Annotated in this window: 50 protein-coding genes (2 of these 50 running past the window's edge); 22 read left to right on the top strand and 28 right to left on the bottom strand. The window is 68.5% G+C overall.

The genetic code is table 11. The features are described from left to right. Positions 1–1,214, top strand: the 3' portion of a protein-coding gene (locus J8J14_RS14250; protein ID WP_209380189.1) for an aminotransferase class III-fold pyridoxal phosphate-dependent enzyme. It extends 115 nt beyond the left edge of the window; 1,214 of the gene's 1,329 nt are visible here — the last part of the coding sequence; the start codon falls outside the window, past its left edge; its stop codon occupies positions 1,212–1,214. A gap of 209 nt (positions 1,215–1,423) precedes the next feature. On the opposite strand, the gene J8J14_RS14245 is transcribed toward J8J14_RS14250, so the two are convergent. Continuing rightward, positions 1,424–3,451 carry a M3 family metallopeptidase gene (locus J8J14_RS14245; RefSeq protein WP_209380188.1) on the bottom strand — a complete coding sequence of 676 codons (2,028 nt, stop codon included), beginning with the start codon at positions 3,449–3,451 and terminating at the stop codon, positions 1,424–1,426. A gap of 153 nt (positions 3,452–3,604) precedes the next feature. Here J8J14_RS14245 and J8J14_RS14240 point away from each other — a divergent pair, with 153 nt between their 5' ends. From J8J14_RS14240 to J8J14_RS14205, 8 genes are all read left to right on the top strand, one after another. Beyond that, complete coding sequence (locus tag J8J14_RS14240; RefSeq protein WP_209380187.1) at positions 3,605–4,414, top strand: ABC transporter permease; 810 nt, start codon at positions 3,605–3,607, stop codon at positions 4,412–4,414. 28 nt (positions 4,415–4,442) lie between these two features. Further along, complete coding sequence (locus tag J8J14_RS14235) at positions 4,443–5,516, top strand: ABC transporter ATP-binding protein (RefSeq protein WP_209380186.1); 1,074 nt, start codon at positions 4,443–4,445, stop codon at positions 5,514–5,516. A gap of 2 nt (positions 5,517–5,518) precedes the next feature. After that, the gene (locus J8J14_RS14230) at positions 5,519–6,553 is read left to right on the top strand and encodes an extracellular solute-binding protein (protein WP_209380185.1); all 1,035 of its coding nucleotides are present in this window, start codon (positions 5,519–5,521) and stop codon (positions 6,551–6,553) included. Positions 6,554–6,556: 3 nt separating this feature from the next. Continuing rightward, entirely contained in the window at positions 6,557–7,405 is an 849-nt protein-coding gene (locus J8J14_RS14225; protein WP_209380184.1) for an ABC transporter permease, read from the top strand. Beyond that, entirely contained in the window at positions 7,402–9,018 is a 1,617-nt protein-coding gene (locus tag J8J14_RS14220) for an amidohydrolase family protein (RefSeq protein WP_209380183.1), read from the top strand. The genes J8J14_RS14225 and J8J14_RS14220 overlap by 4 nt, the downstream gene beginning before the upstream one ends. Further along, positions 9,015–10,001, top strand: a complete 987-nt coding sequence (locus tag J8J14_RS25625; protein WP_209380182.1) for a CobW family GTP-binding protein — start codon at positions 9,015–9,017, stop codon at positions 9,999–10,001. The genes J8J14_RS14220 and J8J14_RS25625 overlap by 4 nt, the downstream gene beginning before the upstream one ends. Positions 10,002–10,136: 135 nt before the next feature. Then, a complete protein-coding gene (locus J8J14_RS14210) occupies positions 10,137–10,334 on the top strand; it encodes a hypothetical protein (protein WP_209380181.1) in 198 nt (65 codons plus the stop codon). 193 nt (positions 10,335–10,527) lie between these two features. Continuing rightward, complete coding sequence (locus J8J14_RS14205; protein WP_209380180.1) at positions 10,528–11,283, top strand: sulfite exporter TauE/SafE family protein; 756 nt, start codon at positions 10,528–10,530, stop codon at positions 11,281–11,283. A gap of 38 nt (positions 11,284–11,321) precedes the next feature. Here J8J14_RS14205 and J8J14_RS14200 read toward each other — a convergent pair whose 3' ends face one another. From J8J14_RS14200 to J8J14_RS14180, 5 genes are all read right to left on the bottom strand, one after another. Beyond that, entirely contained in the window at positions 11,322–11,609 is a 288-nt protein-coding gene (locus J8J14_RS14200) for a hypothetical protein (protein ID WP_209380179.1), read from the bottom strand. A gap of 48 nt (positions 11,610–11,657) precedes the next feature. Continuing rightward, positions 11,658–13,496 (bottom strand): molecular chaperone HtpG, encoded by a 1,839-nt coding sequence (gene htpG, locus J8J14_RS14195; protein ID WP_209380178.1) that lies wholly within the window; start codon positions 13,494–13,496, stop codon positions 11,658–11,660. 88 nt (positions 13,497–13,584) lie between these two features. Continuing rightward, positions 13,585–13,773, bottom strand: coding sequence for a hypothetical protein (locus J8J14_RS14190; protein WP_209380177.1), 189 nt, complete (start codon positions 13,771–13,773; stop codon positions 13,585–13,587). Then, entirely contained in the window at positions 13,770–15,191 is a 1,422-nt protein-coding gene (locus J8J14_RS14185; RefSeq protein ID WP_209380176.1) for an amidase, read from the bottom strand. Before J8J14_RS14185 ends, J8J14_RS14190 begins: the two co-directional genes overlap by 4 nt. Continuing rightward, entirely contained in the window at positions 15,188–16,813 is a 1,626-nt protein-coding gene (locus J8J14_RS14180; RefSeq protein WP_209380175.1) for an ABC transporter substrate-binding protein, read from the bottom strand. Before J8J14_RS14180 ends, J8J14_RS14185 begins: the two co-directional genes overlap by 4 nt. Positions 16,814–17,000: 187 nt before the next feature. Here J8J14_RS14180 and J8J14_RS14175 point away from each other — a divergent pair, with 187 nt between their 5' ends. Next, on the top strand, positions 17,001–18,362 hold the full coding sequence (locus J8J14_RS14175) for a serine hydrolase domain-containing protein (RefSeq protein ID WP_245215771.1): 1,362 nt from the start codon (positions 17,001–17,003) through the stop codon (positions 18,360–18,362). A 24-nt stretch (positions 18,363–18,386) separates the two neighbouring features. On the opposite strand, the gene J8J14_RS14170 is transcribed toward J8J14_RS14175, so the two are convergent. The 5 genes from J8J14_RS14170 to J8J14_RS14150 all read right to left on the bottom strand — a co-directional run bounded on the left by J8J14_RS14170 (position 18,387) and on the right by J8J14_RS14150 (position 23,226). After that, complete coding sequence (locus tag J8J14_RS14170) at positions 18,387–19,127, bottom strand: aspartate/glutamate racemase family protein (RefSeq protein WP_209380174.1); 741 nt, start codon at positions 19,125–19,127, stop codon at positions 18,387–18,389. A gap of 15 nt (positions 19,128–19,142) precedes the next feature. Beyond that, positions 19,143–20,204: a lytic murein transglycosylase gene (locus J8J14_RS14165; RefSeq protein ID WP_245215770.1), complete on the bottom strand. Its 1,062-nt coding sequence runs from the start codon at positions 20,202–20,204 to the stop codon at positions 19,143–19,145. A gap of 126 nt (positions 20,205–20,330) precedes the next feature. After that, entirely contained in the window at positions 20,331–21,650 is a 1,320-nt protein-coding gene (locus J8J14_RS14160; protein ID WP_209380173.1) for a hemolysin family protein, read from the bottom strand. Positions 21,651–21,698: 48 nt separating this feature from the next. Then, complete coding sequence (locus tag J8J14_RS14155) at positions 21,699–23,006, bottom strand: cation:proton antiporter (protein ID WP_209380172.1); 1,308 nt, start codon at positions 23,004–23,006, stop codon at positions 21,699–21,701. A gap of 46 nt (positions 23,007–23,052) precedes the next feature. Beyond that, positions 23,053–23,226: a hypothetical protein gene (locus J8J14_RS14150; RefSeq protein WP_209380171.1), complete on the bottom strand. Its 174-nt coding sequence runs from the start codon at positions 23,224–23,226 to the stop codon at positions 23,053–23,055. A 250-nt stretch (positions 23,227–23,476) separates the two neighbouring features. On the opposite strand from J8J14_RS14150, the gene J8J14_RS14145 reads away from it, so the two are divergent. After that, on the top strand, positions 23,477–23,854 hold the full coding sequence (locus J8J14_RS14145; RefSeq protein WP_209380170.1) for a DUF1488 family protein: 378 nt from the start codon (positions 23,477–23,479) through the stop codon (positions 23,852–23,854). A 6-nt stretch (positions 23,855–23,860) separates the two neighbouring features. Here J8J14_RS14145 and J8J14_RS14140 read toward each other — a convergent pair whose 3' ends face one another. Beyond that, positions 23,861–25,000 carry an extracellular catalytic domain type 1 short-chain-length polyhydroxyalkanoate depolymerase gene (locus J8J14_RS14140; RefSeq protein ID WP_209380169.1) on the bottom strand — a complete coding sequence of 380 codons (1,140 nt, stop codon included), beginning with the start codon at positions 24,998–25,000 and terminating at the stop codon, positions 23,861–23,863. 602 nt (positions 25,001–25,602) lie between these two features. Here J8J14_RS14140 and pstS point away from each other — a divergent pair. The 6 genes from pstS to phoB all read left to right on the top strand — a co-directional run bounded on the left by pstS (position 25,603) and on the right by phoB (position 30,901). After that, on the top strand, positions 25,603–26,601 hold the full coding sequence (gene pstS / locus J8J14_RS14135) for a phosphate ABC transporter substrate-binding protein PstS (RefSeq protein WP_209380206.1): 999 nt from the start codon (positions 25,603–25,605) through the stop codon (positions 26,599–26,601). Positions 26,602–26,661: 60 nt separating this feature from the next. Then, on the top strand, positions 26,662–27,642 hold the full coding sequence (pstC, locus tag J8J14_RS14130; RefSeq protein WP_209380168.1) for a phosphate ABC transporter permease subunit PstC: 981 nt from the start codon (positions 26,662–26,664) through the stop codon (positions 27,640–27,642). A 5-nt stretch (positions 27,643–27,647) separates the two neighbouring features. Further along, entirely contained in the window at positions 27,648–28,544 is an 897-nt protein-coding gene (gene pstA, locus J8J14_RS14125; protein WP_209380167.1) for a phosphate ABC transporter permease PstA, read from the top strand. A gap of 119 nt (positions 28,545–28,663) precedes the next feature. Next, positions 28,664–29,446 carry a phosphate ABC transporter ATP-binding protein PstB gene (gene pstB / locus J8J14_RS14120; protein ID WP_209380205.1) on the top strand — a complete coding sequence of 261 codons (783 nt, stop codon included), beginning with the start codon at positions 28,664–28,666 and terminating at the stop codon, positions 29,444–29,446. A 16-nt stretch (positions 29,447–29,462) separates the two neighbouring features. Then, a complete protein-coding gene (gene phoU, locus J8J14_RS14115; RefSeq protein ID WP_209380166.1) occupies positions 29,463–30,188 on the top strand; it encodes a phosphate signaling complex protein PhoU in 726 nt (241 codons plus the stop codon). Beyond that, positions 30,185–30,901 carry a phosphate regulon transcriptional regulator PhoB gene (gene phoB, locus J8J14_RS14110; protein ID WP_209380165.1) on the top strand — a complete coding sequence of 239 codons (717 nt, stop codon included), beginning with the start codon at positions 30,185–30,187 and terminating at the stop codon, positions 30,899–30,901. The genes phoU and phoB overlap by 4 nt, the downstream gene beginning before the upstream one ends. Positions 30,902–31,027: 126 nt before the next feature. Here the strand turns inward: phoB and J8J14_RS14105 are convergent, their stop codons facing one another. Continuing rightward, positions 31,028–31,369 (bottom strand): SWIB/MDM2 domain-containing protein, encoded by a 342-nt coding sequence (locus J8J14_RS14105; protein WP_209380164.1) that lies wholly within the window; start codon positions 31,367–31,369, stop codon positions 31,028–31,030. 289 nt (positions 31,370–31,658) lie between these two features. On the opposite strand from J8J14_RS14105, the gene J8J14_RS14100 reads away from it, so the two are divergent. Further along, a complete protein-coding gene (locus J8J14_RS14100; protein WP_209380163.1) occupies positions 31,659–32,174 on the top strand; it encodes an RlpA-like double-psi beta-barrel domain-containing protein in 516 nt (171 codons plus the stop codon). A gap of 107 nt (positions 32,175–32,281) precedes the next feature. Here J8J14_RS14100 and J8J14_RS14095 read toward each other — a convergent pair whose 3' ends face one another. Genes J8J14_RS14095 through J8J14_RS14070 form a run of 6 tightly spaced genes read right to left on the bottom strand, consistent with a single transcriptional unit; the run spans position 32,282 to position 38,785 of the window. Beyond that, positions 32,282–33,082 (bottom strand): enoyl-CoA hydratase/isomerase family protein, encoded by an 801-nt coding sequence (locus tag J8J14_RS14095; protein ID WP_209380162.1) that lies wholly within the window; start codon positions 33,080–33,082, stop codon positions 32,282–32,284. Positions 33,083–33,095: 13 nt separating this feature from the next. Continuing rightward, the gene (locus J8J14_RS14090) at positions 33,096–34,262 is read right to left on the bottom strand and encodes an acyl-CoA dehydrogenase family protein (RefSeq protein WP_209380161.1); all 1,167 of its coding nucleotides are present in this window, start codon (positions 34,260–34,262) and stop codon (positions 33,096–33,098) included. 12 nt (positions 34,263–34,274) lie between these two features. Further along, the gene (locus tag J8J14_RS14085) at positions 34,275–36,110 is read right to left on the bottom strand and encodes an acyclic terpene utilization AtuA family protein (RefSeq protein ID WP_245215769.1); all 1,836 of its coding nucleotides are present in this window, start codon (positions 36,108–36,110) and stop codon (positions 34,275–34,277) included. Continuing rightward, a complete protein-coding gene (locus J8J14_RS14080) occupies positions 36,085–36,600 on the bottom strand; it encodes a MaoC family dehydratase (protein WP_342452448.1) in 516 nt (171 codons plus the stop codon). The genes J8J14_RS14085 and J8J14_RS14080 overlap by 26 nt, the downstream gene beginning before the upstream one ends. Continuing rightward, positions 36,597–37,565, bottom strand: a complete 969-nt coding sequence (locus J8J14_RS14075) for a tripartite tricarboxylate transporter substrate binding protein (RefSeq protein ID WP_209380159.1) — start codon at positions 37,563–37,565, stop codon at positions 36,597–36,599. Before J8J14_RS14075 ends, J8J14_RS14080 begins: the two co-directional genes overlap by 4 nt. A gap of 23 nt (positions 37,566–37,588) precedes the next feature. Beyond that, entirely contained in the window at positions 37,589–38,785 is a 1,197-nt protein-coding gene (locus J8J14_RS14070; RefSeq protein WP_209380158.1) for a CaiB/BaiF CoA transferase family protein, read from the bottom strand. Positions 38,786–38,987: 202 nt separating this feature from the next. On the opposite strand from J8J14_RS14070, the gene J8J14_RS14065 reads away from it, so the two are divergent. Beyond that, the gene (locus J8J14_RS14065; protein WP_209380157.1) at positions 38,988–39,923 is read left to right on the top strand and encodes a LysR substrate-binding domain-containing protein; all 936 of its coding nucleotides are present in this window, start codon (positions 38,988–38,990) and stop codon (positions 39,921–39,923) included. A gap of 96 nt (positions 39,924–40,019) precedes the next feature. Here J8J14_RS14065 and J8J14_RS14060 read toward each other — a convergent pair whose 3' ends face one another. After that, positions 40,020–40,883 carry an isocitrate lyase/PEP mutase family protein gene (locus J8J14_RS14060; RefSeq protein WP_209380156.1) on the bottom strand — a complete coding sequence of 288 codons (864 nt, stop codon included), beginning with the start codon at positions 40,881–40,883 and terminating at the stop codon, positions 40,020–40,022. A gap of 421 nt (positions 40,884–41,304) precedes the next feature. On the opposite strand from J8J14_RS14060, the gene J8J14_RS14055 reads away from it, so the two are divergent. Next, positions 41,305–42,960, top strand: coding sequence for a PAS-domain containing protein (locus J8J14_RS14055; RefSeq protein WP_280842954.1), 1,656 nt, complete (start codon positions 41,305–41,307; stop codon positions 42,958–42,960). 46 nt (positions 42,961–43,006) lie between these two features. Here J8J14_RS14055 and J8J14_RS14050 read toward each other — a convergent pair whose 3' ends face one another. Beyond that, on the bottom strand, positions 43,007–43,411 hold the full coding sequence (locus J8J14_RS14050) for a response regulator (protein WP_209380154.1): 405 nt from the start codon (positions 43,409–43,411) through the stop codon (positions 43,007–43,009). Between the two features lie 458 nt (positions 43,412–43,869). On the opposite strand from J8J14_RS14050, the gene J8J14_RS14045 reads away from it, so the two are divergent. Together J8J14_RS14045 and J8J14_RS14040 are read left to right on the top strand one after the other, a co-directional pair. After that, positions 43,870–44,175, top strand: a complete 306-nt coding sequence (locus J8J14_RS14045) for a hypothetical protein (protein WP_209380153.1) — start codon at positions 43,870–43,872, stop codon at positions 44,173–44,175. Positions 44,176–44,419: 244 nt separating this feature from the next. Further along, positions 44,420–44,815, top strand: coding sequence for a hypothetical protein (locus J8J14_RS14040; RefSeq protein ID WP_209380152.1), 396 nt, complete (start codon positions 44,420–44,422; stop codon positions 44,813–44,815). Positions 44,816–44,976: 161 nt separating this feature from the next. On the opposite strand, the gene J8J14_RS14035 is transcribed toward J8J14_RS14040, so the two are convergent. The 7 genes from J8J14_RS14035 to J8J14_RS14005 form a co-directional block, all read right to left on the bottom strand. After that, positions 44,977–50,667: a peroxidase family protein gene (locus J8J14_RS14035; RefSeq protein ID WP_209380151.1), complete on the bottom strand. Its 5,691-nt coding sequence runs from the start codon at positions 50,665–50,667 to the stop codon at positions 44,977–44,979. Between the two features lie 606 nt (positions 50,668–51,273). After that, on the bottom strand, positions 51,274–52,527 hold the full coding sequence (locus J8J14_RS14030; protein WP_209380150.1) for an MFS transporter: 1,254 nt from the start codon (positions 52,525–52,527) through the stop codon (positions 51,274–51,276). Further along, positions 52,518–54,137 (bottom strand): glucans biosynthesis glucosyltransferase MdoH, encoded by a 1,620-nt coding sequence (gene mdoH / locus J8J14_RS14025; RefSeq protein WP_209380149.1) that lies wholly within the window; start codon positions 54,135–54,137, stop codon positions 52,518–52,520. Before mdoH ends, J8J14_RS14030 begins: the two co-directional genes overlap by 10 nt. Before the next feature lie 76 nt (positions 54,138–54,213). Then, on the bottom strand, positions 54,214–54,879 hold the full coding sequence (locus J8J14_RS25440; RefSeq protein ID WP_209380148.1) for a uracil-DNA glycosylase family protein: 666 nt from the start codon (positions 54,877–54,879) through the stop codon (positions 54,214–54,216). Then, on the bottom strand, positions 54,879–55,616 hold the full coding sequence (locus J8J14_RS14015) for a PIG-L deacetylase family protein (RefSeq protein ID WP_209380147.1): 738 nt from the start codon (positions 55,614–55,616) through the stop codon (positions 54,879–54,881). Before J8J14_RS14015 ends, J8J14_RS25440 begins: the two co-directional genes overlap by 1 nt. 13 nt (positions 55,617–55,629) lie before the next feature. Next, positions 55,630–56,868, bottom strand: a complete 1,239-nt coding sequence (locus tag J8J14_RS14010) for a glycosyltransferase family 4 protein (RefSeq protein ID WP_209380146.1) — start codon at positions 56,866–56,868, stop codon at positions 55,630–55,632. Further along, positions 56,865–57,329 carry the 3' portion of a sugar phosphate isomerase/epimerase family protein gene (locus J8J14_RS14005; RefSeq protein ID WP_209380145.1) on the bottom strand. Its footprint extends 372 nt past the window's final position, so the window shows 465 of its 837 coding nt (coding positions 373–837); the start codon falls outside the window, past its right edge — the gene reads right to left on this strand; its stop codon occupies positions 56,865–56,867. The genes J8J14_RS14010 and J8J14_RS14005 overlap by 4 nt, the downstream gene beginning before the upstream one ends.

Here is a 57,329-nt window from a genome sequence, read left to right as displayed (position 1 = left end):
TGCATTACGTCACGCCGGAAGGGCGCCAGGTGCTGGACGCCATCGCCGGGCTCTGGTGCGTGAATGCCGGCCATACCCATCCGAAGATTGTCGAGGCGATCCGTGCCCAGGCGGGCCAGCTCGACTTCGCCTCCTCCTTCGGCCTCGGCCATCCGGCAGCCTTCGAATACGCCAACAGGCTGACCGAAGTGGCGCCGGAGGGCTTCAACCGCGTCTTCTTCACCAGCTCAGGCTCCGAGGCGGTGGACACGGCGCTGAAGCTGGCCCTCGCCCATCATTCGGTGCGCGGCGAAGGGCAGCGCGTGAAGCTGATCGGGCGGCAGCGAAGCTATCATGGCGTGAATTTCGGCGGGCTCTCCGTGGCTGGCATCGGGATGCAGCGGAAGCATTACGGACCGCTCCTGCCCGGCGTTTCCCACCTGCCGCACACGCATGATCCTGCGCGCAACGCTTTCAGCCGCGGCAGGCCGGAGCATGGGGGAATCGCCTTCGCGGAGGCGCTGGAAGGAATCGTGCAGGCGCAGGACCCTTCCACCATCGCGGCCGTGATCGTGGAGCCGGTGGCGGGGTCGAGCGGCGTCTTAGTGCCGCCGGTCGGCTACCTGGAGCGGCTGCGCGAGATCTGCGATCGGCACGGCCTTCTGCTGATCTTCGACGAGGTCGTTACCGGCTTCGGCCGCCTCGGGGCGCCTTTCGGCAGCCAGGCCCTGGGCGTGATGCCGGACCTGATCTGCTGCGCCAAGGGCATGACGAACGGCGCCGTGCCCATGGGCGGCGTCCTGGCGAACGACCGGGTGGCCGCCGGCCTGATGTCCCAGCCCGAGGGCGTGGCCGAGTTCATGCACGGCTACACCTATTCGGGCCACCCGCTCGCCGCTGCCGCCGCCATGGCCACCCTCCAGGTTTATCAGGAGGAAGGCCTGTTCCAGCGCGCCGCCGACATTGCTGGCACCTGGGAGGCGGCGGTGCATGGCCTGCGCGACGCGCCGGGCGTGACCGATATCCGCAATATCGGCCTCCTCGCCGCGATCGAGTTCGCACCGCAGGGCGACAAGCCCTCCCCCGCGCGCGCCGTCGCTGCGCGCTGCTTCGACAAGGGCGTGCTGATCAGGGCCGCGGGGGATTCACTGGTGCTCTCGCCGCCGCTCATCATCTCGGCGGACCAGATCGACGAGATCGTGGATACGATCCGCTGGGCAACACAGGCTGGGTGAGGCGCCACCTTCCCCAGGCCCCCTCCACCGGGGTGGCAGCCTCCACCCCGGCCCCCGCGTTCGGCCTCCTGTCGGCACGGCGTTCAGACGCGCAGTCGCGGGAAACCGGTTCAGGGCGTCGGGGGCAGTCGCCTGAGGCCGGTGGCCTCAGGCGCAGCTCCTTGCGGCGGGGGCGTGCAGGAACCGCCCTTCCCCCTGCCCTGGCGTGATCAGGCCGGCAGAAGCTCCCGGCTCCGCAGCAGCGGCGCGATGCTGGGCTTGCGCCCGCGGAAGGAGACATACAGTTCCATCGGATCCCGCGTGTCGCCCGCGCTCAGCACCTTGCGCAGGCGCTCGGCGGTTGCGGGGTCGAAGGGGTTCTGCGCCTCGGTGAAGGCGTCGAAGCCATCGGCGTCCAGCACTTCCGCCCAGAGATAGGAGTAGTAGCCCGCCGCATAGCCGCCGCCGGCGAAGAGGTGCTGGAAATGGGCGGGGCGGTGGCGGATGCCGATCTCGGCGGGCATGCCGATGCGCTGAAGGAACGCCGCCTCGAAGCGCTCAATGTCGATGGTCTCCGGCGCGGCGTGGCGGTGGAGTTCCATGTCGATCAGCGCGGCCGCCGTGTACTCCACCGTGGCGAAGCCTTGGTTGAAGCCGCGCGCGGCGAGGAGGCGCGCGATCACCGCGTCCGGCACGGGCTCGCCGGTCTCATGGTGAAGGGCGTAGCGGCGCAGGGTCTCGGGCAGGGCCAGCCAGTGCTCATAGATCTGCGAGGGCAGTTCCACGAAGTCGCGCCGCACGGAGGTGCCGGACTGGCTGGGGTAGCGAACCTGGCTCAGCAGCCCGTGCAGCGCATGGCCGAACTCGTGGAACAGGGTCTCCGCATCGTCGAAGCTCAGCAGGGTGGGCTCGGACCTGGCGAAGTTGTTGTTGTTGACGATGATCGGCGAGATGGGCGCGTCCAGCCTCTCCTGGTCGCGGTAGCTGCTCATCCAGGCGCCGGAGCGCTTGTTGGCGCGGGCATAGGGATCGGCGAGGAAGACGCCAACATGTCCCGAGGCGTCCCGCACCTCATAGGCCCGGACATCCGGGTGATAGACGGGCGCGTCAGGAATTGCGGTGAAGGTGAGGCCGAAGAGGCGCGTGGCCGTGTCGAAGGCGGCCTGCTGCATGTTGGCCAGCAGGAAATAAGGCTTCAGCTCGGCCTCATCGAGGTCGTAATCCGCCTGGCGCACCTTTTCGGCGTAGAAGCGCCAGTCCCAGGGCTGCAGCGGGCCTTCGAAACCCTCCTTCCGGGCCACGGCCAGCAGGCGGTCGCGTTCGGAAGCGGCCTTGCGCCTGGCGGGTTCCCAGACCTGGGAGAGCAGTTCCTCGGCGGCTTCGGGCTTGCCGGCCATGGTATCGGCCAGGCGGAACTCGGCGAAGCTGGCATAGCCGAGCAGCCGCGCCCGCTCGGCGCGCAAGGCCAGGATCTCGGGAATCAGCGGGCGGTTGTCATGCTCACCGGCATGGGTTCCGCGGGCGACCCAGGCCCTGTACGCCGCCTCCCGCAGGTCCCGCCGGGCGGAGAAGGTGAGGAAGGGCTCGATCAGCGAGCGGGAGAGGGTGACAGCGAAGCCAGGGATGCCACGCTCGGTCGCCGCGCCCTCCATGCTCTCGCGCAGGAAGTCCGGGATGCCGTACAGGTCGGATGCGGAGAGCGAGAGGTGCCACTCCTTCTCGTCATGAACCACGTTCTGGCCGAACTGGGTGTGCAGCAGGGCCAGGCGCTCGGAGATGGCGGTCATTCGGGCCTTCGCGGCCCCGTCCAGCGCCGCGCCGCTGCGGATGAAGCCGAGATGGGTGCGCTCCAGCACCCGCATCTGGTCCTCCTCCAGGCCCAGGCTTTCCCTCTGGCGGTAGAGCGCGTCCACCCGCGCGAAGATGGCGGGGTCCAGCGAGACGCGCATGCCGTGCTGGGCGAGCCGGGGGGAGATCTCCAGGTCCAGCGCCTCCAGCGCCTCGCCGCCCAGGCTGACGGAGAGGTTGGAGAAAACGGAGCCGACCCGGTTGAGGGCGCGGCCGCTGCGCTCCAGCGCCTCGATGGTGTTCGCGAAGCTGGGGGCGGCCGGATCGGCGCCGATGGCGGCGATCTCCGCCAGATGCTCGGCCATGGCCGCCTCGAAGGCCGGGAGGAAATGGTCCGGGCGGATCCGGTCGAAAGGCGGGATGCCGAACGGGGTGTCCCAGGGAGACAGAAGGGGGTTGGTCTCGCTCATGGGCCCATAGGTCGCCGAAGCCCGGGCGGGGTCAAGCCTGGGCCTGGGATGGGGCCGTGGGGATTTCTTCTCCCGTTACGGGTTTCCTACCCACCCCTCTCCTCCCTATGGTGCGCGCCCGACCATCTCACCGCCGGCGAAAGGGAAACCGTTTTGCACCTGCCGTCCCCCGGCCGCCTCGCCTTCGGTGGCCTTGTCTCGGCCGCCTTCGCGCTGATGCTCGCCCCGGTGGCGATGGTGATGGTCATCAGCATCTTCGCGCAGGAGATCGTCTCCTTCCCGCCCTCCGGCTTCACGCTGGAGTGGTACATCAATGCCTGGCAGCGGCAGGAATTCGCCCGCGGCTTCCTCTCCAGCCTGCAGATCGCCACGCTCGCCACGCTGATCGGCGTGCCGCTGGGCACGGCGGCGGCCTTCGCGCTGGTCCGGGCGAAGCCGCGCGGCGGCTCGGCCATGCAGACGCTGCTTCTGGGCCCGCTGGCCGTGCCTGGGGTGGTGGCGGGCACCGCGCTCTACATGTTCTACCTGCGCGCCGAGTTCTGGCTGGACCAGGACATCACCTCCACCCTGCAGGGGCTGGTGGCGGCCCATGTGCTGCTGACCATTCCCTGGACCGTGCGGCTGGTGACGGCCAGCCTCCAGGGGCTGGACCGCGCGGCGGAGGAGGCGGCGGCCAATCTGGGGGCGCGGCCCTTCACCGTGTTCCGCCGCGTGACGCTGCCGGCCATGCGGCCCGGCATCATCGCCGCCTGCCTCTTCTCCTTCATCCAGAGCTTCGAGAACCTGGAGCTGAGCCTGCTGCTGGTTGGCCCCGGGCGCACCACCCTGCCCGTGGCGATGCTCAACTACCTCGAATTCCGCATGGACCCCACGCTCGCCGCGGTCGCCACCGTGCAGATCATCCTGGTGGCCGTGCTGATGCTCATCACCGACCGTTTCGTCTCGATCGCGAGGACCGTATGACCCGCCCCGCCCAGGAGGGCCTTTTCTGATGGGAAGCCTTGTCCTCGAAGCCCTGAGCAAGCGCTATGGCCAGTCCACCGCGGTGGAGCGGGTGGACCTGGACGTGCCCCAGGGCGAGATGGTGGCGCTGCTCGGCCCCTCTGGCTGCGGGAAGACCACCACGCTGCGGATGGTGGCGGGCTTCGTGCCGCCCAGCGCCGGGCGCGTGCTGATCGGCGGGACGGATGTGACCCGCACCCCGCCCCATGCGCGGAACACGGGCATGGTGTTCCAGTCCTATGCGCTGTTCCCGCACATGACGGTGGCGGACAACGTGGCCTTCGGGCTTGAGATGCGCCGCGTGAACCGGGCCGAGCGCGAGAAGCGCGTGCGGGAAGCCCTGCAGCTCGTGCGGCTGGACAAGCTGGAGGACCGGCTGCCCCGACAGCTCTCGGGCGGCCAGCAACAGCGCGTGGCCCTGGCCCGCGCCCTGGTGGTGAACCCCGCCGTCTTCCTGCTGGACGAGCCCCTGTCCAACCTGGATGCCAAGCTGCGCGGCGAGGTGCGGATGGAGATCCGCTCGCTGCAGCAGCGGCTGGGGCTGACCACCCTGATCGTGACCCATGACCAGGAGGAGGCCCTGACCATGGCCGACCGGCTGGTGGTGATGGAACGCGGCCGGGTGCGGCAGGTGGGCACGGCGGAGGATCTGTATGAGAGCCCGGCCGACCCCTTCGTGGCGGGCTTCGTGGGCCGCTGCAACCTGATCGAGGGGGAGCTGGAGACACCGGGCGGCTTCCGCACCGCCACCGGCGCCCTGCTGCCCTGCATCTTCGGCCCCCGCACCCCGGCGGGGCGGGTGGTGATGGCGCTGCGCCCGGAACATGTGCAGATCGCCCCGGCCGAGGACGGGCCCGCGCGGCTGCAGGCCGTGACCTATCTTGGTGCCCAGACCGAGTACCACCTGGATTTCAACGGCACGCCGCTCCTGGCCATCCGGCAGACCCCCGCGGCGGAGGACCCGCTGCGCCGCCTTTCCAACGGCGACGCCGTGGCGGTTTCATGGAATCCTGCCGCCGCCCGGCTGCTGCCGGCCGCGCAACCTGACGGAAAAGGAGCCTGAGCATGATCCTCTCGCGACGTGGAACCCTCGCGGCCGGCGCCGCCTTCGCCGCCGCGGCCGGCCTGCCGGGCCTTGCCCGGGCACAGGGCAAGCAGGTGGTGGTGGGCACCTGGGGCGGAGATTATGGCGAGCTGCTTCGCCAGAACATCGACGCGCCCCTCATCGCCCCCCAGGGCATCGAGGTGCTGCAGGACGTGGCGAATGCCGATCCGCGCAAGACCAAGATGCTGGCCGAGCGCCAGGCGCGGCGCGGCACGCTGGACGTCTCCTGCCTGTCGGACACCGACATGCACATGATGTCGCAGCAGAACACGCTGGACACGCTGGAGATGGGCCGCCTGTCCCGCTCCGGCAGCATCGTGGCCGGGCTGCGCAAGCCCTACGCCATCCCGCACATCTATTCGGCGCTGGTGCTGCTCTACAACCCGGAGAAGGTGACGACGCCGCCCAAGTCCTTCGCGGACATGTGGGATCCGAAGTATCGCGGCCGCGTCGGCTTCTCGGACATTCTGTATTCCACCAACACCTTCGCGGCCGCCGTCGCGGGTGGCGGCAGCTTCAGCGACTACGGCCCCGGCAAGAACAAGCTGATGGAGCTGCGCTCGCTGGACGCCAAGGTCTATCCCTCCAACGAGGCCCTGGCCGCCGCGCTGAAGGGCGAGGAGGTGTGGATGACGCCGATGTGGCTGGCGCGCGGCTACATGTGGCAGAAGGCCGGCATCCCGCTGCGGCATGTGGTGCCGAGCGAGGCCGCCTACGCCATCGTCTTCGAGGCCGCCATCCCCCGGAACAGCCGCAACAAGGATCAGGCCTATACCTATCTGGATGCGATGCTGAAGCCGGAGGCGCAGACCGCCTTCGCCGACCGCATGGGCTATCTGCCGACGGTGACCGATGCCCGGCTTCCGCAGGAGATCGCCAGCCGCATCAGCCTGAGCGAGGCCGACCAGAACAGGCTGCGGGCGCCGGATTACGACTACCTCCTGCGCGCCCATAGCGACATCCTCGACTTCTGGAACAAGCAGTTCAAAGCCTGAACCATGGCCGCGCTCGTCCTTCCTGCAGGGCTGCTGGTGTCGATGCTGCTCGTGGCACCGATGCTGCTGCTCTTCCGCATCTCGCTGAACCTCTACAGCCCGACCGAGATGATGGTGGAGGCGACGAGCGCGGCGAACTACCTGCGCGCGGTGGCCGACCCCTATTACCGGCAGGTCCTGGTCACCACGCTGCTCGTCGCGACCGGCAGCACGCTTCTGACGCTCATCCTCGCCTTTCCCGCCGCCTATTGGCTGGCGCGGATGCAGAGCCGCTGGAAGAGCTTCGCCACTGTCGTGGTGATGTTCCCGCTGCTGGTGGGCAATGTGGTGCGCGCCGCCGGATGGCTGGCGCTGCTGGGCAATGGCGGTGCGATCAACGCCGCCCTGCTGGGCCTGGGGCTGATCGCCGCGCCGCTGCCGCTGCTCTACAACACCGGCTCCGTGGTGGTGGGCATCGTGGCGGTCGTGCTGCCCTACATGATTCTCACCCTGGCCGCGGTGATCGAGAGCATCCCACGCCAGGCAGAGGAGGCCGCCTCCAATCTCGGGGCGCGGCCCCTCACGGTTTTCCGCCGCGTGGTGCTGCCGCTTGCCCTGCCGGGCGTGATCGCCGGCTGCGTGCTGGTTTTCGTGCTCTGCATGAACACCTATGCCAGCGCGGTGCTGCTGGGCGGGCCGCAGTTCAAGATGATGGCCCCCGCCGTGTATGACCAGTTCGTGCGCGGCAACAACTGGCCCTTTGGCGCCGCCCTGGCCTTCATTCTTCTCGGAATCACGCTCACCCTGACCGTGGTGGGCAGCGCGGTGCTCGGGCGCCGCTATCGTCGTGGAAAACTGGAGGAAGCGGCATGAGCGTCGCCCCGCAAACGGCCTTTCCCGCGCCGGATGCCGCGCCCGTCGGGCAGGAGATCACCGCCAAGAACGGGCGCCTGGGCATGCCACCCGTGCCCGCCGCCACCACGCGCGACCGCGGGGCTGGCCCCTACAAGCGGCTGGTGCTGCGCGGCGCGACGGTGATCGACGGCACGGGCGCCCCGCCCTGGGGCCCCGCCGATATCGTGATCGAGGGCGACCGGATCGCCGCGATCCAGCCCGTGGGCACGCCGCACAAGCCCATCAACCCCGCCCGCCGTCCCGCGGGCGGCGATCATGAGATCGACTGCCACGGCAAGTTCGTCACCCCCGGGCTGATCGATTGCCACACCCATATCGGCGTGCCCTACCACGCCCTGCACGGCTCCGTGGCGCCGGCCGACTACGTCTACAAGCTCTGGCTCGCACATGGCGTGACCACGGTGCGCGAGATGGGCTGCTTCAGCGGGCTGGACTGGGTGGCGGAGCAGCGCGAGGCCTCGGCCGCGAACCGCATCGCGGCGCCGCGCATCCGCGCCCATCCCTATTTCCCCGCAGTCAACGACATGCTGAAGACCATCCACACGCCGGACCAGGCGCGGGACTGGCTGCGGCGCGCCAGGGATGCCGGGGCGGATGGGGTGAAGTTCTTCGGCGCTCCGCCCGCCATCATGCGTGCCGCCCTGGATGAATGCGGCAAGCTCGGCCTGCGCACCGGCTGCCACCATGCCCAGCAGGCCGTGACGCGCATGAACGCGCTGACGACAGCCGAATGGGGCCTGACCAGCGCCGAGCACTACTATGGCCTGCCCGAGGCGCTGTATGATGACCGCGTCGTGCAGAGCTATCCCACGGGCTACAACTATAACGACGAGTATTTCCGCTTCTCGGCCGCCGGCCAGACCTTCCTGCAGGCGGCGGAGCCGGGGAGCGCGAAATGGGAGGAGGTGCTGGAGCGCTTCCTCGCACTGGATTTCACCTTCGTCCCGACCATGACGATCTACGACGCCAACCGCGACCTGATGCGCTTCCGCCGCGCGGATTGGCACGACGACTACACCTGGCCGAGCATGTGGCGCTATTTCCAGCCCGCGCGCGGCGGCCACGGCGCCTATTGGTACCGCTGGTCCGTGACCAACGAGATCGAGTGGAAGGCGCATTACCGCCTGTGGATGCAGTTCCTGAACGCCTACAAGAACCGGGGCGGGCGGGTCTGCACGGGCAGCGATTCCGGCTTCATCTTCCAGATCTTCGGCTATGGCTATGTGCGCGAGCTGGAGCTGCTGCAGGAGGCCGGTTTCAACGCGCTCGAGGTGCTGCGTTCCGCCACCATCCAGGGCGCCGAGCTGCTGGGCATCGACGGGGAGACCGGCAGCATCGAGGTGGGCAAGCTGGCCGACCTGCTGATCCTGGACGAAAACCCGCTGGATGACTGGAAGCTGCTCTACGGCACCGGCGCGCTGCGGCTGAACGACGAGACGGGCAAGGCCGAGTGGCGCCGCGCCCTGCGCCACACCATCCGCGCCGGGCTGGTCTTCGATGTGGAAGAGCTGCTGGCCGATGTAAGGGCCATGGTCGCGGCCGAGAAGGAGGCGGAGGCGAAAGGCGCGTGACGTCTCAGCCCGAGTTCATCCTCCTCACCGGCTTCCTGGGCAGCGGGAAGACCTCGCTGCTCCGGGACTGGCTCGCCCTGCCCGAGGCGGCGGACACGGCGCTGATCGTGAACGAGGCCGGCGAGATCAACGTCGACGGCGCCATCCTCGCCGAGGCGGGCGGGGTGCCGATGGCGATGCTGGCCAATGGCTGCGTCTGCTGCTCCCTTACCAGTGACCTCGTTTTCACCATCCGCGCCCTGCTGGAGGAGCGGGAGCGTTCTGGCCAGCCGCCCTTCCGGCGCATCGTGCTGGAAAGCTCCGGCCTGTCGCGGCCGGGGCCGATCCTGCGCTCCCTGGCGCCGCTCGCCCCGCTGGGGCTGCGCGTGCGGGTGGTGGCCACCTGCGATGCCGCCCAGGCGGCGGAGCGTGCCGCGCATTTCGACGAGGCGGTGGCCCAGCTTGCCGCTGCGGGGATGGTGGTGTTCACCAAGCTCGATCTCAGCGGCACCGCCGACGCCGAGGCGCTGGTTGCCGCCATCAACCCGCTGGCGACGCGCGTGCTGGAGGCGGACCGCGCCGAGCGGGCGCGCCGCGTCTTCCTGGGCGGGGCTGAGGACCCGGCGGCCATGCTGGATGTGGAGGATGCGGCAGGCAACGCAGCCCATCCTCGGGTCGCCGTGCTGCGCCTCTCCTTCGCGGAGAATGCGACCTGGGAGGACCGGCTGGACCTGATGGAGGACCTCGCCGCCTTCTGCGGGGAGAGGCTCCTGCGGGTGAAGGGCTTCATCCGCCGGCCGGGCACGGAGGTGCCGTTGCTGATCCAGGCCGTGGGTACCTTGTTCAGCCCGCCCGTGCCCATGCCCGGCGCGAAGGCCGTGCCGGAAGGGTTGGTGGTGATCGCGCGGGATCTGAGCGCCGCGGAGTTGCGGGCCGGGCTGGGCGGAGCCCCGGTTCATGTCGGCACGTTCCGCGACAATCCCCTGGCGTGCACGCCGGGCTGAGCCCGCCCTTTCCCCATTCCCGCCGGTCATCGAGACCATAGCGGGTCGGCATTGGAGAGTTCGGCGGGCGGGGAGCATCTCTTGGCCACGGAAGCGGCGCGATGCGCCGCCGGACAGAGAGAACGGAGACCCCCCATGCGCAAGACCTTCGCCACGCTGAGCCTCGCCACCGCCCTGGTGCTGGGCCTGGCCGCCCCCTCCTTCGCCGACCAGGACCGCGTGCCGCAGGGCGCCACCGCCTCCGGTGCCTGGAGCCAGGCCGATGGCCGCACCCCCCTGGCCGGCAGCCAGGCCGGGAGTGCCAACTTCGACATGACCCGCCAGGGCGCCTGACCAGCGTGCCTGACCAGCGTGCCTGACCGGGGCGGCTGAGGCCCCAGGCCTCCCGGGGCCTCACTCCCCCAGCCCCGCCCCGGCGAGCCCGGCCGCCCCTCTCCCCGGGGGTGGCCGGGCTCGCCGCCGTTCAGGCGGCAAATGATCGCGCCATGAGTGCAAGGCAGCGCCACTTGATGCAGCCTCCTTCCCCATGGATCTCGAATCGACCCTGCTCCTGCTCGCTGCCGGCCTGCTGGCGGGGGCCATGAATGCCGCCGCGGGGGGCGGCTCCTTTGTCAGCATCCCCGCCATGGTGTTCGTGGGGCTGCCCTCGGTGGCAGCCAATGTCTCCAGCACGGTGGCGCTCCTGCCGGGCACCTTGGCCAGCGCCTGGGCGTGGCGGCGCGATTACCGCTCCCTGCAGGGCATTTCACTCGTCACCTTGCTGGCGATCAGTCTTGTGGGTGGGCTGGGGGGCGCGCTTCTCCTGCTTGCCACCACTCAGCGGCTCTTCGACGGCCTGCTGCCCTGGCTGCTGCTGACGGGCACCCTGGCCTTCACCTTCGGCCGCCCGCTCGGCGCCGCCCTTCGCAAGAAGGTGCAGATCGGGCAGGGCACTGTGATCACGGCACAGGTACTGCTCTCGGTCTATGCGGGATATTTCGGCGGCGGCGTCGGGATCATGATGATGGCCGTCTGGGGGCTACTCGGCGATCTCGACATCAAGGCGATGAGCGCGCTCCGCACCCTGCTGGTCAGCGCCGCCAACCTGGTCGCCGTGGCCTGCTTTGCCATTGCGGGCCCGGTCTTCTGGCCAGAGACGCTGGTCATGCTCGTGGCGGCCATTGCCGGGGGCTATCTCGGCGCGCTGCTCGCCAGCCGCATGCCAGCGTCCGTGCTGCGGGGCTTCGTTATCCTGTTCGGCACGGCCATGACCGTGCTGTTCTTCTGGCGCGCCTATGGCTGAACCGGAAGGCGGGGCCGCCTTCGCGGCCCGCCCAAGGATCAGCCCGCTTTCATCTTGATCCCGGTATCGAGGAAGGCGTTGGCATAGGCCTTCTCGATGTCGAAGGGCTGCGCGCCCGCAGCGCAGACGGCTTCGACATTGTCCTTCCGCCGGAGCGGGGGGCGGACATCAGGACCACCGAGCCTCCGGCGGCCATGTGAAGCGGAGCTACCTTCTCGGCATGCACGAATGCTGGCGAGGCCTTGTTCTGACCTGTCGTCGCGCGTGGCCTCCAGGGGTGGGGAGAAGGAGTTCTTTCCCTCCCCGGAGAGCTCGGCAACGCCCAAGGCAGCTGGTTGGTGAGATCCGGAGAGGGCAGCGCCCTCTCCGGGACGTCAACCCATCCCGCCCGCGAGCATCTCCGCCACGCGCCGGGCGAAGGCGGCCGGGTCGCGCGGGCTGTCGCCATCCTGCACCCGGGCAAGGTCCAGCAGCAGGCCAGCGGCCTCCTCCAGGCTGCCGCCCGTCTCGGCCTGGGCGGCCAGCTTGCGCAGCAGCGGATGGCGCGGGTTGATCTCCAGCACCGGCATGGAGGCGCCGAAGTCGCGGCCGGCCCGCTGCAGCAGGCGCTGCATATGCAGGTCCGGCCCGTGCTCGGGCGCGGCAAGCACCACGGCGCTGTCCACCAGGCGGTCAGTGCCGCGAACCTCGGAGACATGCTCCTTCAGCGCATCCTTCAGCAGCGGAACCAGCTTCGCGATATCCGCCGCCTCACCCTGCTCGCCCTCACCGGCCACGACCTTGGAAAGATCGACCGAGCCCTGGGTGATGCTGCGGATCGGCTTCTCCTCGAAGCTGCCCAGGCGCTCCGGCCAGAAGGCATCGATCTGATCGGAGAGAAGCAGCACCTCCACGCCGCGCGCGCGGAAGCCCTCGATCTGCGGGGAGCGGGCCAGGGCCTCTGCGGAGTCACCGGCCAGGACATAGATGGCCTCCTGCCCCTCCTTCATGCGGGACAGGTAGTCGGCCAGCGACGTCCAGCCCTCCACGGCGGAGGAGCGGAAGCGGAGCAGGCCGGCGATGTCCTTCCGGTGCTCGGCATCCTCCCAGATGCCTTCCTTCAGGATCGGGCCGAAATTCTCCCAGAACCTCGCATAGGCCTCGGCGTCCTTCGCGCGGTTCTTCAGCTCCGTCATCACGCGCCCGGTCACGGCGCGGCGGATGCGGGCCAGAACCGGCGTCGCCTGCAGCATCTCGCGCGAGACGTTGAGGGGCAGGTCCTCGGTGTCCACCACGCCCTGCACGAAGCGCAGCCAGGGCGGCAGGAGGGAGGCCTCGTCGGTGATGAACATCCGGCGCACATGCAGCCGCACGCGGCTCTCGCGCTCGCCTTCCACCACCTGGAAGGGCTTCATGCCCGGGATGAAGAGCAGGGCGGTAAAGTCTAGCGCACCCTCGGCGTGCCAGTGCAGCGTGGCCCAGGGCTCGTCGAACATGTGGCCGAGATGGCGGTAGAACTCGGTGTAGCTCTCCTCGCTGATCTCGGATTTCGGCTTGCGCCAGAGGGCCGTGCCCTCATTCGCCGGCTCGTCCTTGCCATCCCGCACCACGATGATGGGGATGGTGATGTGGTCGGCCCATTTGCGGATGATGGCCTGCAGCCGGAACGGCTCCAGGAACTCATCCGCATCCGCCTTGATGTGCAGGACGATGTCGGTGCCGGGCTCCGCGCGGGTGGCGGGAGCCAGGGTGTAGTCGCCCCGGCCTTCCGAGGCCCAGAGCCACGCCTCCTCGCTGCCCGCGCGGCGGGAGGTGACCTCCACGCGCTCCGCCACCATGAAGGCAGAGTAGAAACCCACGCCGAACTGGCCGATCAGGCTCGGCCGGTCGCCCGGCTTCGCCTCGGCCAGGGACTGGGTGAAGGCCCGGGTGCCGGAACGGGCGATGGTGCCCAGGTTCTCCGCCAGATCCGCCTTCGCCATGCCGATGCCGGGATCGGAAATGGTCAGGGTGCGCGCATCCTTGTCCGGGATGATCCGGACCCCAGCCCCTTCCGGCAGGGCGGGGCTGGCCCCGGTCAGGGCCTCGAAGCGCCGCCGGTCCACGGCATCGGCGGCATTGGCCACCAGCTCGCGCAGGAAGATCTCGCGGTCCGAGTAGAGGGCGTGGACCACCAGGTCCAGCAACCGCCCGACCTCAGCGCCGAATTCGTGGCGCTCCACCGTGTCGCTCACAAGCGTCCTCCAGGGGTGGGAATTGACTGGGACGCGATATGAAAGACGACGCCCTGCCCTTCAAGGGCAGGGTTCCCGAAACGGTCACTCAGGCCCGGCGGGGCAGGACCAGCACAGGGGCGGGCTCGGCCGAGACGGGCAGCGGGGCCCGCACGATCTGCCCCGCCTCGTCCAGCATGGCCACCAGCTCCGCCAGGGGGCCGAGATCCCCGGCGGGAAGCCGGAGGCCGATGGCCTGCAGGCGCTTCTCCAGCAATGCGATGTCCTGCCCGCTCATGCCTCCGCCATCTCCAGCACGGGGCGGCGGGAACGTGTTCCCAGCGCCCGTTCCACCGCATCACCGATCCGCAGCACAACATGGTCGTCGAAGGGACGGCCGGCGATCTGCAGCCCCACCGGCAGCCCCTCATCCGAGAAGCCGTTGCAGACGGACAGGGCCGGGCCGCCCACTAGGTTGAACACCCGCGCGAAGAAAGCGGGCGGCGAGCGCGGGGAGAGGGTATCCACCCCGATCGGCTCCGCCGTCCCGCGCGCCGTGGGAAAGACCACGGCGTCCAGCCCCTCCATCGCCCCGAAGGTGCGGGCGATCAGCATGGCGCGGCGCCGCTGGGCATGGAGATAGTCGCTGGCGGAAACCAGGGCGCCGGAGGCCAGGCGCTGGCGGCCATAGGCGCCGTAGCGCATGGGGTCCTCGCGCAGCCATGCCTCGTGGATGGTCCAGGATTCGGCACGGGCGATGATGTTGCCGGGCGCGGCATATTCGGCAAAGGCCGGCAGGACCACCTCCGCCACCTCGGCGCCAAGCTCGCGCAGGGCGCGGATGGAATCCTCCATGGCCGCGAGCACCGGCGGGGTGCAGGGCACGTCCCGCTCGAAGAAATGCCGCACCACGCCGATCCGCAGCCCGGCCAGCCCATGCTTCCGCCCCGCCGCGATGGCCCCGGCGAAATCGGGGGCCGGTCCATCGGCGCTGGCCGGGTCCTCCGGGTCATGGGCAGCGAGGACGCTCATCATCAGCGCGCAATCCTCGGCGGTCCAGGCCATCGGTCCCGCATGATCCAGGGACCAGGCAAGCGGCAGCACGCCGCGGCGGCTGACAAGCCCATAGGTCGGCTTGTGCCCGGCAATGCCGCACCAGGCCGCTGGATTGCGGATCGAGCCGCCCGTATCGGACCCCATGGCGCCTGGCAGCAGCCCCGCCGCCACCGCCACCGCGGAGCCGGAGGAGGAGCCGGTCGGGTCGCGCATGCGGTCCCAGGGGTTGCGCGCGGGCGGCCAGGGCAGGTCGAAGGATGTGCCGCCGATGGCGAATTCCCAGGTGGCCAGCTTTGCCGGGATCACGGCCCCCGCCTGCCGCAGCAGGCGCACGCTGGTGGCATCCTGGGCCGGCACATGGTCCCGCAGCACGGCGGAATGGGCCGTGGTGGGGATACCGGCGGTCTCGTAGATGTCCTTCAGCCCGATCGGGATCCCGTGCAGCGGGCCGCGGTGGCGCCCGGCTGCGATCTCGGCTTCCGCCTGGCGGGCCTCAGCCATCGCGCCTTCCTCCATCAGGAGAAGAACGCTGTTCAGCCCGCCATCATGTTCACGGATCCGCCCCAGGCAGGACTCAAGAAGTTCCACCGGTGAAAGCGCCCGCGCGGCGATCTGGCGGGAGAGTTCCGCCAGGCTCAGCTCATGCAGCGGCGCGCTCACTGCAGGTCCACCGTCGTCAGGTCCTGGAACCAGGACTGGGCCGAGGTGAAGCCGCGCACCCGGCGCGACATGGCGCGGGGATTGAGATCATGCACCACGTAGAGCCAGGGCGCCCCGTCTACCAGCCGCTCATGCGCGCGGGTGACACCGGCATTCACCCTGGCCGGGTCGGTCGCTGTCTCCACCTCGGCGAAGGCCGCGTCGAATTGCGGGTCCACCCAGTGCCCGGCATTCGAGCCGCGCGGCGCGACATTCGCGCCCAGGAACCAGCGCGCCATCTGCGAGGGATCGGAGGAAACGAGCGAGATGTTCAGCGCATCCGCCCCCAGCCAGGCCGGCTGGTCGGGCGAGGCGCGCAGGCCGCCGAGCAGCGTGTTCCACTCCACGACGCGGAACTCCACCTGCACGCCGCAATGCTCGCGCAGCGATTCCTGCAGCGCCTCGTTCATCGGCTGCGGCAGCATCTGGCCGGAGCCGGAGGTGGAGATGCCGACGGTGATCTTCAGCGGCTTCTGAGGGCCATAGCCGGCCTCGGCCAGCAGCGCCTTGCCCCGCGCGGGATCGAGCCGATAGGCGTTCTGCGGGCGCCCGAAAAGCGGGTTTGCCTTGTTGTAGAAGCCCACCGCCGGCTCGGCCGTGCCGTTGAGCAGCCCCACCAGCCCCTCGCGGTCGATGCAGTAGTTCAGCGCCTGCCGCACGCGCACATCCGAAACCGGGCTGCCCGCGCGGCCGGAGGCGAAGACCCAGGGCCACACATGCGGGTAGGAATTGGTGACAATGTTGAACCCGGCCTGCTTCAGCGAGGGGATGCCATCCGGCGGCGGCACCTCGATCCAGTCCACCTGGCCCGAGCGCAGCGCGGCGAGGCGCGTGTTTGCCTCCGGAATGGGCAGGAGCACGATGCGGTCCAGCTTCGCGCGGCGCCCCGCATCCCAGTAGTCGCCGTTGCGGGTGAGCTCGACGCTCTGCCGCGGCGTGAAGCGGGTGATGCGGAAGGGCCCCGTGCCCGCCGCGCCATTCGCCGCCACCTTCGCCCAGTCCCGCCCCGCATCCTCGAAGGACTTGGGCGAGGCAAAGAGGATATAGACGGTGAGGTACGGGAAGTAGGAGATCGGCCGGACCGTCTCGATCTCCACGGTGCGGTCGTCGATCTTGCGATAACCGGCGACGCCCGAGACGCGGCCGCGCACGATGGCGGCCCCGGCGGGCTCGGCCTGCGGCGCGCCGTCGCGGAAGAAGCGGTCCAGGTTCCAGATCACCGCATCGGCGTCGAAGGGCGCGCCATCATGGAAGCGCACGCCCTGGCGCAGGGTGAAGCGCCACTTCCTTCCATCCGCCGGATCCTGCTCCCAGCGCTCCGCCAGGCCCGGGCGAAGGCCCGCCAGCGCATCGGCGCGGGAGAGATCCCACAGCGCCAGGCTCTCGAAGATCGGATAGCCGAGGAAGCGCGTGCCCTCGTAGCCGTTGTTCGGCATGCCCGTGGTGGTGGGCACGTCGGAGGCCGTCATGGCGATCCGCAGGACCTTGCCGTCCTGCGGCGCGGCCTGCGCGGCCGCCTGCCGCGCGGGGGAGAGAAGGCCCATGGCCAGCAGACCGGCGGCGAGGAGTCGCGTCGTGATCAAGTCGTCTCATCCTTGCACGGGGCGGCGCATGGGCCGCTGCGGAAACCGCAACATTCCGAGCAAGACCTGTGCCGGACCTGTTTCCCCCGCGCTGGCCCATGTCGCGCTTTGCACTTTGCCTTCGCTTCGTGCCGCAGCCTAACCTTCCGGCCGGCGCCCAACGAGGCGCCGCATCCGGGAGGAATGAATGACCAGCATCGCGTCCCGCCGGGCGGCATTGACCGCCGGCGTCACGGGCGTCTTCGCCGCCGCACTGCCCGCTTCCGCCCAGCAGGCTTCCACGCCGCAGCCCTCGGGTTCCGCCACGGGCGGCCTGCCCATGGCGCGCCCTGGCGCATCCGGCTCGCCGGACACGATCCGCGGCTTCTCCAGGGAAAGGCTCGCGCGGATCAAGGGCGCGATGGAGCGCGAGGCGGAGCGTGGCTCCTTCCCGGGCTGCGTCACCCTGATCGCGCGGGATGGGGAGATCGTCCATCTGGAGGCCTATGGCCACCAGGATGCGGCGCGCACCCGGGCCATGCCCCTGGACGCCATCTTCCTCCAGGCCTCGATGACGAAGCCCATGACTTCCGCCGCGGCGATGATGCTGGTGGAGGAAGGGCGCATGAAGCTCGGCGACCCCATCACCAACTGGATGCCGGAGCTGCGTGAGCTGAAGGTGGAGCAGCGGCGCGAGGGGCAAGCGGCCGAGGACGTGGCGCTCGCCCGCCCGGTCACGGTGCAGGACCTTCTGCGCCACACCGCCGGCTTCATCTACGCCAACAGCGCGCCCACGCCCCGGCTGAAGGAGCTCTACGACCAGCACAACATCGAGGCGCGCGAGGGGCCGATCACCGGGGAGGAGATGATCCGCCGCCTGGGCACCATTCCCCTCGCCCACCAGCCCGGCACCACCTTCCACTACTCGATTTCCACCGACGTGCTGGGCATCCTGCTGGAACGTGTCTCGGGCCAGTCCCTCGCCACGCTGTTCCAGGAGCGGCTGACCGGACCGCTGGGCATGAAGGACACCACCTGGTTCGTGGCGCCGGACAAGCGTTCCCGGCTGGCCGAGGCCCCGACGACGGATCCGCAGACCGCGCCCATGTGGCGCTCCTACCGGATCCTGGAGGACGAGGCGGGACGCTCCTACTTCAAGGGCGGCGCCGGGCTCGTCTCCACGGCGCAGGACTATTTCCGCTTCGCGCAGATGATCGCCAATGGCGGCGTGTTCGAGGGGCGGCGCTACCTGGCCGCGCCGGTGGTGAACTATATGCTGTCCAACCACACCCAGGGCATGGCGGGCTCGCCCACCGCCTCCACCGGACCGGGCTATGGCTTCGGCCTGGGCTTCGGCATCCGGCTGCAGGACGGGCTGGCTGTGGCCCCCGGCAGCACGGGGGATGCGATGTGGGCGGGCGCCTGGGGCACCTCCTTCACCATCGACCGGGCGGAAGGGCTGGTGGCCATCCTGATGGCCCAGGGCCCGACGGCGCGGGTGCAGACCCGCATGCTGTTCAAGAACGTGGTCTATGGCGCCATGGTGGAGAGCAAGCGCATGCCGGCCTGACGGCATGCCCTGCCGGGGGCGGCTTCAGCCGCCCCCGATGCGGCGGGCCAGGGCTGCGGGAAGTCCCGCGGATTCCTTCGGGGCCGGACGGCGATAGCTGCCGGCCTCGGCCTTGCGCGGCCGCAGCGAGACCAGCGCCTCCAGCTGCTTCACCGCGGCCTGCACGCCATCCACCAGCGGCACGGGCACCCGCGCCGCCACGCGCCCCGCGAGCCCGGCCAGGGGCGCGCCGGCCAGGATCACCGCATCCGCCCCATCCTCCGCCACGGCGCGGCAGGCCAGATCGACCAGCAGCCCTTCCTTCTCCTCCTGCACATCAGCGATGGAGCGGAAGGCGCCATCCAGGCAGCGGATGGAGGCGCAGCGATGCGCAAGCCCGTTCCATTCCACCCCTTCCCGGTACCAGGGTTCCAGCGCCTGGGCGAAGGTGACGATGGAGAAGCGGCGCCCGAGCATGCAGGCCGTGAGCATGGCGGCCTCGGCCATACCGACGACGGGAAAGTCGAACATCTCCCGCGCGCCGCCCAGGCCGGGATCACCGAAGGCGGCGATGATGGCGCCGTCGATTTCCGCGGCTTCCGCGAGCATTTCCAGCGCCACCGCGCCGCCCAGCACAGCCTCGGCCCGCGTGGCGATATAGGGCACGCCGCGCGGGGCGGTGGCGGGCAGCAGTTCCGTGCCCGGTGCCGCCACCTGGCGCGCGGCCGCCAGCAGCCGCTCCGTCACTGCCCCCGTGGTGTTCGGGTTGAGGAGAAGGAGCCGCATGGCGGCGGCCCGGCCTCAGGCCACCTGGTCTGCCAGGAGCCCGACGGCCAGCCCGTAATTCATGGGGGAATTGTAGCGCCGGATCACCCGCAGGTTGGGCAGGCCCAGGAAGACCTGCCCGGCGCTGCGCGTGGGAACGGCGAGGCTGGCCTGGGTGTCGGAGGCCGGCAGCGGCGAGCCATCCGCCCGGCGCCAGCCCAGTCGGCCCCATTCGGCGATGGAGCGGCGCGTCTCGGTGTCCGCGCGCTCGATGTCGAAGCCCGCCGGCGGGCGGACCTCCATGGCCCAGCCCTGGCCGGACTGCCAGCCGCTGCGCGCGAGGTAGTTGCCGATCGAGCCCAGCGCATCGGCGCGTGTGCCCCAGATGTCCTTCCGGCCGTCGCCGTCGAAATCCACCGCCAGCCGCTCGAAGCTCGTCGGCATGAACTGGGGATGCCCCATGGCGCCGGCCCAGGAACCGCGCATCGCCTCGGCCTGGATGTGCCCGGCATCGATGATGCGCAGCGCGGCCAGCAGCTCCGCCCGGAAGAAGGCGGCGCGGCGCCCTTCCCAGGCCAGGGTCGCCAGGGCCTCAATCACGTTGAAGCCGCCTGTGTTGGAGCCGTAATTCGTCTCCATCCCCCAGATCGCGACGATCACGCGGGGCGAGACGCCGGTGCGCTGCTCGATCGACTGCAGCAGGGCCCGGTTCTCGGCATAGGCGCGGCGGCCATTCTCGATGCGGGTCTGGGAGACGATGCGGTCCCGGTACTGCTCCCAGCTCAGCACGCCCTCGGGCTGGCGCCGGTCCAGTTCGAGCACGCGGGCCAGGGGCCGCACGCCGGAAAGGGCGCGCTGCAGCGTGGCGTTGGAAACGCCTGCGCGCCGCGCATCGGCCCGCACGCCTTCCAGGAAGGTGTCGAAGCCCTGCGCATTGGCGACCACCTCCTGCGCCGGGGCGGGCGCGGGGGGCGTGGCTCCCACCGGGGCTGGCGGCGGCAGGCTCGCCGCCGGGGCCGGCGCGGTGCTCGGCGTGGAGGAGGAGCAGCCGGCCAGCATGGCGCCGGCGCCGGCAAGGACGAGACGGCGAGCGATCATGGCCGGAGGTTTGGCAGGTCGCCTCCACGAACGCAATTCGGGTCCTCGCCCGTCATGGCGGGGGAAATGCCGTGGTCACAGGATCTTGCGGCGGCGGTCCAGGGCCCGCTCCACCAGGGGCCGGAGTCAGGCTGCGCGGTGCAGCCCGGCCCGGACCTGGTCCGCGGCCGCTATCCTCGTCGCCAGCACCTTGTCGATGCGGTTGTGGTCCAGATCGACCACCTCGAAACGCCAGGCGCCGATATTGACGCTCTCACCGGTCCTGGGCAGGCGCCCAAGCGTGGCGAGCACATGCCCGGCGACCGTGTGGTAGTTGCGCTCGGCGGGCAGGCTCACCGCCAGATGCTCGGCCATCTCATCGGCCGGCAGCCAACCCGCGAGCAGCCAGGACCCGTCCTGGCGCTGCACGGCGCCGGCATCGTCCGAATGGTCCAGGTCGGTCCGGAACACGCCCGCGATGGTCTCCAGCAGGTCGGCCGGGGTGACCAGCCCCTCGAAGTGGCCGTACTCGTCATGCACGAGCACCACGGGCACCTCCGCGGCCTGGAGCAGGGCCATGGCATCCAGCGCGTCCGCGGTTTCCGGAATGACCTGGACGGGGCGGATCAGGCTGCGCAGGTCGAGCGGCTGGCCGGCCAGGACGCGGGCGAGCAGCTCGCGCGTCTGGATCACACCGATCAGCGCCTCGGTCGAGCCCTCGCCCACCGGCAGGCGGGAGTGGTGGGTGGTGGACAGGATCTCCCGAATTCGCGCCTCGTCGGCATTGATGTCCACCCATTCCACCTCGGTGCGCGGCGTCATGATGCCGCGCACCGGCCGGTCCCCCAGCCGCATCACGCCGGAGATGAGATGCCGCTCGGCGCTCGCGATGGTGCCGGAGCTTTCCGCATCGGCGACGAGGGAGCGGATTTCCTCATCCGTGATCTTGCTCTCCTCCTGCGGACCGACGCCGAGGAGCCGGAAGACCGCGCCGGTCGAGGCATCGAGCAGCCAGGCCACGGGCAGGGCAACGCGGGACAGGAAGGTCATCAGCGGCGCGATGACACTGGCAAATCCCTCCGGGTTCCGGAGTGCGAAGCGCTTGGGAACGAGCTCACCGATGACGATGGAGAGATAGGTCACGACGGCGATGACCAGCCCGAATCCGAGCGGGCTGGCGATACCCGCCGGCATGCCGAGGGTCTGGAACCAGGCGGAGAGCCGCCCGCCGAGCGCTTCGCCGGAGAAGGCACCGGCGAGGATGCCGACCAGGGTGATGCCGATCTGCACGGTCGAGAGAAAGCGGCCCGGATCCTCACGGAGGACCAGGGCGGCCCGGGCCCCCTTGCTCCCGGCCTCCGCCATGGCCTGGAGGCGCCGGGGCCTGGAAGACACCACCGCCAGTTCCGAGCAGGAGAACACGCCGTTGAGCAGGATCAGGGCGACGACAACGGCGATCTCGATCATTGCAGACCTAGATCACGCCAGGCGGCCCCATCGCAAGCCACGACGGGTTCAGGTTTTCGCGGGTCCCTGCAGGCCGGGGGGCGGGATGGCCTCTTCCGCGTCCGGGTCACGGCCGTGCTGGCGGTCCAGCGAGCGCATGATCGGCGTGACGGTCAGGCCATGCAGAAGGACAGACATGAGCACGATCAGCCCCATGATGCCCCAGAGACGCTCGGCGCCCTCCACCTCCATGTGGTTCAGCCCATAGGCCAGGTAATAGAAGGAACCCACGCCGCGGATGCCGAAGAAGGCGATGATCACCTTCTCGGTCCGATGCGCCGGGAAGCCGGCCAGCCCGATCAGCCCGGTCACGGGGCGGATGACCAGCAGGATCACCGCGGCGATCCCGGCATCGGTCCAGGTGACCGGTTCCAGCAGGCCGCTCACCAGCGCACCGCCGAAGAGCAGCAGCAGGATCATCATGGCGATCCGCTCGATCTGCTCGGTCATGGCATGCATCTGGACGTGGAAGTCATGGGCGCGGTGCGCGTGGCGGAAGGTGAGCGCCGTGACGAAAACGGCCAGGAAGCCGTAGCAGTGGATGATCTCCGTCAGCCCGTAGGAGACGAGCGTGGCGGAAAGGGCGATCAGGCCGTCGCCGGTCTTGGCCAGCTTCGTCTCGGCCGGCACGTGGAAGGTGAGCCAGCCGAAGGCGCGCCCGATCAGCCATCCCGCCAGCGCCCCGGCGCCGACCTCCCACAGCACGCGATAGCTGAACCACTCGAAGAACCAAGCCTCGCCCGTCGCGGCCACGGCGGCAAGGGTGATGGCGAGATGCACGAAGGGAAAGGCCAGCCCGTCATTCAGCCCGGCCTCCGATGTCAGGCCGAAGCGCACCTCATCCTCGGCGCCCGTCCTGGGCGGGCCGACTTGGACATCGGCCGCCAGGACCGGATCCGTGGGGGCGAGGCTGGCGGCCAGGAGGATGGCCACCGCCCATGGAAGGCCCATGCCCCAGCCGGCCAGAAGGGCGATCGCGACAATGCCGAGCGGCATCGTCACGCCGAGCAGGCGCCAGGTGACGCCCCAGCCGCGCCAGTTGAAGACGCGGTCGAGCTTCAGCCCCGCCCCCATGAGCGCGATGATCACCACGAATTCGGTGAAGCGCTCCGTGATCTCCGGATAGAGGATCGGCAGGGGGCGCAGCCCCGTCCCGGGCAGGGAGAACAGGAGAGCCCCCAGCCCGATGCAAACGATCGGCAGCGACAGCGGCAGGCGCCTCAGGACGAGAGGCAGCCATGCCACGAGGGCGATCAGGATCCCGAATCCGGTGAGGACAAGAATATAGGGATCAGGATCCCAGGCGCCGTCGGTCATGGGCGCCTAACGAGGCAGCACCAGCATCGTTCCGGTTCTGCCGGAATCAGCGGTCCCCGGTCTTGCGGTTGCTCTGGGTGGCGCTGCTGACGCCGCCCTGCTTGCCGCCCCCATCCCGGCCGCCGCCCGCGCGGGCATCCTTGGGGTTCGGCTTGCCGGTGGCATTCTTGCCGCCCTGCGGAGCGCGGCCGGCGGGAGGAAGCGGCGGAAGATTGGCCATGTTGGTGCCTTGTCGATGCTGTGATGATGAACGGGTGTGGCGGGCCGGGCGGCATGGCTTTCGGCACGCCCGCGATCAGCACCGCTGCCGCTTCAGCCATAAGCGCATGATTGCGGCGGTTGTTCCATCTCGAAAGGCAGTGGCGCCGTTTGCCTCACGGGATCCGGGCCGGGCCCCGCTGCCGGCCGCCGGTCATTGGCATGCCGGAAACGTGCGCCCAGCCCGGCTTACAAAGGGCCTAGGGTGACGAATGACGCACGACCCCACCCAGTCCCAGCACGCCCAGCCCTCGGAAGAACACCATCCGGCCGCAGCGAATGCCCTGGCCCTGCAACCGCCGCGCTGGATGCATGACCGTATCCTGTTCGAGGTGGAGGAGTGCGGCGAGGCGCTCGCCTGCTCCGTTTCAAAGGCAGCCATCCAGGATGCCGGCGGCCGTTATTCCAACCTTCCGCGCGACATCATGTCGGAATTCGTCCGCCTCCGCGGGCGGATCGAACGGGCCGCGATCGCCAAGTTCCGCGGGCGCCAGGGCGGGATGGAGGGGCCGGTGCATGTCTGGTCGGCCGATCTGGATGACGATCCGGAACCGCCGACCACCATGGTCCAGTCCGCGCTTCGCGGCTGAGAGGCGTCAGCGCCCCATCAGCCCCGCCGCGCGCAGCGCCTTCGTGATCACCGCGCCCGGCCCGGAATCCGCCTGGGGCAGCGGCCCCTGCCAGCCTGCCCCCGGCGCTTTCGCCGGCCCCGGGCGCGGGGCAGCCCCGGGCGGGATCACCTCCATCTCGGGCAGCGCGGCCCCGCCTGTCGGCAGGCCCCAGAAGTCCAGGATCGCATGGGTGGAGGACAGCCCGGCATCCAGCAGATAGGCCCCGGCCTGCCCGCAGCGCCCCTCTTCCCGCCCGGGGGAAAGGGGCACGCCATGCCCCAGCCCGGCCACGCGATGCAGGGCCACCCGCACCGTGCCATCCGCCCCGGCCCAGCGGTGCAGCTCATGCCCGCCCTCACCGGTGCCCCGACGCGGGGCCGCATCGGCAAGCCCGTGCAGGTCGAGCCACTGCTTCGCGATTTCGTCGGCATTGCCGGGATGCACGGTCGTATCGGCATCGCCATGCCACACCGCGACACGTGGCCAGGGCCCGCGATGCCGGCTCGCCGCCCGCACCGCATCGCCGCGCAGCCCTGGGGCAAGGGCCGCGGGCCGCGCCATGGCCCCCAATGCCTCTCCCACTCCGCTCGCTGCCCCATGGGGCAGCCCCGCCACCACCGCCCCGGCCGCGAAGACCTCGGGGTAGGTGGCGAGCATCACCGATGTCATCGCGCCGCCGGCGGAAAGGCCTGTGATGAAGACGCGCGCCGGGTCCAGCCCGTGCTCGCGCAGCATCCAGCCGATCATCTGCCGGATGGAGGCGGCCTCCCCCATGTCGCGCCCCGTGTCGCCCGGCTCGAACCAGTTGAAGCAGAGATGCGCGTTGTTGGTCCTGCGCTGCTCCGGCATCAGCAGCGCGAAGCCCGAGCGTTCCGCCATGTCGGACCATCCGCATCCCAGGTCGAAGCCGCCTGCGGTCTGGGTGCAGCCATGCAGGGCCACGACCAGCGGGGCGCCTCGCGGCAGGTCCGCCGGCACATGGGCCAGCATCCGGAGCCCGCCGGGATTGGCACCGAAGGACACGACCTCCTGCAACCGCCCATCCCCGGCGGGCGCCTTGCCGGCCTGCGCCCCGGCCGCTTGCCGGAGACGGACGAGGGTCTTGAGATCAAGCCGCATATTCATGAAGAGCCCTTTAGGCCAAGCCGGCTGCCGCGATATCGCGGCCATGCTGCACCGCAACATGGGGTGCTGCAGGAGCCATTGGCAGGGGCCCCGCGGTCACGGCCTCGTTCCCGGCCCGGGAAAAGGGGCGGCGCGGGCGGTGACGGGCGGGCCGGATGGCGGCAGCCGCCGGCGAGAAGCCGACCCGCAGCCGGATGCCACGTTCCGGAAAAGCCGTTCGGCCCGGCTGCTTGATTCGGTTCGTCAGCAGCCCCGAGGAAGGTTCTGTGACACTGCTTCGACGCAGGGAAATCGCTGCTCGCTCAGGGAGCCGCGACGCCTTTCATGAACTGTCATATTGAGGACTCGTGGAACGCTTCATTCCGCGGTTCCAGAGGATTTCTGCCGCCGGAACGGCCTGGAAGATCGGCAAGGCTGCCCGCTGTCTGTCACATTTCTTTCATTTAAGTGCAATCCAGGCGTCTCTCAGCCCACCTAGGTTCCGCGCCGCCAAGGGAACGCGCTACGGCTCGGCGCGTGCCCGGCCTTAACATGCCGATGGAGACCACACGGTGAACCGACGCAGCCTCCTGCTCTCCACCGCCCCTCTTTTCGGGGCCACGATGCTGGGCGGCCGCCTGGCTTTTGCCCAGCAGACCCAGATCACCGGCGCTGGCGCCAGCTTCCCGAACCCGGTCTACCAGCGCTGGGGCGAGGGTGCGAAGGCGGCCGGCCTGCAGCTGAACTACCAGTCCGTCGGCTCGGGCGCCGGCGTGAACCAGATCCGCAACCGCACCGTTGATTTCGGCGCGTCGGACGCCCCGCTGTCCCAGCAGCAGCTGACCGAGGGAAACCTGATGCAGTTCCCGACGGTGATGGGCGCGGTGGTTGCCATCGTGAACATCCCTGGCGTCGCCGAGGATCAGCTTCGCCTGACCGGCGAGCTGCTGGCCGAGATCTACCTGGGCAAGATCACCCGCTGGAACGACCAGAAGATCGCCGAGCTGAACAACGGCGTGACCCTGCCGAACCTGGCGATCGCCCCGGTCTACCGGGCCGACAGCTCGGGCACGAGCTTCGTCTTCACCTCCTACCTCTCCGCCGTGTCCAGCGAGTTCAAGGACAAGGTGGGCGCCGGCACCTCCGTGCGCTGGCCGACCGGCGCCGGCGCGCGCGGCAATGAGGGCGTGGCGGGCACGGTCCGCAACACGCGCGGCGGCATCGGCTATGTCGAGAACGCCTATGCCACCCAGAACAAGCTCGCCACCGCGCAGCTGCGCAACAAGGCCGGCCGCTTCGTGAAGCCGACCATGGAGAGCTTCCAGGCCGCGGCGTCGAACGCGAACTGGAGCGTGGCGGGCATGGCGGCAAGCATCATCGACCAGCAGGGCGAGAACTCCTGGCCGATCGTGTCCCCGACCTTCATCCTGGTGCCGACGAACCCGCAGGACCCGGCCCGCACCACGGCGGTGATGCGCTTCTTCGACTGGGCCTTCAAGAATGGCAGCGATGCGGCCCGCCAGCTCGAGTACATCCCGCTGCCGGAGACGGTCCAGAACGCCGTCCGCTCCGCCTGGGGGCAGGTCCGCGTGAACGGCCAGCCGGTCTGGCCGGCGGGCTGATCCGAGAACGCCCGGCGGCATCGCGCCGCCGGGTGACCTTTTTCTCCTGAGGAAGACCGCGTGGCCCAGGTCGCCATCCCCGAAGTTCTGCCATCCCTTCCGGCACGGCCGGCGCCCAGGCGTGGCGCCAGCGCCGGCGACGCGGTCTTCGCCCTGCTCTGCCGCGGTTCCGCGGCCCTGGTGCTGGTGCTGCTCGGCGCCATCATCATCGAGCTCTTCATGGGTGGGCTTCCCGCCTTCCGCGCCTTCGGCGCGGCCTTCATCACATCCACGGAATGGGATCCGGTCCAGGATATCTACGGCGCGGGCGTGCCGATCTACGGCACCATTCTCACCGCCATCCTGGCCCTGCTGATGGCCGTGCCGGTGGCCTTCGGCATCGCCTTCTTCCTCACGGAACTGGCGCCCGCCTGGATGCGGGGCCCGGTCGGGACCGCCATCGAGCTGCTGGCCGCCGTTCCCTCCATCATCTTCGGCATGTGGGGCTTCTTCGTCATCGTGCCGCTGATGGCGGGAACCATCCAGCCCGCCATCATCGACACGGTGGGCGAGCTTCCGGTGATCGGCAGCCTGTTCCAGGGCCCGCCCTTCGGCACCGGCCTGTTCACCGCCGCCCTCATCCTCGCGATCATGGTGCTGCCCTTCATCGCGGCCACGATGCGGGACGTGTTCCTGCAAGTGCCCGGCGTTTACAAGGAAAGCGCCTACGGCCTGGGCGCCACGCGGTGGGAGGTGATGCGCGGGGTCGTGCTTCCCTATACCCGCGTCTCGGTGGTGGGCGGCATCATGCTCGGCCTCGGCCGCGCCCTGGGCGAGACCATGGCCGTCACCTTCGTCATCGGGAATGCCAACCGCATCACCGCTTCCGTCTTCGGCCCGGGCAACACCATCGCCTCGATCGTCGCGCTGGAGTTCGGCGAGAGCGCGGCCGGCAGCCTCAAGCTCTCCTCGCTGCTCGCACTCGGCTTCCTCCTCTTTGTCATCTCCTTCGGCGTGCTCGCGCTCTCGCGCTGGCTGCTCCGCTCCCGGCTGAAGGCCTGAACCCGATGTCCGCGACCACCGCGCCCCGTTCCTCCATCCCTGGCCGGGCGAAGGACCAGTCCGCCTCGGCCGCCCTTGGCCGCCGCCGCGCCCGCACGGATGGGATCATCCGCGCGCTCTGCACCATTGCCACGGTGCTCGGCCTGCTCTTCCTCGTCTCCATCCTTGCCACGCTGCTGGTTAAGGGGGCGAGCGGCATCTCCCTCAACGTCTTCACCGACGTGACGCGCCCGCCCGGATCCCATGGCGGCCTGCTGAACCCGATCATCGGCAGCCTCATCCAGGTGGCGCTCGCCACGCTGCTCGGCACGCCGATCGGCCTGCTGGTCGGGACCTATCTTGCGGAATATGCGGGCAATGGCCGCTTCGGCCAGGTGGTGCGCTTCGTATCGGACGTGCTGCTTTCCGCACCGTCCATCCTGATCGGCCTTTTCGTCTACCAGCTCCTGGTCCTGCCCTTTGGCGGCTTCTCCGGCTGGGCGGGGGTGGTGGCGCTGGCCATCATCGTGATCCCCGTGGTGGTCCGCACCACAGAGGACATGCTGCGGCTCATCCCGAACACGCTGCGCGAGGCGGTGATCGGGCTGGGCGCGCCGAAGTGGAAGATGGTCGTGCTGGTCTGCTGGCGCGCCGCCATCTCCGGAATCATCACGGGCGTTCTTCTCGCCGTGGCCCGCGTGGCCGGCGAGACGGCACCGCTGCTCTTCACCTCCCTTGGCAACCTCAACTGGTCCGTGAACCTCTCGCAGCCCATGTCGAGCCTGCCGATCACCATCTACTCCTATGCCGGCTCTCCCTATGAGGACTGGATCACGCTCGCCTGGACGGGTGCGCTGATCATCACCCTCGGCGTGCTCGGCCTCAACATCCTGGCGCGCGCCGTGCTGCGCGCCCGCCGCTGACGAAGGCCCAGGGCAAAGCCATGAACCAGAACACCGAAACCGCCGCCGCGATGAACGCCGCCGCGGGGACCGCGCAGACTGCCACGGCCTCGGGGCCTGCCCCCGGTAGCTTCGGGGGCATGGCGGCGCGCTCCTCCGCGGCCATGAACACGGCGCGCATCTCCATCCGGGACCTGAACTTCTTCTACGGCACGAACAAGGCCCTGAAGGGGATTCAGCTGGACTTCCCGGAGCGCCAGGTCACCGGGATGATCGGCCCCTCCGGCTGCGGCAAGTCCACGCTGCTGCGGGTGCTCAACCGCATGTACAGCCTCTATCCCGGCCAGCGCGCGGAAGGGCGGGTGATGCTGGATGGCGAGAACATCGTCGATCCCGACATGGACCTGAATGCCCTGCGCGCGAAGATCGGCATGGTCTTCCAGAAGCCCACCCCCTTCCCGATGACCATTCACGAGAACATCGCCTTCGGCATCCGCCTGCACGAGAAGCTCTCGCGCGCCGAGACCGAGGAGCGCGTGGAATGGGCCCTGACCCGCGCGGCGCTCTGGGGCGAGGTGAAGGACCGGCTGCACAGCTCCGCCATGGGGCTTTCGGGCGGGCAGCAGCAGCGCCTCTGCATCGCCCGCACGATCGCGGTGCGCCCGGAGGTGATCCTGTTCGACGAACCGACCTCGGCGCTCGACCCCATCAGCACCCTCAAGATCGAGGAGCTGATCGACGAGCTGAAGCAGGATTTCACCATCGCCATCGTGACGCACAACATGCAGCAGGCGGCACGCTGCGCGGACCAGGTGGCCTTCTTCTACCTGGGGGAGCTGGTGGAGGTGGCGCCGGCCGCGCAGCTCTTCACCGCCCCGCGCGAGAAGCGCACCCAGGAATACATCACCGGCCGCTTCGGCTGAGGCGGACGCAACAATCATGGATCGTCCGGTGGAGCATATCGTGAAGTCATACGAGGAAGAGCTGAAGCGGCTGCGCGAGCTGATCGCTCGCATGGGCGGCCTCGCCGAGCGCCAGGTGGCGGATGCTGCTTATGCGCTGGTGCGCAAGGACTCCGAGATGGCCGGGGAGGTGGTGGGCCGCGATGCGCCCATCGATGCTCTCGAGCGCGAGGTGGATGCCTTCTGCGTCCGCCTCCTCGCCCTGCGCCAGCCCATGGCGAGCGACCTGCGCTTCATCGTCGCCGCGCTGAAGATCAGCCAGGACATCGAGCGGATCGGCGATTACGCGCGCAACGTCGCGAAGCGTTCCATCATCGTGTCGGGGCAACCCTTCATCGGCGGCCTGAACGGCTTCCAGTGGATGGCCCAGCTGGTGCAGCGGAACCTGAAGGACAGCATCGACGCCTTCGTGCGTGACGATGCCGACTTGGCAGAGCGCGTCTGGGCCGCCGATGCTCCCGTGGACGACATCTACACCAGCATCTTCCGCGAGATGCTGACGCATATGATGGAGGATCCGCGCAACATCACGGCCTGCACGCATATGCTCTTCATCGCGAAGAACTTCGAGCGGATCGGGGACCACGCGACGAACATCGCGGAAACCGTGCATTACGCCGTGCGCGGCGCCGTGCTGCCGGAGGATCGCCCCAGGGCCGATGTCTCCTCCGAGCTCGCTCCGCCCCAGGCGCCCGCCGCATGAGGGCCAGCGCGCTCGCCGACGGGCAGCGCCCCACCATCCTGGTGGTGGAGGACGAGGCGCCGCTGCTCACCCTGCTCCGCTATAACCTGGAGAAGCAGGGCTTCCGCGTGGAGGAAGCGACGGATGGGCCGGAGGCCCTGATCCGCGTCGCCGAGGCCAAGCCCGACCTGATGCTGCTGGACTGGATGCTGCCCGCCATGTCCGGCCTGGAGGTCTGCCGCCAGCTCCGCCGCCGCGCGGAGACGCGGGACCTGCCGATCATCATGGTGACGGCCCGCACCGAGGAGGCGGATGCGGTTCGCGCCCTCGATACCGGGGCTGACGATCATATCGGCAAGCCCTTCACCATCGAGGCCCTGATGGCGCGGATCCGCGCCGTGATGCGCCGCTCCGTGGGCCCGGCCACCAAGGGTGCCCTGAGCTGGCAGGACATCACGATGGACCAGGATGCCCACCGCGTGACGCGCGGCGGCCGGACACTGCATCTCGGACCCACCGAATACCGGCTGCTGGAGTTCTTCCTGCAGCATCCCGGTCGCGTCTTCTCCCGCGAGCAGCTTCTGGACGCCGTCTGGGGGCGGGACATCCATGTCGAACTGCGCACGGTGGATGTGCATATCCGCCGGCTGCGCAAGGCCGTGAACGGCGAGAACGATGCCGACGTTATCCGCACCGTCCGCAGCGCTGGCTACGCGCTGGACGTCGAGGGCTGACGCGCTGGCAGGGGACACTGCGGCCGAGGGCCGGCATCGGTCCCCGGATCGCCTTCCCTCACGCAGCTGCTCTCGCCGGCCGGAGGAAGAACAGGCGCCCCGAGGCTCGGCTTCCTAACGGCACCTCTATGTCAGATGACGGGCGAGGTGCTTGTTCATCTCGAACATCGTGACCTTGTCCTTGCCGAACACCGCACGGAGCTTGTCGTCCGCCAGGATCTCGCGCCCGTCCTTCGGGTTCTGCAGCTTGTTCGTCTTGATGTATTCCCAGACCTTGCTCACCACCTCGCCGCGGGCAAGCTTCTCCGAGCCAACCACGGCCGCCAGTTCATCGGACGGCTGAAGGGGCTGTTGGAGCGCATTGGGCTTGTTCCCCTTGGCCGGCTTGGCGACCTTGGTGCCCTTCACCTTCTCATCGCTCTTCGCGCCTTCCTTTTTCGACGTCGCCGCGCTTGCCTTGCTGGGCATGGATACTCTCCCGCTTGTCGCCGGACACCGGGTTCCAGCATTCCCGGCTTTGCAACGGCGCGAGGCCCCGGCAGGTTTCTGCTCCCCCTCCCCCGGCAAGCTGCTGCCAGAACGGCCAGTTTCTTGCCGTGTTTTCGGTGCCACGCGAGCAGGCAGCCCGAGGAGGCCGCGACGGCCTTTCACATGCGGGGTTCCTGACCTGGCCTTCCGGGCGTCCCCCGGGTGTTGCCGCCCCTCCCAAAGCCCATATTAGATCCGCACGAGCACTTCTGCGTCCGGGGACAGGGGCATGACGCGTTGCAGGACAGCGGGGCTGGTTCTGTTGTTGGTTGGCTTCCTGCCGGCCGGCCAGGGCATGGCTGCGCCGCGGGAGCAGAGTGCCGGCGCCGTCATCGAGATCGCGCCTCGCCCGGCCCCGAGGCAGCCCCCCAGGCAGGCCCTCGATCGCTCAGGCAAGGCGCGCCAGGCCGAGGCCTTGGTCCTGGACGACCCGGCCCTTGCCTCCAGACCCGCGGTTGGCGTCAGCGGCGTCCTCCCGCAGGGCACGACGGCTCGGGTGCAGAACCTGCAGAACGGGCGTTCGACCCTGGTCCAGGTCCTGGGCGGCGGACCGGCCAGCGCGGGCCGGCTGCTCGACATCACGCCTCCGGTCGCGCGCGCCTTGGGGGTGACGGAGAGAAGCGCACAAATCCTCGTGGCGCCCCTGGCGGTGCCGCAACCGGATGGCACGATAAGGCTAGGCGAGGGAACGCGCCTCGCGGGGACCGTTGCTCCGCCGCCTGTCAGCGACCGCCCCGAGGATTGAGTGCCGGCGGAAGGTTGTGCGTGAGGCAGCCGCCGGCACGGAAGGGTAAGCTCGCCTGGATCACAGCGCCGCAGAATGGCCCGTCATGGCCTGGGGAGGCGCGTTCCTCAACCTTCGAACCGGGGCGGGCGCTTTTCCTTGAAGGCAGCGAGGCCTTCCTTTCGTCCCGCACTCGTCAGAAGGCGTTGGTAGGCGTCTCTCTCAAGCTGCAGGCCGGAACCGAGGTCCATCTGCAAACCGGCATGGATGGCGTGCCGCGCCTGGCTCACGGAAAGGCGGGGATTGCTCGCGATACGGCGGGCCGTCTCGATGGCCTCGGCCACGACCTGCCCGCCCGGGCAGACGCGGTTGACGATGCCCCAGGCCTGCGCCTCCGTGGCGGAGAAAGGGCGCCCCGTCAGGATGATCTCCTTCGCGCGAGGCTCGCCGGCGATGCGGGAAAGCAGCTGCGTCCCGCCCCCACCCGGCATGATGCCGATCGCGACCTCCGTGAGGGCAAGCCGAGCCGTGTCTGCCGCATAGGCGAAGTCGCAGGACAGGACGATCTCAAGCCCGCCGGCATAGGCCGCGCCATTCACCGCGGCGATGACGGGAACGGGACTTTCCAGCACGGCCCGGATCGCGCCGGCAATGGCGAGGTACTGCGCCTCTGCATCCGGTCCGGCCAGTGTCTCGCGTTCCTTCAAATCCGCGCCGGCACAGAAGGCCCGCTCCCCCGCACCGGTCAGCACGACGCAGCGCCAGGCTTCGGGCTCGGCCCGGAGCCTCGCGAAAACACTGGCCAGCTCGGTGGCCATCTGCCGGTCGAGTGCGTTCGCCGCTTGCGGACGGTTCAGCGTGAGAAGAAGCACCCCGTCGCCCACCTCCTTGAGCACCAAGTTCCGGTATGGTGACGAATCGCCGCTCATCGCTCCCTCCGGCTCAATAGGACTTCGGCAGGCCGAGGACCTTCTCGGCGATGAAGCAGAGGATGAGCTGCGGGCTGACGGGAGCGATCCGGTTGATCATCACCTCCCGCAGATAGCGCTCCACGTGGTACTCCTTGGCATAGCCGAAGCCGCCATGGGTCATCACGGCCTGCTGGCAGGCCTCGAAGCCTGCCTCCGCGGCCAGGTATTTCGCCGCATTGGCCGAGGGCCCGCAGGGCAGGCCATTGTCGTACTGCCAGGCCGCCTGCATCGTCATGAGATAGGCCGCTTCCAATTCCATCCAGTTCTTCGCCAGCGGGTGCTGAATCCCCTGGTTCTGGCCGATCGGGCGGCCGAAGACTTGGCGCTCCTTCGCATAGGCCGTGGCTTTCCGGAGTGCCGCCCTGCCGATGCCGACCGCCTCTGCCGCGACCAGCACACGCTCGGGATTCAGGCTGTGGAGGATGTAGTGGAAGCCCTTGCCCTCCTCGCCGATCCGGTCCTCCACCGGCACCTCGAAATCCACAATGAAGGTCTCGTTCGAATCGACTGCCTTGCGGCCCATCTTCTCGATGACGCGGATATCCACCCTGGTCCGGTCGATGGTCGTGTAGAAGAGGCTCAGCCCCTCTGTCGGACTGCGGACTTCCTCCAGCGGCGTGGTGCGCGCGAGCAGCATGATCTTGTCCGCGACCTGCCCCGTGGAGGTCCAGACCTTCTGGCCATTGACGACGTAGCGGTCCCCCTTGCGGACGGCGCGTGTCTTGAGCTGGGTGGTGTTGAGGCCGGTATTGGGTTCCGTCACCCCGAAGCAGGCCTTGGACTCGCCGCGGACGATCGGTGGCAGCATGCGGGCCTTCTGCTCCTCCGTGCCGAAGACCACGACAGGGTGCAGGCCAAAGATATTCGTGTGGATGGCCGAGGCGCCGGCCATGGCCGCCCCGGATTCCGTGACCGCGAGCATCATCGTCGCCGCGGCGCTCACGCCCAGCCCGGCACCGCCATATTCCTCGGGGATGCAGATGCCGAGCCAGCCATCCTGCGCCATGGCCGCGTGGAACTCGTGGGGGAAACCTCCCTCCATGTCGCGCGCCAGCCAGTAGTCGTCCCCGAAACGCTCGCAGATCCGGAGCACGGCGTCACGGATCGAGGAGAGCTCGTCGGGCAAGGAGAAGTCCACGTGCGGGGTTCCTTATCGAATGTGCCGATCCGGGCTCAGGCTGCCATCGTCAAGCCAGGCGGCGGGCACCTGCACCGGCATGTCCAGCAGCACCTGGGCGAGCCCCTTTCCCTGGGCGTCGTAACGCAGCGACGAGACGCCACCGCCGCCAAGGGCCTCGTGCAGGAGGAAGTTGAAGCCGTTGAGCCCGGGCCAGGCGTAGCGCTCCACGCGTCCGCGGACAGCGTGGCGCAGGAAGTCGGCGACCGCCTTCCCGGTGACCTGCGCCGCGATCACCGGCAGCCACTCCGGCCGGCGCGCGATGAGAACGATGTTGGAAAGGTCGCCCTTGTCGCCGCTCCGGGCATGGGCAAGGGCGGCGAGCGGTACGGCGGAGACCCGCTCGCCCGTGGCGGCGGACGCCGCCGGTTCCCCGGGTGGCTGCGTCACGGGAGTGCCCTGCCCGTCGCAGCGGACAGGAACGGGGTGGCGCACCCCATCCATCTCGAAGGCTGGCGAGAGGCCTGTTTTCGGAACCAGCAGGGAGACAAGCCGGGTCATCGGCACCGCCTTCGGGCGCCCTGCCGGGCCGCCCGCCGTGCCAGGCGCCATGGCCGTCGTCGCCGCGTGGATCTCCCGCGCGAAGATTTCAACGGCACAGGCGTTGTCGTGGTGGACCGCCACCTTCAGCACCACCTCCCTGGCAACGGGGCGCGCATGCGGCCCGTAGCCCTCCTCGGCGCCCAGCGCCTCGATGGAGGTCTCGCGCAGTTCGCTGAATCCCGCGGCAGTAATCAGGCGGCGCGTCCGCGCGAGGAGCGCCTCCCCTGTCGCGCGCGCCTTGCGCGCGGCATCGCGGCCCGTGATCAGCAGCGTGGCCGTGGCGCGGTGGCCGTCGAGATAGGTCGCGCTCACCTTGTAGCTGTCGGTGCGGGGGCGCCCGCGCAGGCCCGAAACCGCCACCCGGTCGGGGCCGAGCTGTTCCAGCCGCACCTCCCGCAGATCGCAGACCACATCCGGCAGCACATAATTCGCCGGGTCGCCCACTTCGTAGCCAAGCTGCTCCGCCACCCCGGCGACGGTCACGGCACCGCCGGTGCCGGCCGGCTTGGTGATGGTGAAGCCGCCATCGGCACGGCACTCGGCGACGGGGAAGCCCATCATGGCCCAGCCATCCGCCACTGTTTCCCAATCGGTCAGGATGCCGCCTGTCACCTGCGGGCCGCACTCGATCAGGTGCCCGGCCATGCTGCCGGCCGCGAGGAGGTCAAGCTCGTCCGGCCCCCACCGGAACGCGTGGATGAGCGCCCCGAGGGTCATCGCACTGTCGGCGCAGCGCCCGGTCACGACAATATCCGCCCCTGCGTCGAGGGCGGCCGCGATCGGGAAAGCGCCGAGATAGGCATTGGCCGTGGCGAAAGGGGGATGCGGGCCCGGCGCCGACCCGTCCATCGCGCGGGCAGGTAGATCTCCCAGCAAGGGCAGCACGTCGTCACCGAGCACGGCGGCGACCTTCAGCGGCAGGCCCTGCGCCGCAATCTCGCGCAGCAAGGCATCCCGGCAGCCCGCCGGGTTCACGCCGCCTGCATTGGCGATCACCTTGATGCCTCGCGACGCAATCTCCCGCCCGAGGGGGCCGATCACCTGCGTGATCAAGTCGGGCGCGTAGCCCAGCTCGGGCCGGCGCTCGCGCGCACGCGCCAGCAGCGCGATCGTGATCTCGGCGAGGTAGTCGAGCACGAGGTAATGCACATCGCCGTGCCGGACCAGTTGCGCCGCGCCCTCCGGCGTGTCGCCCCAGAAGCCTGAGCCGCCGCCCACCCGCACCACGCCACGCACCACGTCACCCACCGGGCGCAGCTCCGGCATGGGCGGGCCGCCTGCGCAGGAGATAGCGATGGCGCCCGTCCAGCACGAGCTCGCCCCTTTGGTTGTGGACCGTGCTGCGCAGCCCCACGACCCCGGTGGTCCGGTTCGGCGCCAACTCGTCCAGTGTCAGCGCGGGATAGACCGTGTCACCCACGAAGACCGGGCGAAGGAACCGGCTGGACTGCTCCAGGAAGGCCTTCAGTGATTCCTCGATCATATGCGGGAACAGCCCCGCGCCCGCGACCGTCTGGATCGCGACCTGATAGCCATGTGCCAGCATTCCCGGCATGCCATGCGCCCGGCAATACTCGGCGTCGTAGTGAACGGGGTGGTTGTCACCGCTTGCAGCCTGGAAGGCCAGGAAAACAGCTTCCGTCATCGTCCGGCTCGGCAGCACGAAGCGCTCGCCGAGACGGAAGTCGTCGAACCAGCGCTGCTCCGCGACGACGCGGTGGCCGCGAGGGTCGAAGGGCGCGGCCCCGCCGCTCACTGCGTCGTCATCCCCGATTTCTGCACCACTTCCCGCCATTTGGTGATCTCGTTCCGGATGAAGGCGCCGACAGCCTCCGGCGCCACCGGCTCCGGCACGTCGCCGCCGAGCTCCGCCACGCGCTGGCGGAGGGCCGGCATCGCCATGACCTGGGCGAAGGCACGGTTGAGCTGGAGCACCGTGTCGCGCGGCGTCGCCGCGGGCACGAGGATGACATTCCAGGTGTAGCATTCATATCCCGGCACGCCGCCCTCGGCGAAGGTGGGCAGGTCCGGCACCAGGGGACTGCGCGCCGCCATCGACCAGCCGATGGCGCGTGCCGTTCCCGCCTTCGCGTGCGCGAGCCCGCCAGTCGCGGCATCGATGTAGAAGTCGATCCGGCCGGAGGCGAGATCGGTCATGGCGGGCGCGGAGCCGCGATACGGGACATGGGCTGCCTCCAGCCCGGTCATCATCAGCAGCAGCGCCGCCGCGAGGTGCGGCGCGCCGCCGACGCCGGAAGAGCCATAGGTCGCACGGCCATTCTGGGCCCGCAGCCAGGCCAGGAAGCCCGCCATGTCCTGAACCGGCAAGCTGTTGCGGACGAGCAGAACGAGCGGCACTCTGGCGATGAGGGCGGCGGGCGCGAAATCCCGCTCCGTGTCAAAGGGCAGGTTGGGGAAAAGAGAAGGATTCACCGCATGCGCGACGCTGGTGAGCAGGAGCGTCTGCCCGTCAGGCGCTGATTTCGCCACCACGTCGGTGCCGACGACGACTCCGGCTCCCGTGCGGTTCTCGACCACCACGCGCTGCCCGATCACGGGGCCGAGTTGCTCGGCGAAGAGGCGGGCGAGCACGTCCGTTGGCCCTCCCGCGGCATAGGGCACGACAATGCGTGTGCTGCGCGCCGGATCCTGGGCCAGGGCGAGCCCCGGAGCAGCAAGGGCGCCCGCCCCGGCAAGGAGCAGTTGACGTCTCTTGGCCATGTTGTGTCCTCCCGTTGTTGTCTTCACACTGTCCCGGTACTTCGCAGGTTGGCGATCTCGGCTTCGGTGCAGCCGATCTCGGACAGGATCGCCGTCGTGTGCGCGCCGAGCGCCGGAACATCGCCCATGGCGAGTTCGACATCGGCGAACTCCGTGGGCGGCAGCAGCGCACGCACCGTCCCCCCTGGCGTCCCCACCTCGCGCCAGCGATCGCGCGCCGCCAGTTGGGGATGCGCCCAGACCTGCCCTGCGTCGTTCAGCCGTCCATTGGCGATGCCAGCCGCATCAAGCCGCCCAATCACCGCCGCGCTGTCCAGCCCGGCGAAGACCGCCTCGATCGCTGCCGTCAGCTCCATGCCGTTGGCGACGCGGGCGACATTCGTCGCGAAGCGCGGGTCGGTGGCCAGTTCGGGCCGGCCCAGCACGTCGCGGCAGAAGGTTGCCCACTCCCCGTCATTCTGGATACCGAGGATGACCGCCCCATCCCCGGTGCGGTAGGTACCATAGGGCTGGATGTTCGGATGCCCGCTGGCAAGCCGCGCGGGCGGCCCGCTGCCATAGGCCGCTTGGTAGAGCGCGTGGCCCATCCACTCGGCCACCGCGTTGAGCATCGTGACCTGCAGGTGCGCGCCCCGCCCGGTGTTCCCGCGGCGGACCAGCGCGGCCAGGATCCCGGAATAGGCGTACATCCCCGTGGCGATGTCCGCCGCCGAAATGCCTGCCCGCGCCGGGGCCTCCGGCGTTCCCGTCACGCTCATGAGCCCGGCCTCGGCCTGGATCAGCAGATCATAGGCCTTGCGGGAGGCGTAAGGCCCGTCCCGCCCGTAACCGGATATGTCGCAAAGCACGAGGCGGGGATGCGCGGGCGAGAGCGCCGCGTAGGATAGCCCCAGCCGGTCCGAAGCCCCAGGCGCCAGGTTCTGCACCACGACATCCGAGCGTGCCACGAGACGGGCCAGCAGCCCGGCGGCGCCGGGCTTCTTCACGTCGAGCGTCAGGCTCCGCTTGCCGCGGTTCAGCCAGACGAAGAAGGAGGAAAGGCCGTGCACGGACTGGTCGTATCGGCGCGCGAAGTCGCCTATCGCCGGCCGCTCCACCTTGATCACCTCTGCCCCCATGTCGGCGAGGTGGCGCGTCGCGATGGGGGCTGCCACGGCGTGCTCCAGCGCGAGCACGCGGACCCCTGCCAGGGGAAGCTCCTGCCCAGCGGATCCCGTCATCTCCGCGCCAGGCCCTGGTGCTGAACGCGCCTACCCATACCGGCGCCCCGGAGGTTCCGGGCCGAAAGCTGTACCATTCCGACATTTCCCCGGCCGCCGGCTCTCCGGCCGACGGTCCTGAGGGAGGATGTCGGGCCCGGGATATGTCGGGAAGTAATTTGATTGCATAATGATATGCTGTTTCAGCATAAGATGGCGCGCGATGAAGCTGCACCAGCTCAGGACGATGCGGGAAGTGGTGGCGCAGGGCTTCAGCCTCTCGCGCGCAGCGCGCCAGCTGAACGCCTCCCAGCCGGGGCTCACGCGGCACCTGCAGGAACTGGAACGGCAACTCGGCGTAGCGTTGTTCGTGCGGGGCGCGAAGCGATTATCCGACCTCACGCCGGAGGGGCGTGCCCTGCTTCCCACCGTGCTCCGGATCCTGGATGAGGTGGACGAGCTGCACCGCGCGGCGAGGGACATGGCGGCCGGTGACCGAGGCAGCATCACCATCGCCACGATCGACACCCATGCCCGCTATGTGCTGCCAGCCATGATCGAGCGCCTGCTGCGCGACTTCCCGACCCTCCAGCTCCGGCTACTTCAGGGCAGCCGTATCCAGGTGGCGAACTGGCTCCGCGACGGGGAGGCCGACATCTCCGTCGCCGGCCTGCCCAGCCAGCCCTATCCGGACCTGGTCTTCCTCCCGTGCTACGAGGTCCATCGCCTCGTCCTGACGCCGCCCGGCCACCCGCTGGCGCGTCTTCGGCGCCCGATCAGGCTGGAGGAGATCGCAAGCCATCCCATCATCACCTACGACCCCGCTTTCGAAGCCTGGGCCGGCATCCTGGGCGTCTTCCAGGCCAGCAGGCTGTCGGTGAACATCGTGCTCAGCGCGATCGACGTGGACATCATGAAGACCTATGTCCGGTCGGGGCTCGGCGTCGGCATCGTGGCCGACCTTGCCTATAGCCGGAGCAACGACCGTGATCTCCGCGCGATCAACGCCCGGCACCTGTTTCCCTCGACCGTGACCCATATCGGCGCCCACCGCCGGCGGCCGCTGAGTGTCCATGCCCGCCACCTGATCAGCTTCTTCGGGCCGGATGTGGGCCGAAGCCTGGATCGTGCGTTGCGGGCCGATCCCACCCCGGCGTGACAAAGTGCGAGTGCCATGGGCCCGGTCCCACCCTTTCCGGTGGTGCCTCCTCCAGCCTTTCCGCGCCATGCGTCACCACAGGCCACCGGATGGCGATCAGCCCCCGCCCAGGAAATCGGTCGTCCAACGCGCGTAGTCGCTTTCGCGCGTCACCTGCTTCGCCAGGGCTGCGGAGGCGAGGCCCTGAAGTTCTGAAGGCTTCGTGCCGTCGCGCAGCGCCTTCATCGTCGCGTGCAGCGCCGCGATGGCCGCCTGGAAGGGCTGATGCCCCTGCAGTGCCAATCGTACCCCATGCGCAGCCAGCCATTCAGTGTCGGCAAGCTCGCCGCCAGTTCCACCCAGTACGAAGGGCAGGTCGGTCACGGCCCGCATCGCCTCAATTTCGGCGCGCGTCTTTGCACCGATAAGGAAAATGCCATCGACCCCTAGCCCGGAAAAGGCGCGCACCCGCGAAACGGCATCGTTGAGACCGCTGATGGCCAGCGCGCTGGTCCGGGCGAAGATGACGAGCCCCGGGTCCTCGCGGGCGGCGATGGCGGCCTTCATCTTGCCCACCCCTTCCTCCAGCGAGATCAGCCGCGCCGGGCCGCCGCCATATGGGGCGGGCAGCAGCGTGTCCTCGATCGACAGCGCAGCGACACCGGCCGTTTCGAGCTCCTGCACCGTTCGCATCACGCTCAACGCGTTACCGTATCCGTGATCGGCATCCACAAGCAGCGGTGGCGCACCGGCACGATTGATGCGCAGCGCCTGCTCGGCAAATTCGGTCAGCGTCAGGACGATCAGATCTGGCGCCCCCAGCACGGCGAGCGACGCGACGGAACCGGCAAGGATAGCCGTCTCGAAGCCCAGGTCAGTGGCGAGGCGAGCAGAAACAGGATCATGTACCGAGGCCGGGTGGATGCAACGCTCCCCGCCCAACACCGCGCGGAAGCGTTGACGGCGGCTCGTCCATTCCATGAAGCATTTCCCCAGGCGTGTCATGGCCGCTTTGGCCAGGGCGCCGACCATTGGCTAACGCCAGGAGGCCGCCGAGCGCAAGCGCCGAGGCATGGGCCGCAGCTGGGGCGGCTTGGCGCAGGGCCATGGCGTTCCTGCTTGCCGCAGTGTCGCTCTCCTGCGGCCCGTCGCGGATTGCCCGCCGACATGCCCCGCCAATGTGTCCAAAGCGTTGCAACGGAACCTTTCCGCGTTCGTTTCTGCGGTTGACCGACCGGAGTGGCTGCATGCAGCCGTGCATGCAGGTGGAACGCAACATTCGTTAACCTATGGCATTGAGTTGCCTGGCCACACCCGTAACCTGCGCTGATGGACTGAATGCACGTTCGCAAATGCACAGAAGGGCTCTCCCGTGTCTGGGTGGAAGCACGTAAGCTCGGCCATGCTGTCGGCGGTGAAATCCCGTCTGCCATCGCGACGGCCGCCAGGCAGCGCGGCAGCCACTGATGTCGCTTACCCCGCCTCGGATCAGGAGCCTCCCGGTGCCAAGGCCAGCCGCCTTCAAGCGGTGCTGGCCGGCATGAGCGACGGCGTGATGATGATGGACGCCGATCTGCGACTGGTGGAGTGGAACTCGCGCTTTCCCGAGTTCACGGGCATCCCGGCTGACATGCTCCGGGTGGGCCTTCCCCTCGAAGATATCCTTCGCGCCCAGGCTCTCGCGGGGGAGTTCGGCGAGGTGGAGGTGGAAGCCGAGGTCGCGCGCCGCCTCTCGCTTCTGAGGGCCGGTGGAAGCACCGGCGCGATCGAGCGGAAGCGGCCGAATGGCAAGGTGATGGAGTTGCGCCGCAACCCGCTCCCAGGCGGGGGCTTCGTCACGCTCTACACCGATATCACCGCACGCCGGCAGGCGGAGGATCAGCTTCGGCAGGCACAGAAGATGGAGGCCTTCGGCCACCTGACCGGGGGCGTGGCGCATGATTTTAATAATCTGTTGATGATCGTGCTCGGCAATCTCGATCGTGCCGAGCGGTTGCTCAAGGATCTTGACCTGGACAGGGCTGGCCAGGCGATAGAGCGGGCCAGGACAGGCGCACGCCGAGCCACGACGCTCACACAGCGTCTTCTCGCCTTCTCCCGGCGCCAGAAGCCCGAGCTGCAGCCCGTCGATCCCAACGCACTGATCACCGAAATGTCGGACCTGTTCCGCCAGTCCTCGGCCAGCAAGGTCGTGGTGGAGTTCGCCCTTGTCGACCAGCCCTGGATGGTGATGGCCGACATCAACCAGTTCGAGATCGCGCTGCTCAACCTGGTAATCAACGCGCGCGACGCCATGCCACGCGGCGGGGCTGTCACGATCGAGACGGCGAAGGTCACCCGCGGAACCCAGAGCGTGCCGGCTTCCTTCCCCGTTCCTGGCAATGAGTTTGTCCAGATCACCGTCCGGGATACCGGGACCGGCATGTCCCGGGAGGTCATGGCGCGCGCGGGCGAAGCGTTTTTCACGACCAAGGAGGCAGGCAAGGGAACCGGGCTCGGCCTCTACCAGGTCAGGGATTTCGTGAAGCAGGCCGGGGGCCATGTCACGATCGAAAGCGAACTCGGGGTCGGCACCTCAGTCAGCATCCATCTCCCACGTCTTCCTGCCCAGGCAGAAGACCCCTCGGCAGATCCCTCGGCCGAAGGAGATCAGCTTGCCGGGCGCGGCGAGACGATCGTGGTCGTGGAGAACGAGCCGGACATTCTTGCCTACACGGCAGAGGAACTTGAGCTTCTGGGATACCGGGTGCTGCGCGCCCAGGATGCATCCTCGGCCCTCACGATTCTGGAGAACACGCCTGAGGTCAAGCTGCTCCTCACGGATCGTGGGCTGCCGGGCGTAACCGGCCAGCAGCTTGCCACGGAGACGGAACGGCGTTGGCCGGATCTTCCCGTTGTCGTCATGTCCGGCGTTCCCGCGGATACGCCGCCGCGTGGCAGCCTTACGCGGCCGGAGATTGCCTATGTCACCAAGCCCTACACCATCCCGAAGCTTGCAGGGGTGATCAGGGCTACTCTTGATGCGCGGCCCCGAGCGGCCGATGCGGGCAGGTCCTGAAAGAGCGCCAGCAGGCGGCGGTTGAACCTTCGCTGCTGCTGCGGCCTCAGCTTACCAGAGCCGTCCGCAACGCATCGCGCAGGCGCGTGAAAGTCACAGGCTTCTCCAAAATGGATTCGGCTGGAATCCCGAGTTGCCTCAGATCTCCAAAATCTTTGCCGGTCATGTAGCCGCTCAGAACAACGATCGGCAGATCCGCCTCTATCTGCCGCAAACGGCGGACAAGGCCGACGCCATCGAGGTTCGGCATGCGCACATCGGTCAAGAGCACATCGAACTCATTCCTGGAATACTCCTCCAGGGCAAGTGCACCATCCGCAGCCACGGTGACGCGGAACCCTTCGTCAGTCAGGACTTCCTGAATCATTTCTGCAATGGCGCTCTCGTCTTCTGCGACGAGCACGCTGATGTCTCCGCGGTCAACCTCGTCACTGGCGCGGCGGCGTCTCATGATCCCGGTCCCCAATGTTGTTCACTCCGAGAGCGTGTCGAAGCAAGAGATCCAACAACCGTAAGTTGATTTAGTCGCCCTGGGGCGCCTTCGACTATCACAACAGGTCCTCAAGATTTCGTGATTATGCATTTCTCCACTGAGTGCCGCCCTGAAACTGGCAGATCTAGATCGGCAGGCAGATGAATAGTGAAGCGATTCAGGCGTGTGAGGTGCAGGCGAGGCGCAGCCCCACGCAAACCGCCGGAGCGGCCGCGAAGCGGCCAGCCGGGCTTGGCATGCGCCACTCCCGAGAGTGTCGAGGTTCAGCCCGCTGGAGGGACGCAGGCCGGCTGACACAAGCCCGTGTGAGAAAGGCTTAAGCCTTCGCGGTCCGCACGGCCGTCGTAAACTTGCTGGAGGAGTGGAGGGCAGCCTGCCGTGTATTGAGGCAAAGGCGGCAGGCCGGAGGATGACCGTTGATCCCCATCGATTTCGAGACCTCGGAAGAATGGCAACGCCGGACCCCCGAACAGCGTGCGAAATGGGGCCGTGGCGTCGTAGCCTCGCGGATCGTGCTGAAAAGCCGGGAGCAAGGCTTGGCGGGCCAGCTGCGCGACAGCTTCGCCATGCGGGAGTGGATGTCCGCTTATTCGGAGGCCGCTGCGCGTAGCGGGCAGAGCAAGGACCTGCATGCTCTGTCGCAGGTGTTGTGGATCAACTTCATCGCGGTCGCGACGAGAGGCTTCAGCGTGGTCGAGGAATTCGCGCAGCTGGACAGCTAGGGCTCTCCCTTCGAAAGCCGGTGCGGAGCTGTCGGTGAAAGGGCCCTGGAATCGCGAACAGGGGTGAACAAGACTTACCCGACCAGCCCATGGCTCACGTCGCGCTGCCGCCCTTTTCTTCCCAGGGCAGAAGCAGCGGGCGGCAGCCATCGGCAAGCCATGCGAGGGAGCGGGACGCAGTTCCTATCGGTCTCTCGCTTCGCGGCCGCGTTATCGTTGCCGAACCGACCGCGGAGACGATCCCATGCCCACGCCCCTGGAGCAATTCAATGCCATGGCAGCGGCCATCGCAGAGGCAGCGACACAAAGCCAGCTCGGAAAGCGGCTTGCCGTCACGGAGCAGCCTCGTGATCTGGAAGCATTGGAGGTTGAAACCCATGCTGACAAGCAGGCCGTCTCAGGCCGTTTCGAGATCACCATGGAGGGGATCCATGGCAGCATGGCCGTTAGCCTGACCCCGAGCGACGCCTCGGCGATGTTCGAATTCCAGTTGGTGATCGCCCTCCAGGGCAGCGACGAGCAGGTGGTGTTCACCGCGACCGTGGAGGACACGGAAGGTCTTGCCGAGACCTATCAGGCCCTCCTGGAGGGGAAGCGCGACCCGGGTGAGGATCCGGACATCCAGAACACGGTGGCATAGTGGCGTCATGCAGCTGTGACGCGTTGACCGGCCGGCTCCAGCACCGTGCCGGCGAGTGCGACGAGGTGCCCACGCAATTGGCGAAGATGGCCTTACCGCGAAAACCAGGGGCACCGAACATGGTGCCCCTGGCCAAGTTTAGCTGTTCCCACACGTGGCGGCTAAAGAATGAAGTCGGTCGCCAGCAGGGTGAGCGGCGTCGCCAGCTGGATCTGGAACTCCGCTCCGTCGGTCCCATCGAGATTGCCCTCGATGATGGTTGCTCCGCCCTCCTGAACGTATCGCAGCTGCCCTGCGGCGGTGAAGTTGTTCGTGCCGATGAAGGTAAAGCTATCATTGGCACCGCCCAGGACCGCATCGATGCCCGACAGGTCGATTTTGTCGCCCTGGCCCCGATTGAAGTCCATGATGATGTCCCGCCCGGTGTTCACACCCGTGCCGTTCCCCGCCTCCGCGGCGCTGCTGAAGAGGAAGGTATCGGCCCCAGTGCCGCCGATCAGGGTATCACTCCCCAGGCCGCCGACGAGCACGTCGTTGCCGGCCCTGGCATCCAGCCGGTCATTGCCCTCGTAGCCGAGCAGCAGGTTGGCCTGATTGTTCACGCCCACTGTCGTGCCGCTGGCATCATTCCCAGCCCGGACGATCAGCGTCTGGCCACCAAACTGCATCTGCTCCATGGATTCGAGCATATCGACCCCGTCCGTCCCGACCAGGTCGGACACGATGATGCTCGTCCCGCCGAGTGCGAAGCTGTAGTTCCCCACCGGCCCGGCGAACACCGCCGTATCCGTGCCGCCGCCGCCGACCAAGATCCGGTCGCCGGTCCCGCTCTGAAGCATGTCGTTGCCATTCCCGCCAAGCACGGTGGGAGGCACGGCGCCGAGGATGAAGTCGGTTCCGAGCAGCGTGAGCGGGGTTGCAAGCTGGATCTGGAACTCTGCCCCGCTGGTTCCGGAGAGATTGCCCTCGATGATGGTTGCTCCGCCCTCCTGGAAGTATCGCAGCTGACCAGCGGCGGTGAAGCTGTTCGTACCGATGAAGGTGAAGCTATCATGGGCACCTCCCAGGACCGCATCGATGCCCGACAGGTCGATCCTGTCGCCCTGGCCTCGATTGAAGTCCATGATGATGTCCCGCCCGGTGGTCACACCGGTGCCGTTCCCCGCCTCCGCAGCGCTGCTGAAGAGGAAGGTATCGGCCCCAACACCGCCAATCAGGGTATCCCTGCCCAGACCGCCGACGAGCACGTCGTTGCCGGCCCTGGCATCCAGCCGGTCATTGCCCTGGAAGCCGAGTAGCAGGTTGGCCTGATTGTTCACGCCCACCGTGGTTCCGCCGGCGCTGCTTCCGGCCCGGATAATCAGCGTCTGGTCGCCGAACCGCATTTGCTCGATCGAAAAGAGGTTGTCGACACCGTCCGTCCCGACCTGGTCCGAGACAATGATGCCCAACCCGTTGAACGCGAAGCTGTAGTTCCCGACCGGCCCGGAGAAGACGGCCGTATCCGTGCCGCCGCCGCCGATCAGGGTGTCGTTCCCGAGCCAGCCGTCGAAGGTGTCATTGCCCGGACCGCCCGTGAGCAACTGGTTCTCGTTCACCAGCTGCTGAATATCGAACTCAGCAGTCGTTGCTCCACTCAGCGGATCCACAAAGCGGATCCGCTCGATGTTCCGGATCATGTCTCCCGCCGCATTGGTGTCACTGCCGACCACGCGGATGGACCGGTCATGGTTCCTGGTGAAGGTATAGTCAGCGACGTCACCGCTGTAGACCGCAGTGTCGATGTCACCGAGCATGTTCCCGTTCAGGATCTCGCGGACGATCCTGAGCTGGCTCGGGTTGAGGGTTCCGTTGAGCATCAGGCTGTTGAGGCTGGCGCCGCCATAGAGATCCTGCCCCGCCTTGGTGACCTTGCCGGTCATGCTGTCGGCGGACCCGATCTCAACGCCATTGCTGTTATAGATCCCGATGCGAACATTCAGCCAGTTATCGCCGTCGATGTAGTCATCGCCGCCGCGGCCCTGGATGATGTCACTGCCGCCACCGCCAAGCAGGATATTGCCGCTATCGAACGCAACCACCTGCTCAAGGTCACCGGTCGTCGGCGCGGCCTCCACCCGGTCACCAAGAAGCTGGCGCAGGCCGGCGATGCGGTCGACACCTGCCTGGGACAGTTCGTTTCGTGCGAAGGTGGCTCCATCATCGCCCCCCCCGGCCGGCGCCTCGGCGTTCAGATCGCCGCGGTTGTCGCCGCGCAACACGTCGTTCTTCTCCCAGCCCGACAGGGCTTCCACCTGATCGAACCGGTCACGCAGGATGTCTTCCTCATCCGTGGTGAAGATGGGCCTGGTGAGGTCGGAGTCGGCAGCCTCCTGGTTGCCCTTGTGGATGGCCCAGTCGTAGCCGTACATGCCCTCGTTCCGCATGACGCTCTCGCCCTGGACCATGATGTCGTCGCCGGACTCGGCGTCGAAGTCATGCTCGTTCTGCCCGGCGAACATCACGTCGTGGCCGATGATAGAGGAGTTGAAGTTCAGCTCCGAATTGTCGCCGGCCGTCGTGTCGAAGCCGTTGCCGGCCTCGATCCAGTCATCGCCCTCGTTGCCGAGCAGGAAGTCGTCACCCTCGCCGCCCAGGATGAAGTCGTTCCCGGTTCCACCAAAGACCTCCTTACCATCAGGGCCGGCGATGATGTAGTCACTGCCTTCGTTGCCGAAGACGAGCGCCAGGCCGCTGCCGCCATGGATGACGTCATTGCCCTCCTCGCCATGCAGCATATCCACTTCACCGATATCCGTACCGGAATTGGTGATGATGTCGTCACCCGCCCCGCCATGGATCTTGTCAACGCCGTACCCGGCCTCGATCCGGTCATTGCCGCCACGGCCCCAGACCGAGTCGTCGCCGCCCCCGGCGATGATGGTGTCGTCCTCCTCGGTGCCCTGGATGAGCACATGGTCGTTCGTATTGACGCGGATATACTCGGCAACCCCGTCATTATTCTCGTCGATGCGCTCCACCATGGGAGATATCACCTGGAGAACCGGATCCTCCTGCTCGGGATCCACGTACCCGAACATCGTCTGGACATTCTTGTCCATGTAGAGGACGTGGTCCGGCACGGAGAAGATATCGCCGGGCAGCGCGTAGCCGGATGCCCCCAGATCGGTGTTGTTCAGCACCATCTTGGCGAAGGAGTTGTTCTCCAGCTCGTTGAGGAAGTTGAGACCCTGGACGCGTGACAGGTAGTAGAAGCGGTCGGCGTTCTGCAGGTTCTCCATCTGAAGCTCGAAAACGAAGGAGAAGGTTGAGCCCAGCATGCCGCCGAAGGCCATCTTCTTCTCGGCCATCCCGCCGACCCAGAGGTCGACGTCATCCAGCCCGCCCAGCTTGTTCGCATAGATGCCGGTACCGCCGAGGAAGGCCTTTCGGTCCGCCTCGTTGAGGCTCGCATCGCCGAAGACCAGTTTCATCGCGGCATCACGCTTCTCCGCGATCGTGTCGACGGAGGTGACGGTGTTATGCGTGCCATAGGCAGCGATGAAGTTGACGATCGAGGCCGGGTTTTTCAGGTTGAGCGCAAAATCCGTCCAGTTCTTGTAGGGATCGAGCTGCGTGTCGCCATTCGCCGCCTCCTTGAACTGGGCACGGGCCGCGTTCAGGGACGGAATTCCGGTATCGCGGCCGCGTGCGATGTTCAGCGCGGCGAGGTCCAGCGGGATGCCGACGAGCTGGTTGCGCAGCACGTCCGTGACGAATTCATCGATCTCATTGCCAACCTGGCTGGTCATGCCGCGGACGATGGCGCCGGCGGCCTGCTCGTGGCTTACCGTGGCCGATCCGAAGGCCAGCGGATTGAGGAAGGCATCGAACAGGTCCATGCTGGCATCGGTGCCGTCGCCATTGGTTGCCGCGACCTCCTGCTTCAGCATGGAATGGCCGAAGCGGTACACGACATGGGCGAATTCGGCGAAGATGGCCGGGTTGATGTCCACGGACGCGTTGAACACGAAGGCGTCCACGTCCGGCTGAACCTTGCGGGCGAACTCCTCGAAGACGAGGTGCTGGTACTGCATCTCGGTGGTGAAGCGCGCCGCCTGGAACAGGCGCTCGCCGTCCCATGACAATGTGTCTGCGAAAGCCTTGATTTCCGCAGGTGTGGTGAGGGTTGGCAGGGTGAAGTTGCCCGGCAGGTCCTGGAGAAGCCATTCATTGAGGAAGGCGATATCGCCGGACTCGATGGCCCGCTGCTTCACCTGATCCACAAGGTGGTTGTGCTCGGAGTGGAACACGTGATGGACGGCAGAAAGGCCGATGTTCTCGTTGCCGCGCCCGTCGCCCGTAATGTAGTGGGCGTCGAGCATCTCATTGTCATAGGCCGTCTGGGACCCACGGCTATTGACGCCGCCCGGCGTCCCGTCGGCGTTGAAATATCCGACGTCGTCGTCGGAGTCCTGCTGCAGGACCCCGCCCGAGATCACCGGGACAGCCGCATGGGCGATGTCGTCCAGGAAGGCGTGGCCGGTCCGCACCGCTCCGGCTGTGCTGATCGGGTTCGAAAGGTTGCCTTCCATGAAGGTATCGTCGCCGCCGCCGGGCTTGCCGTCGGCGCCCAGGCCGGTGACGAGCTGCGGGAGTCCGTTCGGGCCCCGGATGAACTCGCCATACTCGTCCATGACGAAGAGCGGGATGTTGGTGACATCCGCATCCGTGAGATTGATGCCCAGAAGCGTCCTCGCCTGCTCCTTCACATCGGCCCAGGTGGCCAGCCCGCGGTCACCTTCGAGGAGCCTGCCGGTTGAAAGCGGATGGGAGTCGGCAACGCCGTCGCCATCGGAGTCGACGGAGAACTTGTACTCCCGCAGGAAAAGCTGGTGCGACGAGTGGGAGGTATAGGTCTGGTTCTGGTCAACCCAGGGGGTCGTCAGGTTCGCGGCATCGGATGGCGCCCGGCTCAGAACCATGAAGTTGCTGTGCGGGGTCGCCGGATTGTACAGCGGGTCATCCGGCTGGAGCGGGATGTAGATCGTCCCGTTGCCGCCCTTCGTGACCAGGTCCAGGCCGTGGTCGAAGAACTGGCCGAACAGCGTGAACCAGCTGTTGTAGGGGGCCGAAAGCCCTTCATCGGGCGCCACATTCGGAATGACGACACTCTTGCCGTCCATCTCGATGCCGTGCTGCCCAAGGAGCACGTCGAGCGCCTCCTGGGCGGCCTCCCTCGCCGCCGTGGCGGCCGGCTTGTCGTCGGCCGAGGCCGCCCCTTCGGCGATGGTTGCGGCCTTTACGGACGCGTAGGCGCCCCTGATCTCGTTCAGCGCAGTGGTGATCGCCTGGCCCGTTACGCCGGCATGGGCCAGCGCCGTGTAGATGGCTGCCGGGTTCTCCAGCGTCTGGTCCACGATCAGGTTGGAAATGGTCCGTGGATCCGCGTCAACCACCGTCCCGCCGCCGAGCCCCATCGATGCGGGAGGCGGAGCGCCGAATTCCCCGTAATTGCCATCGGTGAAGACGACTTCACCAGGGGTTCCGGCACCGAAGACGATGCTGTCATCGGACTCGTTGCGGTAGACCGGCGTGGTGATACGCGGGAAGGGCTGGTCGGCGGCGCCCCACTCCTCGCGTCCTTCCACGAGATTGTTGTAGCTCCCGTCGACGGTCCTCAGCCCGTAAGGAGAAAGGGTGGTAGGAACGGCGGGCGCACCGTTGGGATCGGCTGGCGCATTGGGATCCGTGATGACATTGCCACTGGCGTCGAGCCGGATGTCCCTGAGCGGAATACCGGCGGAGTGTGCTTCCGCGATCTTGATCTGCTTCAGGATGAACTCGAGGTCATGCCTCACGAGATTTACCATCGAACCGTTCCCTCATCAGATGTTTCGATCAACGAAATTCGCCTCTTTTTTGAGACGATCCTCCGCTGCACTTCCGACGGATGCCGGAAGATGTTTGTCACTTCAGCAGTCGTTCGGCGGACACCCGAAGTTACGCGGCGTTCTGACGGGTAGTAACTTCCTAATAGTCCGCCTTCTCAGTGGCATGCGCCGAGCACACAAGCCTCCGGTTCTCGTGCCTTCGCGAGAAACTTCTTAGATCTCGATTCCTGTTCGCTGATCCGCACCACCAAATGGTAGTTGCGGCGCGCTTTCTTCTTACGATTGGTTAACTTGAACGTCGTTCGGGAAATGAGACAAATCACGAAATCGAAATTAACTTTCGCAATCGATATAGTTACAGAAATGAACCGGCATCATTTCGCCTGGTGCCATCAAGACGCCCGCCGCGTCTCGGGGACCGGGGGACCAACACGCCAATCCCACCAAGTCGGGGGGACGCTGAGCGCGAGGCCGACATCACCCAGGCAGGAGCAGGGAACCTTAACCAGGGTGAAGTAGGCCGCCGGGTGCGGCCGGGAAGGTGGTGAGGCCCTGGTGCTGTCCCGTGCCAAGGACAGGTTCATGTCAGCTCGCCCCGCGCATCCTCCATGCGATCGCGAGGAGCGCGTAAAGCGTGCCCGCCGCAAGCCCGACAGCGGGAAGGCCGACCGCAGACACCAGCTGGGCCGAGGCCGCCGCGCCCGCGACACTCCCCATGTTCAGCGCCGCCATGAAGACAGCGAAGCGCGTGGCGGCGAGCGCACCATGGCTCCTGCGCATCACCGCGGGGGCGAGGGCCACGAAGACGAGGGCCGGGACGATGGTGGAGAGGGCGAGTGCGGCTGGACCGCCGAGCTGCACCAGGCCCGGTTTATCCGCAAGCAGCAGCAGCCCCGCTCCGATATGGGCCACCGCGCAGAGCCCGAGAAGGAAACCCAGCGTCCGCCGCACGCCCTGCCGGTCGGTCCACCATCCCACCAGCAGCGCGCCGAGTGTGCCCGCCGTCAGCGCGGCGGCGGACTGCGCGTTCGAAAGCGCTTCCGCTGTCCAACCGCGCGCCTGGATCAACTCGACCCCGAGTGGCACGGCAAAGGCGGCCGCCGCAGCATCGATGGCGAAGCAGCCGGCGAGCCATGCCACGCTGTCGCGGCTGGCCAGGATGGCGAGAAATCCGCCAGCAGAAGCGCGCCAGGTTTCCTGCCCCGCAGTCCGCGGCACGACAGCGGCGGAAAGCAGCCGCTCGCCCGGCTTCTCCCGGACAAGAAGCGGGAGCAGCAGCATCAGCACGCCCGCAGACACCAACAGGGATACCGCCACGCGAAGCCCATGGGATGCAAGCACCCAGGCGAAGAACACCGCACCGGCCGCGCTGCCGCCGACAAAGCCGATGCGTGTCACGGCGCTGGCTGCACCCAGGCGCTCCGGCGGCATGTGGTCGATGATCATCGCGTCCGTGGCCGTGTCGGCCAGCGCCGCGAAGGCACCCTGAAGCAGGAACACCGCGCTGATCGCGGGCAGCGCCGCGGCGGTCCCGTCGTCCTCAACCAGCAGCAACCCGGTGAGGGACAGCAGGGATCCGAGGAAGGCGAGCACGACCCAGAAGCGACGCCGGCCCATGCTCCAGCCGCCGTACCGGTCCACCACCGGTCCCCAGAGCGGCTGCACGATCCAGGGAAGCCCGACCGTCGCCACATGGGCCCCAACCGCGGCGGTGGACGCGCCGAGAGCGGCGTAGTGGTTCGGAATGGCGGTGAGGGCGAAGCCCGCCACCAGGCCCTGCCAGGCGTAGAGCGAGCCGATCAGCGTTGCCCGCCAGGCCGGCGAGGCCATCAGTGCCATTCGCGTCCCCGGCCCGGATCGGCAGTCAGGACGCAGAACGGTATCGCCAGCACCAGCCCCGCGACGGCGGGAATTCCGACAAGGATGGCGAAACCCGACTGAGAGGCGAGAAGAAGCGCCAGGATGCCGAGGCCGAGCGCCGTGTGGGGCCAGAGAAGACGGGCCGCTTCGAACCATTCAACGCGGCGCTCCGCCCTTTGCTGCGCCGGCCACCCACCATGCGGGAGGCCAAGCGCATGGGACAGCACGATAAGGGTGTTGTGCGCTGCGGTGATGGATTCGAAGAGGATGAGGAACAGGGTTTCGGACAATGCCGCGCGGAAATAGGCGAGGCGCTCGCCTGGCGCAGCCTGCAGCAACGATGCGAGATGGCCTCCGAGGCGCGGAAGATGCAGCGCCGAGTAGCCGAGAAGGAGAAGCGCGATCAGCGCGCCGCGCGGCGTTCCTTCCGCGTCGAGCGCGGCATTGAGAGCGGCGAGCGGCAGGAGGGCGAACCAGGCGGGCGCGAGCAGGTAGTGAAGCAGGGCCTGGAACATCTGGAAGCGGCCGAGCGGGCCAAGGGTGCGATCGCGCAGCAAGTGGCGGTACTGCATGTTGCCCGCCGCCCAGCGCCGGTCCCGCGCCAGGAAGGCCAGCAGATGCGGCGGCGCCGATTCCAGCGAGCCGCCGGCATCCTCCCGCGTGTCGGGCAGCACGCGGACGACCCATCCGGCGCCGTGCAGGCGCGCCGCCTCGACATGGTCGTGCGAGAGGATGGTGGAACCGTCCGGCAGGGGATCCAGGCGGCAGTGCTGGCGGAAGGGCGCGATGCGGAGGATGGCGTTGTGGCCCCAGAAGGGCCCCTCATCGCCTTGCCACCAGCCCTGGCCCAGCGTCCAGCTGCGGGCACCGGCCCGGTGTCCCAGGTTGAACAGGCGGCCAAAGGCTGCACGCGCAGGGCGGCCGGCAATGGGGTGCTGCAGGATGGCAAGGCGCGGCTCGGCCTGCATGGCGCGGACAAGGCGCAGCACCGCATCCGGCGCCATCTCGGAATCCGCGTCCAGCAGCACCATCAACTCAAAATCCCCGGCATGGCGGTCGAGGAAGTCCATGACGTTGCCGGCCTTGTAGCCCGTGTTCTCGGCCCGGCGGCGATAGAGCACGGAGCCGGCGGGGCGGCCCTCGGTGAAGGCGGCGACGGCGGCCTCCTCCGCGGCCGCATGGGCCGGATCGGAGGTGTCGGAGAGGATGGCGAGGAGGAAGCGGTCGCCATGGGGCACCAGCCCGTCCATCAGCCGGCCAAGGGGCGGCAGCACCTCCTCCATCGTCTCGCTCCGCACGCAGACCGCCACGGCGGTGCAGAGGGCGACCGGCGCGTCCGGCTCCGCGGGCTGCGTGGCATTGCGGAGGCGGATGGCGAGGCCAGCCAGGCCCGTGGCGGCGGCCAGCCCCATCCAGGGCAGGTTCAGCAACAGGCAGAGAAGGATCAGCACCTCCCAGACCGACCAGCCGCCGGCGGCCAGAACGGGCAGGGCAAGGGCCAGCAACCCGAGCATGAGGGCGGCGGCGAGGCCGGCGAAAATCCAGCGGCGGCGAGACTGCGCGGCTCGCCCGGCGTCGGCGCGGCGCATGCCTACGAGGGAAGCCGTCACGCGGCCGGTCGCGCGGGGCAGGCCATGCCGGCGGCGCCCGTGTCGAGGAACGCGGTCATGCTGCGCTTTCCCTCAGCCACGCCGCCGCCTCCGCCAGCACCGCGGTGATGCGCGCCGGCACCTCGGGGCTGGTGCAGACATAGGTCGGGCTGGGATGCGGCATGGACAGCACGGGCAGGCCGGGCCGGGCGGCGCGGATGACGGGGAGGGCCGCGGCGGCAAAGCGGCCGGCCAGCACGGCAACGCGGAGCCGCGGCATCGCATCCAGAAGGGGCGGGATCCAGGCCAGGCCGGATCGCAGCTCGGCCGCGCGCGGCGCGCGGTTGAGCGCGCCGGGGGCGTGGATCACCCAGGGCACGGCGTTCCAGATGAGGGTCTCGCGGCGCGGTATGCCCGCGGCGCCGAGAAAGCGGCGGAGATTGGCCCCCGTTCCGCCCGGCTTGTCGCGGGAAACGATGGGGTTCTCGGTCAGCCGCGGCCCTGGCGTCTCCAGCAGGAGGAGCAGGCCGGCTTCGGCACCGCCATCCAGCGGGTCGGGCTCGGGGACGGGGCGCCCCGTGGCCTCCCGGATGCGCTGGGCCAGGGCACGGATCGGCGCCGCATGGGGCGCCTCCCGCAGCAGGGCGTGACGCGCCGCGCGCTCCGCCGGGTCCGAAAGGGCGCCCGCATGGGGGCGAAGGCGTGGGGTGCGCACGGTGCTGCGGGCGGTGGGAAGCGGCATCAGGGGCTGCCCGGCAGGAAAGGCGCCTCGCCCTCCACACGCATCCGCTCCGTCCCGCCTGCCGCTTCCAGGGCGCGGGCCAGGCCTTCCGGGCCGCCGAACTGATAGCCGAGCTGGGTCGCATAGGCGGCGCAGGCCCGGTGCCGGGCCGTGATATCCGCGGGAAACTCGGCCTCGCGCAGCCCGGCGAAGAGGGTTTCGAAGGGTCGCCGCGGCGTGTCGGCGCGTGTGGCATAGGGGAAGTCGCGCCACCACAGGATTGGCAGGGGCAGGCCAAGGATCTGCAGCGCGCGCACGGTCAGCACATGGTCCACATGCCCGCCGATGGCCTGCGGGGCGAGAAGCAGGTCCGGCCGCAGCTCGGGCAGCAAAGCCCGGATGACATCAGCCGCATCGAGATGGGCGGTGTCGCAGGAGCGCGGGCAGCCGAAGAGCGTCGAGGCATCGTTGTAGCCACGATGCGGTGCCTCGCGCAGCGGCAGATGCAGGGCGCGCGCGCCCAGGGCGGCGCAGGCCGCTTCGTCCTCCGCGCGCCGCATGGCCATGTAGTCGGCCTCGGGCGGGATGCCCTTGTCGGTCTGGCAGGCCAGGGCGAAGCCTTTCGGCCCGGGCACCGTTGCGGTGAAGAGCGTGGCTACCACCACCTGCCAGCCCTCGGCGGCCATCCGCGCCAGCGCCCCGCCGGCGGAGAAGGCGGCATCGTCGAGATGGGGCGAGAGGGCGAGGGCCGTTCTCATGCCGTGGCGCGCATCAGAGCAGATGCGGTGCCGCGCGGAAGCGGCACTCGCTCACTGGCAGGACGGGGTCGAAACCCGTATCGGGGGCGGTGCCGCGCAGCTCCTCGTAGATGCCCATGATCTGGCGGCCCACCGCCTCCCAGGAATAGGTCCGGCGGCACTCCTCCAGGGCATTGCCGGCCAGGCGGGCGCGCAGCGGCGCATCCTCGATGATACGGCGGAGATTCCGCGCCAGGGCGGGCACGTCGCCGGGTTGGGAGAGCAGGCCGTTCTCCTCATGGCGCAGGCAGTCGCGGACGCCCACCGCATCGCAGGAGACGGTGGCGAGGCCGCTCGCCATCGCCTCCAGCACCGTGTTGGAGAAGCCCTCGGCATAGGTGGGGGAGACGAAGACGTCCTGCGCCCGGTAGAGGGCGGGCGCCGCCTCGTAGTCGGCATAGCCGGAGAAACGCGAGCCGAGGCCAAGCTCGGCATCGCGCGCCACGCAGGCGTCGAGATCCGGGCCGATCCCGCTGATCGTGGCGGCGAAGGGCACGCCCTGCGCGCGCAGCATCGCCAGCGCGTCCAGGAAGTCGAGCGCGCCTTTCCGGCGGTCCACGCGGCCGTGATAGAACAGGCGCACGGGATCGGCGGCCTTGCCGGGGGCGTAGTCCAGGGCGGGATGGAAGCGCTGCACCTCCACCGCGCCGGGCACGATGGTGAAGCGGTCCCGCGGCACGCCCAGGCGCTCCACCACCTCCTGCGCGAAGCTGTCGCAGCCGATCAGCAGGCGGTCCGCGTGGTTCAGCACGCGCAGCATGGCCTGGCGGTGCGTCTCGCAGCAGGAACCGACCCAGTGGCCGTCCCCGCCCTGGATGGAGACAATGGTGGGCACGCCGATGCGCTGCGCGGCGAGCAGCACGGACCAGCCATTGGGGTACCCATACTGCGCGTGCAGCACGTCGAAAGGCTGTCGCGCATGCTCGGCGAGGATGGTCTCCACCATGTCCTCCACGTCCCGCTCGAAATCGGCGCCGCCGGGCGCGGAGAAGGCCTCCTCGCCCAGGGAGCGGCGGCCAATGACGCGGATGCCGGGCACCTCCGGCGGCGGGCCGCCGCCATAGACCTTCGTGCCCGCCGCATCGCCGCGGTACTGGCTCACCATCGTCACGTCATGGCCGGCCGCGGCGAGCTGGCGGAGCAGGTTGATGGCGTAGACGCTCATCCCGCTGATCGCGGGGAAGAAGCGGCGGGAGAGAAAAAGTACCCTCACGCGGCGCGTGCCTCTCGGCAGGCCTGCAGCCATGCCAGCGATTGCGGGATCATGGTGTCGGCGCGGTGGCTCTCGCGCGAGAGCTCGACGCAGACGAGGCGGGAGAAGCCGATTCCCTCCAGCGCGTCGAGGCAGCCGGGAAGGTCCATGTCGCCCTCCCCGAAGGGCAGGTGGACATGGACGCCGCGCGCCATGTCCTCGATCGCCACCGTGCCGAGATGTGGGGAAAATTCGCGCACGGCCGCGGCCGGATCCCGCTCGCCCGTCACCAGCAGGTGGCCAAGATCCAGCGCCAGGGTAAGGCCGGGCAGGCCCAGGGCGGACCAATCGTCCACAGTCTCCACCAGCATGCCCGGCTCTGGCTCCAGCGCGGCCGTCATGCCCCGGGACTGCGCGTGCTCCAGCACCCGCGCCACGCCCTCGCGAAGCCAGCTCGCTGCCTGCTGGCGATCCACGCCCGG

Source organism: Pararoseomonas baculiformis (genome assembly GCF_017813395.1).
In the GTDB taxonomy this organism is placed as follows: domain Bacteria; phylum Pseudomonadota; class Alphaproteobacteria; order Acetobacterales; family Acetobacteraceae; genus Roseomonas; species Roseomonas baculiformis.
The sequence above is the reverse complement of the archived record's forward strand: the minus strand, read 5'-3'. Positions and strand labels throughout refer to the sequence as shown.

Coding starts and splice junctions, on each gene's coding strand:
- J8J14_RS14245 (WP_209380188.1), bottom strand. CDS start 3,451: ATGAGCGAGACCAACCCCCTTCTGTCTCCCTGGGACACCCCGTTCGGC.
- J8J14_RS14235 (WP_209380186.1), top strand. CDS start 4,443: ATGGGAAGCCTTGTCCTCGAAGCCCTGAGCAAGCGCTATGGCCAGTCC.
- J8J14_RS14230 (WP_209380185.1), top strand. CDS start 5,519: ATGATCCTCTCGCGACGTGGAACCCTCGCGGCCGGCGCCGCCTTCGCC.
- J8J14_RS14225 (WP_209380184.1), top strand. CDS start 6,557: ATGGCCGCGCTCGTCCTTCCTGCAGGGCTGCTGGTGTCGATGCTGCTC.
- J8J14_RS14220 (WP_209380183.1), top strand. CDS start 7,402: ATGAGCGTCGCCCCGCAAACGGCCTTTCCCGCGCCGGATGCCGCGCCC.
- J8J14_RS14210 (WP_209380181.1), top strand. CDS start 10,137: ATGCGCAAGACCTTCGCCACGCTGAGCCTCGCCACCGCCCTGGTGCTG.
- J8J14_RS14205 (WP_209380180.1), top strand. CDS start 10,528: ATGGATCTCGAATCGACCCTGCTCCTGCTCGCTGCCGGCCTGCTGGCG.
- J8J14_RS14190 (WP_209380177.1), bottom strand. CDS start 13,773: ATGAGCGGGCAGGACATCGCATTGCTGGAGAAGCGCCTGCAGGCCATC.
- J8J14_RS14175 (WP_245215771.1), top strand. CDS start 17,001: ATGACCAGCATCGCGTCCCGCCGGGCGGCATTGACCGCCGGCGTCACG.
- J8J14_RS14170 (WP_209380174.1), bottom strand. CDS start 19,127: ATGCGGCTCCTTCTCCTCAACCCGAACACCACGGGGGCAGTGACGGAG.
- J8J14_RS14165 (WP_245215770.1), bottom strand. CDS start 20,204: ATGATCGCTCGCCGTCTCGTCCTTGCCGGCGCCGGCGCCATGCTGGCC.
- J8J14_RS14160 (WP_209380173.1), bottom strand. CDS start 21,650: ATGATCGAGATCGCCGTTGTCGTCGCCCTGATCCTGCTCAACGGCGTG.
- J8J14_RS14155 (WP_209380172.1), bottom strand. CDS start 23,006: ATGACCGACGGCGCCTGGGATCCTGATCCCTATATTCTTGTCCTCACC.
- J8J14_RS14150 (WP_209380171.1), bottom strand. CDS start 23,226: ATGGCCAATCTTCCGCCGCTTCCTCCCGCCGGCCGCGCTCCGCAGGGC.
- J8J14_RS14145 (WP_209380170.1), top strand. CDS start 23,477: ATGACGCACGACCCCACCCAGTCCCAGCACGCCCAGCCCTCGGAAGAA.
- J8J14_RS14140 (WP_209380169.1), bottom strand. CDS start 25,000: ATGAATATGCGGCTTGATCTCAAGACCCTCGTCCGTCTCCGGCAAGCG.
- pstS (WP_209380206.1), top strand. CDS start 25,603: ATGCTGGGCGGCCGCCTGGCTTTTGCCCAGCAGACCCAGATCACCGGC.
- pstA (WP_209380167.1), top strand. CDS start 27,648: ATGTCCGCGACCACCGCGCCCCGTTCCTCCATCCCTGGCCGGGCGAAG.
- pstB (WP_209380205.1), top strand. CDS start 28,664: ATGGCGGCGCGCTCCTCCGCGGCCATGAACACGGCGCGCATCTCCATC.
- phoU (WP_209380166.1), top strand. CDS start 29,463: ATGGATCGTCCGGTGGAGCATATCGTGAAGTCATACGAGGAAGAGCTG.
- phoB (WP_209380165.1), top strand. CDS start 30,185: ATGAGGGCCAGCGCGCTCGCCGACGGGCAGCGCCCCACCATCCTGGTG.
- J8J14_RS14105 (WP_209380164.1), bottom strand. CDS start 31,369: ATGCCCAGCAAGGCAAGCGCGGCGACGTCGAAAAAGGAAGGCGCGAAG.
- J8J14_RS14100 (WP_209380163.1), top strand. CDS start 31,659: ATGACGCGTTGCAGGACAGCGGGGCTGGTTCTGTTGTTGGTTGGCTTC.
- J8J14_RS14095 (WP_209380162.1), bottom strand. CDS start 33,082: ATGAGCGGCGATTCGTCACCATACCGGAACTTGGTGCTCAAGGAGGTG.
- J8J14_RS14085 (WP_245215769.1), bottom strand. CDS start 36,110: ATGCCGGAGCTGCGCCCGGTGGGTGACGTGGTGCGTGGCGTGGTGCGG.
- J8J14_RS14075 (WP_209380159.1), bottom strand. CDS start 37,565: ATGGCCAAGAGACGTCAACTGCTCCTTGCCGGGGCGGGCGCCCTTGCT.
- J8J14_RS14070 (WP_209380158.1), bottom strand. CDS start 38,785: ATGACGGGATCCGCTGGGCAGGAGCTTCCCCTGGCAGGGGTCCGCGTG.
- J8J14_RS14065 (WP_209380157.1), top strand. CDS start 38,988: ATGAAGCTGCACCAGCTCAGGACGATGCGGGAAGTGGTGGCGCAGGGC.
- J8J14_RS14060 (WP_209380156.1), bottom strand. CDS start 40,883: ATGGAATGGACGAGCCGCCGTCAACGCTTCCGCGCGGTGTTGGGCGGG.
- J8J14_RS14055 (WP_280842954.1), top strand. CDS start 41,305: ATGCTGTCGGCGGTGAAATCCCGTCTGCCATCGCGACGGCCGCCAGGC.
- J8J14_RS14050 (WP_209380154.1), bottom strand. CDS start 43,411: ATGAGACGCCGCCGCGCCAGTGACGAGGTTGACCGCGGAGACATCAGC.
- J8J14_RS14040 (WP_209380152.1), top strand. CDS start 44,420: ATGCCCACGCCCCTGGAGCAATTCAATGCCATGGCAGCGGCCATCGCA.
- J8J14_RS14035 (WP_209380151.1), bottom strand. CDS start 50,667: ATGGTAAATCTCGTGAGGCATGACCTCGAGTTCATCCTGAAGCAGATC.
- J8J14_RS14030 (WP_209380150.1), bottom strand. CDS start 52,527: ATGGCACTGATGGCCTCGCCGGCCTGGCGGGCAACGCTGATCGGCTCG.
- mdoH (WP_209380149.1), bottom strand. CDS start 54,137: ATGCGCCGCGCCGACGCCGGGCGAGCCGCGCAGTCTCGCCGCCGCTGG.
- J8J14_RS25440 (WP_209380148.1), bottom strand. CDS start 54,879: ATGCCGCTTCCCACCGCCCGCAGCACCGTGCGCACCCCACGCCTTCGC.
- J8J14_RS14015 (WP_209380147.1), bottom strand. CDS start 55,616: ATGAGAACGGCCCTCGCCCTCTCGCCCCATCTCGACGATGCCGCCTTC.